The 57,421-nt window shown below is 63.5% G+C and carries 51 protein-coding genes and 2 pseudogenes (1 of these 53 cut by a window edge); 36 read left to right on the forward strand and 17 right to left on the reverse strand.

Translation table 11 applies throughout. From position 1 onward, the window contains the following. Positions 1–512 precede the first annotated feature (512 nt). Entirely contained in the window at positions 513–941 is a 429-nt protein-coding gene (locus BMI85_RS12935) for a VOC family protein (RefSeq protein WP_246832558.1), read from the forward strand. Between the two features lie 401 nt (positions 942–1,342). Here BMI85_RS12935 and BMI85_RS12940 read toward each other — a convergent pair whose 3' ends face one another. Both BMI85_RS12940 and BMI85_RS12945 read right to left on the reverse strand, forming a co-directional pair. Beyond that, a complete protein-coding gene (locus BMI85_RS12940) occupies positions 1,343–2,032 on the reverse strand; it encodes a GntR family transcriptional regulator (protein ID WP_078601593.1) in 690 nt (229 codons plus the stop codon). A gap of 22 nt (positions 2,033–2,054) precedes the next feature. Next, the gene (locus BMI85_RS12945) at positions 2,055–2,990 is read right to left on the reverse strand and encodes a hydroxymethylglutaryl-CoA lyase (RefSeq protein WP_078601594.1); all 936 of its coding nucleotides are present in this window, start codon (positions 2,988–2,990) and stop codon (positions 2,055–2,057) included. Between the two features lie 85 nt (positions 2,991–3,075). Here BMI85_RS12945 and BMI85_RS12950 point away from each other — a divergent pair, with 85 nt between their 5' ends. The 7 genes from BMI85_RS12950 to BMI85_RS12980 all read left to right on the forward strand — a co-directional run bounded on the left by BMI85_RS12950 (position 3,076) and on the right by BMI85_RS12980 (position 10,389). Then, on the forward strand, positions 3,076–4,293 hold the full coding sequence (locus tag BMI85_RS12950; RefSeq protein ID WP_210402355.1) for a CoA transferase: 1,218 nt from the start codon (positions 3,076–3,078) through the stop codon (positions 4,291–4,293). 108 nt (positions 4,294–4,401) lie between these two features. Next, a complete protein-coding gene (dctP, locus tag BMI85_RS12955) occupies positions 4,402–5,400 on the forward strand; it encodes a TRAP transporter substrate-binding protein DctP (RefSeq protein ID WP_078601596.1) in 999 nt (332 codons plus the stop codon). A gap of 162 nt (positions 5,401–5,562) precedes the next feature. Further along, entirely contained in the window at positions 5,563–6,021 is a 459-nt protein-coding gene (locus BMI85_RS12960; RefSeq protein WP_246832559.1) for a TRAP transporter small permease, read from the forward strand. Beyond that, positions 6,018–7,289 (forward strand): TRAP transporter large permease, encoded by a 1,272-nt coding sequence (locus BMI85_RS12965; protein ID WP_210402356.1) that lies wholly within the window; start codon positions 6,018–6,020, stop codon positions 7,287–7,289. Before BMI85_RS12960 ends, BMI85_RS12965 begins: the two co-directional genes overlap by 4 nt. A gap of 199 nt (positions 7,290–7,488) precedes the next feature. Further along, positions 7,489–8,784, forward strand: coding sequence for a TRAP transporter large permease subunit (locus tag BMI85_RS12970; RefSeq protein WP_078601597.1), 1,296 nt, complete (start codon positions 7,489–7,491; stop codon positions 8,782–8,784). A 41-nt stretch (positions 8,785–8,825) separates the two neighbouring features. After that, the gene (gene dctP / locus BMI85_RS12975) at positions 8,826–9,860 is read left to right on the forward strand and encodes a TRAP transporter substrate-binding protein DctP (RefSeq protein ID WP_078601598.1); all 1,035 of its coding nucleotides are present in this window, start codon (positions 8,826–8,828) and stop codon (positions 9,858–9,860) included. Positions 9,861–9,873: 13 nt separating this feature from the next. Continuing rightward, entirely contained in the window at positions 9,874–10,389 is a 516-nt protein-coding gene (locus tag BMI85_RS12980; RefSeq protein ID WP_210402357.1) for a TRAP transporter small permease, read from the forward strand. A 43-nt stretch (positions 10,390–10,432) separates the two neighbouring features. On the opposite strand, the pseudogene BMI85_RS12985 reads toward BMI85_RS12980, so the two are convergent. Further along, a pseudogene (locus BMI85_RS12985) lies at positions 10,433–10,612 on the reverse strand (IS256 family transposase); the annotation flags it as partial. Between the two features lie 59 nt (positions 10,613–10,671). Beyond that, positions 10,672–11,826 (reverse strand): AAA family ATPase, encoded by a 1,155-nt coding sequence (locus BMI85_RS12990; protein WP_078601599.1) that lies wholly within the window; start codon positions 11,824–11,826, stop codon positions 10,672–10,674. Positions 11,827–12,505: 679 nt separating this feature from the next. Between BMI85_RS12990 and BMI85_RS21680 the strand changes: the two are divergent. The 5 genes and pseudogenes from BMI85_RS21680 to BMI85_RS13015 form a co-directional block, all read left to right on the forward strand. Then, positions 12,506–12,763, forward strand: a pseudogene (locus BMI85_RS21680) (IS3 family transposase); the annotation flags it as partial. A 776-nt stretch (positions 12,764–13,539) separates the two neighbouring features. Further along, positions 13,540–14,295: a hypothetical protein gene (locus BMI85_RS13000; protein ID WP_078601601.1), complete on the forward strand. Its 756-nt coding sequence runs from the start codon at positions 13,540–13,542 to the stop codon at positions 14,293–14,295. Then, complete coding sequence (locus tag BMI85_RS13005; RefSeq protein WP_078601602.1) at positions 14,292–16,646, forward strand: DDE-type integrase/transposase/recombinase; 2,355 nt, start codon at positions 14,292–14,294, stop codon at positions 16,644–16,646. The genes BMI85_RS13000 and BMI85_RS13005 overlap by 4 nt, the downstream gene beginning before the upstream one ends. Then, complete coding sequence (locus BMI85_RS13010; RefSeq protein ID WP_078601603.1) at positions 16,634–17,590, forward strand: ATP-binding protein; 957 nt, start codon at positions 16,634–16,636, stop codon at positions 17,588–17,590. The genes BMI85_RS13005 and BMI85_RS13010 overlap by 13 nt, the downstream gene beginning before the upstream one ends. Positions 17,591–17,949: 359 nt before the next feature. Then, a complete protein-coding gene (locus BMI85_RS13015; RefSeq protein ID WP_083078996.1) occupies positions 17,950–18,423 on the forward strand; it encodes a glycine zipper 2TM domain-containing protein in 474 nt (157 codons plus the stop codon). Between the two features lie 48 nt (positions 18,424–18,471). Here the strand turns inward: BMI85_RS13015 and BMI85_RS13020 are convergent, their stop codons facing one another. The 5 genes from BMI85_RS13020 to BMI85_RS13040 form a co-directional block, all read right to left on the reverse strand. Continuing rightward, complete coding sequence (locus tag BMI85_RS13020; RefSeq protein ID WP_078601605.1) at positions 18,472–20,310, reverse strand: heavy metal translocating P-type ATPase; 1,839 nt, start codon at positions 20,308–20,310, stop codon at positions 18,472–18,474. A gap of 132 nt (positions 20,311–20,442) precedes the next feature. Continuing rightward, positions 20,443–21,738: an MFS transporter gene (locus BMI85_RS13025; RefSeq protein WP_210402358.1), complete on the reverse strand. Its 1,296-nt coding sequence runs from the start codon at positions 21,736–21,738 to the stop codon at positions 20,443–20,445. Positions 21,739–21,856: 118 nt separating this feature from the next. After that, on the reverse strand, positions 21,857–22,816 hold the full coding sequence (locus tag BMI85_RS13030; RefSeq protein ID WP_210402359.1) for a PAS domain S-box protein: 960 nt from the start codon (positions 22,814–22,816) through the stop codon (positions 21,857–21,859). 171 nt (positions 22,817–22,987) lie between these two features. Then, positions 22,988–23,887, reverse strand: coding sequence for an HAD-IIA family hydrolase (locus BMI85_RS13035; RefSeq protein WP_348638977.1), 900 nt, complete (start codon positions 23,885–23,887; stop codon positions 22,988–22,990). A 121-nt stretch (positions 23,888–24,008) separates the two neighbouring features. Then, a complete protein-coding gene (locus BMI85_RS13040; protein WP_246832560.1) occupies positions 24,009–24,791 on the reverse strand; it encodes a DeoR/GlpR family DNA-binding transcription regulator in 783 nt (260 codons plus the stop codon). A 181-nt stretch (positions 24,792–24,972) separates the two neighbouring features. Here BMI85_RS13040 and BMI85_RS13045 point away from each other — a divergent pair, with 181 nt between their 5' ends. Continuing rightward, on the forward strand, positions 24,973–26,610 hold the full coding sequence (locus BMI85_RS13045) for a Na/Pi cotransporter family protein (RefSeq protein ID WP_078601608.1): 1,638 nt from the start codon (positions 24,973–24,975) through the stop codon (positions 26,608–26,610). 27 nt (positions 26,611–26,637) lie between these two features. On the opposite strand, the gene BMI85_RS13050 is transcribed toward BMI85_RS13045, so the two are convergent. After that, complete coding sequence (locus BMI85_RS13050; protein ID WP_078601609.1) at positions 26,638–27,570, reverse strand: LysR family transcriptional regulator; 933 nt, start codon at positions 27,568–27,570, stop codon at positions 26,638–26,640. A 135-nt stretch (positions 27,571–27,705) separates the two neighbouring features. Between BMI85_RS13050 and chvE the strand changes: the two genes are divergently transcribed. The 14 genes from chvE to BMI85_RS13120 all read left to right on the forward strand — a co-directional run bounded on the left by chvE (position 27,706) and on the right by BMI85_RS13120 (position 44,026). Next, positions 27,706–28,761 (forward strand): multiple monosaccharide ABC transporter substrate-binding protein, encoded by a 1,056-nt coding sequence (gene chvE / locus BMI85_RS13055; protein ID WP_078601610.1) that lies wholly within the window; start codon positions 27,706–27,708, stop codon positions 28,759–28,761. 77 nt (positions 28,762–28,838) lie between these two features. Further along, positions 28,839–30,359, forward strand: a complete 1,521-nt coding sequence (gene mmsA / locus BMI85_RS13060; RefSeq protein WP_078520306.1) for a multiple monosaccharide ABC transporter ATP-binding protein — start codon at positions 28,839–28,841, stop codon at positions 30,357–30,359. A gap of 8 nt (positions 30,360–30,367) precedes the next feature. Further along, positions 30,368–31,570, forward strand: coding sequence for a multiple monosaccharide ABC transporter permease (gene mmsB / locus BMI85_RS13065; RefSeq protein WP_078520305.1), 1,203 nt, complete (start codon positions 30,368–30,370; stop codon positions 31,568–31,570). Between the two features lies 1 nt (position 31,571). Continuing rightward, positions 31,572–32,558: an AraD1 family protein gene (gene araD1 / locus BMI85_RS13070; RefSeq protein WP_078601611.1), complete on the forward strand. Its 987-nt coding sequence runs from the start codon at positions 31,572–31,574 to the stop codon at positions 32,556–32,558. 8 nt (positions 32,559–32,566) lie between these two features. Continuing rightward, positions 32,567–34,309, forward strand: coding sequence for an L-arabinonate dehydratase (araD, locus tag BMI85_RS13075; RefSeq protein WP_078601612.1), 1,743 nt, complete (start codon positions 32,567–32,569; stop codon positions 34,307–34,309). Beyond that, positions 34,309–35,220 (forward strand): Gfo/Idh/MocA family oxidoreductase, encoded by a 912-nt coding sequence (locus BMI85_RS13080; protein ID WP_078601613.1) that lies wholly within the window; start codon positions 34,309–34,311, stop codon positions 35,218–35,220. The genes araD and BMI85_RS13080 overlap by 1 nt, the downstream gene beginning before the upstream one ends. 10 nt (positions 35,221–35,230) lie before the next feature. After that, positions 35,231–36,748, forward strand: coding sequence for an aldehyde dehydrogenase (NADP(+)) (locus BMI85_RS13085; RefSeq protein WP_078601614.1), 1,518 nt, complete (start codon positions 35,231–35,233; stop codon positions 36,746–36,748). Positions 36,749–36,772: 24 nt separating this feature from the next. Beyond that, a complete protein-coding gene (locus tag BMI85_RS13090; RefSeq protein WP_143595080.1) occupies positions 36,773–37,621 on the forward strand; it encodes an SMP-30/gluconolactonase/LRE family protein in 849 nt (282 codons plus the stop codon). A gap of 432 nt (positions 37,622–38,053) precedes the next feature. Beyond that, positions 38,054–39,106: a phosphate ABC transporter substrate-binding protein PstS gene (gene pstS / locus BMI85_RS13095; RefSeq protein WP_078548091.1), complete on the forward strand. Its 1,053-nt coding sequence runs from the start codon at positions 38,054–38,056 to the stop codon at positions 39,104–39,106. Positions 39,107–39,184: 78 nt separating this feature from the next. After that, positions 39,185–40,153 (forward strand): phosphate ABC transporter permease subunit PstC, encoded by a 969-nt coding sequence (pstC, locus tag BMI85_RS13100; protein ID WP_078601616.1) that lies wholly within the window; start codon positions 39,185–39,187, stop codon positions 40,151–40,153. A gap of 3 nt (positions 40,154–40,156) precedes the next feature. Beyond that, positions 40,157–40,996, forward strand: a complete 840-nt coding sequence (gene pstA / locus BMI85_RS13105; protein ID WP_078601617.1) for a phosphate ABC transporter permease PstA — start codon at positions 40,157–40,159, stop codon at positions 40,994–40,996. A 29-nt stretch (positions 40,997–41,025) separates the two neighbouring features. Next, positions 41,026–41,805: a phosphate ABC transporter ATP-binding protein PstB gene (gene pstB, locus BMI85_RS13110; RefSeq protein ID WP_078549746.1), complete on the forward strand. Its 780-nt coding sequence runs from the start codon at positions 41,026–41,028 to the stop codon at positions 41,803–41,805. A 69-nt stretch (positions 41,806–41,874) separates the two neighbouring features. Then, entirely contained in the window at positions 41,875–42,972 is a 1,098-nt protein-coding gene (locus BMI85_RS13115) for a transglutaminase domain-containing protein (protein WP_078601618.1), read from the forward strand. Positions 42,973–43,051: 79 nt separating this feature from the next. After that, positions 43,052–44,026 carry a glyceraldehyde 3-phosphate dehydrogenase NAD-binding domain-containing protein gene (locus BMI85_RS13120; RefSeq protein ID WP_078601619.1) on the forward strand — a complete coding sequence of 325 codons (975 nt, stop codon included), beginning with the start codon at positions 43,052–43,054 and terminating at the stop codon, positions 44,024–44,026. A 57-nt stretch (positions 44,027–44,083) separates the two neighbouring features. Here the strand turns inward: BMI85_RS13120 and BMI85_RS13125 are convergent, their stop codons facing one another. Beyond that, entirely contained in the window at positions 44,084–44,803 is a 720-nt protein-coding gene (locus BMI85_RS13125; RefSeq protein WP_078541880.1) for a Bax inhibitor-1/YccA family protein, read from the reverse strand. A gap of 134 nt (positions 44,804–44,937) precedes the next feature. Further along, positions 44,938–45,168, reverse strand: a complete 231-nt coding sequence (locus BMI85_RS13130) for a DUF1127 domain-containing protein (protein ID WP_078541879.1) — start codon at positions 45,166–45,168, stop codon at positions 44,938–44,940. Between the two features lie 123 nt (positions 45,169–45,291). On the opposite strand from BMI85_RS13130, the gene BMI85_RS13135 reads away from it, so the two are divergent. Further along, positions 45,292–46,140, forward strand: a complete 849-nt coding sequence (locus BMI85_RS13135; RefSeq protein ID WP_078601620.1) for a LysR family transcriptional regulator — start codon at positions 45,292–45,294, stop codon at positions 46,138–46,140. Here the strand turns inward: BMI85_RS13135 and BMI85_RS13140 are convergent. Then, positions 46,131–47,099 (reverse strand): NADPH:quinone oxidoreductase family protein, encoded by a 969-nt coding sequence (locus BMI85_RS13140; protein ID WP_078601621.1) that lies wholly within the window; start codon positions 47,097–47,099, stop codon positions 46,131–46,133. The two genes, BMI85_RS13135 and BMI85_RS13140, sit on opposite strands and share 10 nt — an antisense overlap. A gap of 394 nt (positions 47,100–47,493) precedes the next feature. Between BMI85_RS13140 and BMI85_RS13145 the strand changes: the two genes are divergently transcribed. Further along, complete coding sequence (locus tag BMI85_RS13145) at positions 47,494–47,856, forward strand: helix-turn-helix transcriptional regulator (protein WP_078541876.1); 363 nt, start codon at positions 47,494–47,496, stop codon at positions 47,854–47,856. Between the two features lie 146 nt (positions 47,857–48,002). After that, positions 48,003–48,821, forward strand: a complete 819-nt coding sequence (locus BMI85_RS13150) for an inositol monophosphatase family protein (protein ID WP_078601622.1) — start codon at positions 48,003–48,005, stop codon at positions 48,819–48,821. 132 nt (positions 48,822–48,953) lie between these two features. Here BMI85_RS13150 and BMI85_RS13155 read toward each other — a convergent pair whose 3' ends face one another. Then, positions 48,954–49,937, reverse strand: a complete 984-nt coding sequence (locus BMI85_RS13155) for a Hint domain-containing protein (protein WP_078601623.1) — start codon at positions 49,935–49,937, stop codon at positions 48,954–48,956. 212 nt (positions 49,938–50,149) lie between these two features. On the opposite strand from BMI85_RS13155, the gene BMI85_RS13160 reads away from it, so the two are divergent. Together BMI85_RS13160 and BMI85_RS13165 are read left to right on the forward strand one after the other, a co-directional pair. Next, entirely contained in the window at positions 50,150–50,929 is a 780-nt protein-coding gene (locus BMI85_RS13160; protein ID WP_078601624.1) for an SDR family oxidoreductase, read from the forward strand. 95 nt (positions 50,930–51,024) lie between these two features. After that, on the forward strand, positions 51,025–52,125 hold the full coding sequence (locus BMI85_RS13165; RefSeq protein ID WP_078601625.1) for an ABC transporter ATP-binding protein: 1,101 nt from the start codon (positions 51,025–51,027) through the stop codon (positions 52,123–52,125). A gap of 4 nt (positions 52,126–52,129) precedes the next feature. On the opposite strand, the gene BMI85_RS13170 is transcribed toward BMI85_RS13165, so the two are convergent. The 3 genes from BMI85_RS13170 to ccmI are packed head-to-tail and all read right to left on the reverse strand — an operon-like array spanning position 52,130 to position 54,416. Then, positions 52,130–52,375: a DUF1289 domain-containing protein gene (locus tag BMI85_RS13170; RefSeq protein ID WP_078548071.1), complete on the reverse strand. Its 246-nt coding sequence runs from the start codon at positions 52,373–52,375 to the stop codon at positions 52,130–52,132. After that, positions 52,372–52,845, reverse strand: a complete 474-nt coding sequence (ruvX, locus tag BMI85_RS13175; protein WP_078601626.1) for a Holliday junction resolvase RuvX — start codon at positions 52,843–52,845, stop codon at positions 52,372–52,374. Before ruvX ends, BMI85_RS13170 begins: the two co-directional genes overlap by 4 nt. Next, positions 52,842–54,416, reverse strand: a complete 1,575-nt coding sequence (gene ccmI, locus BMI85_RS13180; protein ID WP_078541871.1) for a c-type cytochrome biogenesis protein CcmI — start codon at positions 54,414–54,416, stop codon at positions 52,842–52,844. Before ccmI ends, ruvX begins: the two co-directional genes overlap by 4 nt. 192 nt (positions 54,417–54,608) lie before the next feature. Here ccmI and BMI85_RS13185 point away from each other — a divergent pair, with 192 nt between their 5' ends. The 3 genes from BMI85_RS13185 to BMI85_RS13195 form a co-directional block, all read left to right on the forward strand. Further along, entirely contained in the window at positions 54,609–55,853 is a 1,245-nt protein-coding gene (locus BMI85_RS13185) for a sarcosine oxidase subunit beta family protein (protein WP_078520286.1), read from the forward strand. A gap of 70 nt (positions 55,854–55,923) precedes the next feature. Continuing rightward, positions 55,924–56,247: a sarcosine oxidase subunit delta gene (locus tag BMI85_RS13190; protein WP_078548063.1), complete on the forward strand. Its 324-nt coding sequence runs from the start codon at positions 55,924–55,926 to the stop codon at positions 56,245–56,247. After that, a protein-coding gene (locus BMI85_RS13195) for a sarcosine oxidase subunit alpha family protein (protein WP_078601627.1) crosses the window boundary here: on the forward strand, positions 56,244–57,421 show its beginning. It continues 1,777 nt past the right edge of the window; only the first 1,178 of its 2,955 coding nucleotides appear in the window; it begins with the start codon at positions 56,244–56,246; its stop codon lies off the right edge, out of view. Before BMI85_RS13190 ends, BMI85_RS13195 begins: the two co-directional genes overlap by 4 nt.

Consider the following 57,421-nt stretch of genomic DNA (forward strand, 5'->3'; position numbering starts at 1 on the left):
TCCTCATAGTAGCGCAGCGCCGAGGAGGCGATGCCGCTGCGGCGTGAAATCTGGTTGATGGTCAGCGTCGTTTCCATAGTCCGGTCGTTTTTCGCATTTCGGTATTGACCTCAAGTTAGCTTGAACTTTTAGAACGTCGCTCGTCCGGCAGTCAACGGAGAGAAACCATGCGACAGAGTCACGCTTATCCTTCGGCTCAAAAGTCGCAGGCTTTCCACATGCCGGGACAGGTAGGAAGCAGTCGAGACCGGCTGAACGTTGGGAGCGCATCATGACGCCAGAGGCGCACCCGCAAGCTTTGCAGCTGCGCGATGAACTTCATTGCTTGCTCCGCCGCCATAGAGCGACGTCTGTCGTTTGCGCGCTGTTGTGGGCGTTGCTGCGGTCACGGCAGAGATCCAAATCGATCGCTACGACTACCCTTTGCTCGTATATCCGGCGCGACGTTGGCCTACCACCCGCGCCGCCGGACACGAGGCGATATAACGAATTGCACTGACAGGAGATCAGAAATGCCCATGGAAATCGACAACGGGACTGCCCGCGCGAAAAAGCTGGCGGACATGATTGAGTGTCACGGCCTCATCCTTTTCACCGAACGCTACGAGGCCTGCGTAGAGTTTTATCAAACCAAGCTCGGCCTGCCGCTGTGGTATGAAAAGCCGGGGCTGACCTGCCTTCGCTTTGGCGGCGGATATCTGATGATCGAGACCGGCGGACGCGCCGAAGACACCCGGAAAGGCATTTCTCAGAACCCGGTTGCCTTGCGCTTCAACGTCGCAGACGTGAGGGCTGCGGCGCGCATGCTGGAGGCTCAGGGCGTGCCGGTCGAAGTCAAAATGCACGACTGGGGCACGACCGGCGCGTTCCTCGACCCCGACGGCAACGTGTGCAGCTTGAAGAACGCCGACGATCCCTTCTTTACCGACGAGCAAGGGTAATGATGTGCAGCCCGTCCAGGATTAAGTTGAGGCCGCCAAACGTCCTCTCTCGGACGCGCAGTGTATCTATGGAAGGTGAAGCAACTGCACAGGCGCGAAAATACGGCCACGTAGCTTCAGCAGCTCGACGTGCTTGACGGGCACAGCAGAGCTGGGTGGGCCATCTTCGGCCCAAAGCCGACCTTTGTGTCTGATACAGCGAAGGGCGGGTCACGGCTCCACTTCAGACGTCGGCGTGCCTGCCTCTTGCTCTTCGATCATTCCCGATAATCTGCGCCTCGGTGAAACGGCTCTTTCGCATGCGCCTGTTCCTTCAAGGTCGGGTAGACTCTACATCATGGTGAGAGATTTCGCAGGAGGCAGGTCAGGTCTTATATCGGCGCGCCGCTTTTCGCCGCGGTCTAAGCCTCCGGGGCGGATCCGGCGGCGAATCCTTTGCGCGCCGTCGTCGCGGCGGCGTGCAGGTGGGTCTGCATCGCGGTCTCTGCCCAATTCGGGTCGCCCGAGCAGATCGCGTCTGCAATTTCCTGATGATGCGCGGCGGAGCGTTGGATGGCCGCCTCGTCATAGCTGTGGAAGGTCCGCGCGACGAGGGCGAGGTTCACCACGAGCGACAGCATCGCCTCCAGCCGCGGCGAGCGCGAAGCTACGAGGATCAACTGGTGGAACTCGCGGTTCGCCTCGGTGATCTCGCGGAAATCGTCCTCGCTGCGTGGCGGCACGTGGTTTGCCATGCGCTTCGCCAGCCGTTGCAGCTCGGTGCATTGGGCCTCATCGGCGAAACCGGCGGCACGTTTCGCGGCGTAGGATTCCAGCAGCAGGCGGATCTGGAAAATCTGTTCGATCTCGTCGGGACCGAGGCCCACGACGCGCAGGCCGGGGCCTGCCTCTCGCGTCAGCAGCCCCTCGAGCAGCAGCCGCTTCACCGCCTCGCGGATCGGGGTGCGCGACATCTGCAGGCTCTGTGCGATCTCGGCTTCGGTCACACGCTCATTCTCGGCGTAATGGCCAGAGAAGATCCGTTTTCGAATGGCAAGATAGGCCTGCTCGGCGGCGCCGATCCGCGCGTCGCCCTCCTCCTTGTGTCCCATTTCGCCCCTCCCCTTCGCCTGATCAGGCCGTCTGAGGCTTGGGGAAGCCGCCCGCCTTCATGAGCATCCCCGGCACCTCGTGCCCCACCGCACTCTCGAGCGCCTTCGCGGTCTCGATCGCCTTGTCCAGATCGTATCCGGTTTTAATACCGGAGCGCTCGAACATGTAAACAAGATCCTCGCTCGGCACATTCCCGGTCGCGCGCGGGGCGAAGGGGCAGCCGCCGACACCGCCGAGCGCCGCATCGAAAGAGCGCACGCCCGCCTCGTAGCCAGCCCAGGCATTCGCGAGACCGGTGTTGCGGGTGTTGTGAAGGTGCAGGCGGATCGGCAGGTCGGGGTAGCGCTCGCGCACGGCTGCGACCCGTTCGGTGACGTCGCGCGGCGCGGCGACGCCGATCGTGTCGGCCAGCGTCAATTCGTCGGGCGGTGTCTCCATCACCTGATCGAGCACCCAGATCAGCCGCGAGACCGGAACCTCGCCCTCGAAGGGGCAACCGAAGCCCGCCGCGAAGGTCACGTTCGTCTTCTGCTTTCCCTTGGCGCCCGCAGCGATGTCGCGCCATTGCGCGATGCCGTCCTCGGTCGTCATGCCTTGGTTACGCTGGCTGAACGTGTCGCTGAGAACGATGGCGTAGTTGATCTCGTCCACCCCTGCCGCTTGCGCGCGCAAGAAGCCGCGATGGTTCAGCACCAGCCCGATATAGCGCATCCCCTCGCGCGGTAGCCTAGCGCAGATGTCTTCTGCATCGGCCATCTGCGGCACTTTCGTCGGATGGACGAAGCTGGTGATCTCCACCCGGCGCGCGCCTGCATCGATAATGCCCTGCAGAAGCTCCAGTTTTGTATCCATCGAGAGGATTTTCTTCTCATTTTGGATACCGTCCCTCAGGGAAACATCCACTATTTCAACGTTATTTCCCAATATTTCGCCCTCCCGAAGAAAAATTGTTGCCATGCAACTTCAATAATGTATGCATTATTTTTGAGGAGAGTCGAGTCCGCTCTGGTGGGCCGACGTGAGGAAGAGGATGAAATACCCTATGGCCACGAAGGCAGAAACCGCGCGCAGCGGGCCGCTTAATGATGTTCGCGTGCTCGAGATGGGACAATTGCTGGCAGGACCTTTCTGCGGGCAGTTGCTTGCCGATTTCGGCGCCGAGGTCATCAAATGCGAGCAACCCGGCTCCGGGGATCCGCTGCGGGTCTGGGGGCAGGAAAAGCCCTATGGGAAATCGCTCTGGTGGCCAGTCGTCGGGCGCAACAAGAAGTCGCTGACGCTCAACCTGCGCACAGAAGAGGGGCAGGAGATCGTGCGCGATCTGATCCGCTCGACCGACATCCTGATCGAGAATTTCCGCCCCGGCACGATGGAGCGCTGGAATCTCGGCTATGAGGATCTGAAGAAGATCAATCCGCGCCTCATCATGGTGCGCGTCACCGGCTTCGGCCAGAGCGGGCCTTATTCCAAGCGCGCAGGCTATGGCGCGATCGGCGAGGCGATGGGCGGTCTGCGCTACGTCGTGGGCGATCCCTCGACCCCGCCGAGCCGCATGGGCATCTCGATCGGCGACGAACTCGCGGCGGTTTATGCCTGCATGGGGGCGCTGATGGCGCTGCATGCGCGCGAACGCACCGGGCAGGGCCAGATCGTCGACAGCGCGATCTACGAAGCGGTGCTGGCGATGATGGAAAGCACGGTCAGCGAATACGACGTGGCGGGCTACGTGCGTCAGCGGACGGGCGCAACCTTGCCGAATGTCTCGCCTTCGAACGTCTTCGAGACCCGCGACGACAAACTACTGCTGATCGCCGCCAATCAGGACACGGTGTTCCGCAGGTTGGCGACTGCGATGGGACAGCCCGAACTCGCCGAGGACGAGCGCTATGCGACCCATTCGGCGCGCGGCAAGAACATGCGCGCGCTTGACGGCAAGATCAACGAATGGACCAAGACGATGGACCTCAAGCCGCTGGAGGAGCTTCTGCACGAGCATGGCGTGCCCTGCGGCCTGATCTACAGCGCGGCCGAAATGATCGACGACCCGCATTTCAAGGCGCGCGAGGCGATCGTGGAGCTGCCGCATCGCGATTTCGGCTCGATCAAGATGCAGAACGTCGCGCCACGCCTGTCCGACACGCCCGGCGAGATCCGCCATGTCGGCCCCGAACTGGGAGAGCACACAGAGGAAATTCTGGGACGTGAGCTTGGCATGACTTCCGACCGTATCGCGGAGCTGCGCGAGGCGGGGATTGTCTGAGCTTTTCGTTCGGCGCGTGGCGTGGAGGAGCGGCGCGCGTCGGGCATTGATGGCATTTCGCCAGACAAAAGGCCGGCTTGGAGGTCGGCACTCATTGGGAGGACTATCATGAAATCTTATGCAATTGCCGCGATGCTCGTGGGCAGCGCGCTGATCGGCACGACCGGTCAGGCGATGGCCGAAAAGACCCTGCGCGCGACCGTTCAGGTGTCGGTCGATCACCCGATCGGCGCGAACCTCGTGACCTTCAAGGACGAGGTCGAGAAGCTCTCGGGCGGCGATATCAAGGTCGAGATCTATGACAGCGCGCAGCTCTTCAAGGGCAGCGAAGTTCCGAAGGCCGTGGCGAGCGGCGCGATCGACATGGGCGTCGTGCTGGCGGACGAATATTCCGGCACCGTGCCGGCCGCGGGTCTTTTCAGCGAGCCCTTCCTGTTCCCGAGCTACGACGTGCTCGCGAAGGCCGCCGAACCCGACAGCCCCGTGCGCAAGACCTTCGACGACCTGATCGGCCAAACCGGGACGAAAGTTCTCTGGTGGCAGGATTACGGCCCCGTGCAAATCCTCTCGAAGGACCAGCCGATCCGCACCCCCGCGGACATGAAGGGCAAGCTGGTGCGCGCATTGGGTAAGCCCTCGGGCGACTTCATCGAGGCCGTCGGCGGCACCCCGGTCGTGATGGGCGGCTCCGAGCAGTTCATGGCCTATCAGCGCGGCACCGTCGATATCGGCATGAGCGGCACCACCGCCGTGAAATCGCGCAAGCTTTATGAGGTGATGAACAACGTTACGATGACGAACCATTCGCTGGCCGAGTTCATCGTGGTGATCAATCCCGACGTTTATGCCTCGCTGAGCGACGAGGAGAAGGGCTGGGTGGATCAGGCTGCGCATGAGGCGGAGATGCAGATGCGCGCCAACACCAAGCAGGAGAACGAGGACGCCGCGAAATGGCTGCAGGAAAGCGGCAACGCGACGGTCACCGAACTGACCGACGATGAGATGGAGCAGTGGCGCAAAGCCTCGGCCCCGGCGATCGACATCTACGTCAAAGATGCGGGCGATGTCGGCCAGAAGCTGGTCGACGAAGTTCGCGCGCTCTACTGATCGCGGCCCCGCGTCATGATGGATGAGCATATTGATCAGCGGCCGGGGTCCCCTTCGGGGGGCTCCGGTTCGCAGGGCGGTCCGCGCGCATTGCGGGCCGTCGACGCTGTTTCCTCCGTCGCGGCGTGGGGGGCTGATCTCGCTATTGTCGCGATCTGCTGCATGGTCAGCTACGAGGCGCTCGCGCGCTATATTCTGCACGCGCCGACGCGCTGGACGGCGGATGTCGCAACGACCCTGATGCTGTGGTTGACCTTCATTGCGATGGCACAAAGCCTGCGCCATCGGCGGATGATCCGGATCACCGCGCTGATCGCAAATCGTAGCCCCAATGTCGCGCGGCTGGTGGAGCTGTTCTCGCTGGTCGTGATCGGTGGCTTCTCGGTTCTCGCGGTCTGGCTCTGCTGGGGGGAGCTGATGGAAAGCGTCGAGATGGGGCGGCGCACGGCGAGCATGCTGCAAATGCCGCAATGGATCGTCGAGGCGCCCATCGTCGTCGGCTACACGCTGCTCGCACTGCAGGCTTTCGCCGATGCAGCCCGGCTATGGATGCGGCCGCCACCCGAGTTCAGCCATTCCGAAGATCCGGAATTTCACGAAGACGAAGGGCAGGGCGCATGATCCCGGTTTTGATTATCCTCGGGCTGATCGCCTTGCTGCTGACCGGCTTGCCCGTCGCTTTCGGTCTCGCGACTTTCGGCACGCTGCTGATCGTGCTCAAAGGCTTGCCGCTTGCGCTGATCCCCTCGAACCTCTTCGGCGGGGTCAATGACTTCGTTCTGCTCGCGGTGCCGCTGTTCCTGTTGATGTCCAACATCCTGCTGCGCGGCGGGGTCGGGCGCGATCTGTTCGTGGCGCTGCAAAGCTGGGTCGGGCATCTGCCGGGCGGCCTTGGCATCGCAGCACTTCTATCCTGCGGTGTCTTCGCGGCGATCTCGGGCAGTTCCGTCACCACCGCCGCGACCGTCGGCACCGTGGCGATCCCCGAGATGACGAAACGCGGCTACGGCAAATCCTTCACCCTCGGCCTTCTGGCCGCCGGAGGCACGCTGGGCATTCTGATCCCGCCCTCGATCCCGCTCATCGTCTATGGCGTGATCGCCGAGGAGAGCATCGGCAAACTGTTCCTCGCCGGGATCGGTCCGGGCCTCGCCCTGATCGTCGTCTTCGGTATCTACGCGGTGTTCGCCTCCACCATCGGCTCGCGCGCCAGCGCCACGCCGAAAGCCACCTGGCCCGAACGACTGCGGGCGAGCCGTCGCGCCATGCCGACCGCGATCCTCGCGGTGATCATGCTGGGCGGCATCTATTCCGGCGCCTTCACGCCCACCGAAGCCTCGGGCATCGGAGCCTCGGTCGCGCTGCTGATCACGGTGCTTCAGCGCTCGCTCAGCTGGAAGGGCTTCCTTGCGGCGGTCCGCGACTCCGTGATGACGACCTCGGTGATCTTCCTGATCGTCATCGGCGCGAAAATCTTCGGGCGCGCGATCACGCTCTACCAGATCCCTGCGCAGGTCGCGCATATGTTCGAGATCGCAGGCGACAACCGCTGGGTCTTCCTGCTGATCGTGTCGATCATCCTGCTCTTCGTGGGGTTGTTCCTCGAGAGCATGTCGATGCTGCTGATAATGGTGCCGGTATTCCTGCCGACCGTGATCGGGCTGGGCATCGATCCGATCTGGTTCGGCGTCTATTTCGTCCTGTTGATCGAGATCGCGCTGATCACACCGCCGGTCGGGCTCAATCTCTTCGTCATACAGGCGATCGCGAAGACCGGGATAGGCACTGTGATCAAAGGGGTGACGCCCTTCGTGCTGCTGATGCTGCTCATCGCGGTGACGATGTGCCTGCTGCCCGGCCTCGCGCTTTTCATACCGTTTAGCTTGTGACCGGATCGGGCGGCGCGACATATTGCGGGGCCGTGCCCGAAGCGCGGCCCGGACGCCCCGCCCGCGCGGGGCCACGCGCGTGGTGCGGGATTTGTCGGGGTCGGGGAGGGCCGTGACAGTCTCGCGAAGACAGATGGTCAGGGAGAGACCAGAGGGAGGAGAATATGCGTCTTGGATTTTCACGGTATAGGCCCACCGGATGATTGAACCTGTCATCGTGGTGATTGCTTTGATCGGCCTGATCGGGATCGGCGCGCCGATCTTTCTCGCGCTGGGCGCGAGCGGTCTGCTCGGGCTCTGGATGGCGCGCGGATCGCTTGCCTTTTTCTTCGCGCCGACGTCGTTCTTCGGCCAGCTCAACTCGTTCGAACTGATCGCGCTGCCGTTGTTCATCCTCATGGGCAACCTGCTGGGCGCCACGCCGGTGGGCAAGAACCTGTTCAAGGTGGCGGCGCTGTGGCTGCAATGGCTGCGAGGCGGGCTGGCGATCGCGACCGTGGGCGCCTCCGCGATCTTCGGTGCGGTGTCCGGGGTTTCCGTCGCGGGCGTCGCGGCAGTTGGCTCCATCGCGGTGCCGCAGATGCTGGAGCGTGGCTATTCGCGCGGGCTGGCAGCAGGCTCGGTCGCCTCGTCGGGTGCGCTTGCGATGCTGATCCCGCCGTCTGTGCCCTTCATCATCTACGGCGCGGTATCGGGCGTCTCGGTCGGCTCGCTCTTCATCGGGGGCATTCTGCCGGGGATCGCGCTGGCGGTGGCGCTGGCTCTCTACATCTACATCCGTGTGCGGCTGAAGCCGGAACAGGCGCCACGAGAGGAAGGCCCAGCCCCGTCGATGGGCGAGAAGTTTCGCTCGCTCGCCGGTATCTGGCACGCGCTGCTGCTCGTCGCGATCGTGCTCGGTTCGATCTATACCGGGATCGCCACGCCATCCGAGGCGGCTGCCTTCGGCGCGCTGGGGGCATTCGTGATCGCCGCTCTGGTGTTCCGCGCGCTGACATGGCGCAGCCTCGCACTGATCCTGGCCTCCTCGGTGAAGGTCTCCAGCACGATCCTTCTGATCATCGGCTGCGCGAAGATCTTCGGCGATTACCTCAACCTCGTGCGGGTGCCCGAGATCGTGGCGGAGAGCCTGACCTCGACCAACCTGCCGAACTGGGGGATCCTCGTGATCCTGATGCTGGCGCTGATCCTGCTGGGGATGCTGGTCGACGCCGTATCGCTGATCGTCGTGACCACGCCGATCCTGCTGCCGCTGATCCAGACCTTGGGCTACGACCCGCTCTGGTTCGGCATCATTCTGGTGATGAATCTCGAGATCGCGGTGGTCACGCCGCCAGTGGGGCTGAACCTCTACGCGCTGCGCGGGGTGTGCCCGATGCTCAGCGTCGAAGAAATCGTCCGCTCCATCGTGCCCTTCGTCGCGGTGCAATTCGTGATGCTGATGATCTTCGTGCTGTTCCCCGGGATCAGCCTCTGGCTTCCGGGTCTGCTGTGACCGGACCGTTTTCTGCAAGTTCAAAGGGAGGAGAACTTAAAATGACGCAGACAAGACGCAATTTCCTGACAACCGGGGCCGCACTCATGGGAGGGAGCGCGGTTCTGGGAATGGCCGGCAGTCCGGCCTTCGCGAACACCACGCTGACCGGTGTGAGCTACCTGCCGCCGAGCTACAAGGCGCTGTCCTACGGGTCGGCGGGCTTCGTCGAACGGCTCAATCAAAGCGATGCGGTGACGGTCGACTACTACGACAGCGCGAAGCTGCTGAAGGCCGACGAACAATTGCCCGCGCTGCGCGCAGGCACGATCGACTTCATGTTCCACACCACGAGCTACATCACGCGCTCGGTGCCGATCCTTGGCGTGACCGGTCTGCCCGGCGTCGTCGAAGAGCTCTACGAGAACCCCGACCGCCTGAAGAAAGGGAGCCCGCTGTTCGACCTCATCAACGAGCAACTGGCGAAGGAAGACCTCTACATGGTCTCGATGATGGGCAACATCCTGCAGCCGGAATACATCTGGTCGAGCGCGGATGCCCCGGTCCGTTCGATCGCCGACGTGAAGGGCAAGAAGGTCCGTGTCGTCAGCTTCGAAGGCACCAAGGTCATCGAGAATTTCGGCGGCGCGGCGGTGCGTCTTCCGTCGTCGGAGCTCTATCTCGGGTTGCAGCGCGGCACGGTGGATGCGGCGGTTGCCAATATCTCGACGATCATCGGGCGCTCGCTGCAAGAGCAACTGCACCATGTCTATAAGCTGCCGGTCACCGGTTTCGGGATCGGTCTGTTCGTCACTCCGAAGCGTTGGGAGGCGATGGACGCCGACACCAAGGCTGCGTTCGAGACCGCTGCCGACTGGTTCGACGCCGAGGGCGCGAAATACTCCAATGACGTCATTTACAAGGACGAATATTGGCCCATGGTGGAGGAGGCCGGGATCGAGGTGATCGAGCCTTCGGAGGAAGATCTGCAAGCGTTGACCAAGTCGGCTGAAGAAGTCCGCGCGGCCTGGATCGACGAAGTCGGCAAGGACCTCGGCGAGCGCGCCATCGCGCTTGCGACCGGTCAGGCGAGCTAAAAGGGAGGGCGCCGTGAGGACGATTTTCAACCGTATCGTGCGGGGCACGCGGTTCCTTGGTCAGCTGGTGCTGGTCTTCATGGTTCTGACGATCTGTTACGATGCGATGATGCGATACATCTTCGCGGCGCCGACCTCCTGGTCGCTCGAGATCAACACGTTCCTGATCGTCTATGTCGCCGTCATGGTGGCGGCTGACGTGCAGCGAACGGACAGCCATATCCGGATCACCTTCTTCGTCGAGAACGCGCGGCCCCTCGTCAAACGGGGCACGCAGGCGATCATCGCGCTGGCGGGGATGGCGTTTGCGGGGATCATGACGTGGCGTGGCTTCCTGATGGCCTATCAGGCGTGGGACTACGGCGAGCGGGTATCGTCGAGCTTCGGCACGCCGATGGTGATCCCCTACGCGTTGCTGCCGCTCGGCTTCGGCACGCTCACGCTGCAATTCCTGTTCGACTTCCTCGACGCCACGACCTGGCCGGATCGCGGCGGGGACAAGAAGCATCAGGAGCTTCAGGAAGTCTGAGCCGCATCAGCAGCGTGCTCCGAGAATGTGCAGGTGCGTCCGATCAGGCGACGAGGTCAAGCGCGATCGGCGCGATCGGTTGAGGGATCATTTTCCAGCCATCCACCTTTCGCACTTGGATCTGGCTCGATGCCATCGACGCCCACGGGAGCATCGGCACGGCTCCGGCGAAGGAGAGCACGGTCTGGCTCTTGATGCGGCGGCGGAATTCCTCGTTCAGCCGCAAAGCCGGCATTGGGATCGAGCGCAGCGAACGGCCGCTCCCCGCCCCATTCGGTCATTTCACTGCAGCGGTGGACGGTTCTCGCGGGCAACGAGACCGTCGATCAACTTGATTGCCGCACGCAGGTCCCATCCTCGCTGAGCACCTGCAAGCATGTCTGCCAGCGCTTCGGCCGTATCTGCTGGTAGTCCGCGCGCAGCCCCTTCCCGTCGCGCGAAATATGCGAGATGCGCGCCCGAGAGCTGCGGGATGCATATTACACGACACCGGCTCAGGAGCGGCGCGGGCACAGTGCGGCGATTGTTCGAAGTCAGAACCCAAGTGATCCAGCGCATGTCAAAACGCACCCGGAAATAGGGGCAGCTCCAGGTTCGGGCGCTGAGGGGCTCAAGCAGCGGCAATAGCGCATTGCTCAGCGCAAAGCTCAAGCCCTTATCCGACCGGACATCGCCCGTCTTATCCACCTCGTCGATAACGATAAGCGGATTTCCCACCCTCTCGCGGAGGATGAGTTCTAGTGGTCGACCTGGGTTTGCCGTCGACCAACCTCTTTGACTACCAGCTACGGAAAACCCTGCGGGCTCACTCGCTGCATCGATCAATTCTGATGGCGTGCCGACAAGCGTTGCCAGCCGTCGCGCCCAGTGGCTCTTGCCGATCCCAGGGGGGCCGTCGAGCAGGATGGGTGGCAAGCTCAAGGCCGGCTTACCTTCACGGACACTTTCACGCATGGCGTTCCAGGCGATTTCAGTCGCCCGGGACATCCAAGGCATCTCCTCGTGCAAGCGAGCCGCAATTTCGTCCGCGTGATGTTCGTTTCGGAGCTGCGTGAGCGTGACCCCATCTTGAAGGGATGAGAGCCGTTTTCGGTCTTCATGTCCAAGATGGCTCAGGCCAGACGCCAGTTCACGCAACTGCACCAATCGGAGGGCGCGACGGACAATTTTTGCCTGATCCATACGGTTCGGGCCGGTCTGATCCATGATATCGCGCCATTCCGCGTCCCGCTCTAGCGTTGAGAACCAAGTCTCATCGATTCCAAGCGCCCGTCGCCGAAGCTGGGCGTGCGTCTTTGAAAGGCGGGCTTCGATGTCTTGTGCGGACTGTTTTGGAAAAAACTTCACGTCCGCGATCTGCACGGTTGATGTTCGCAACCTATGAGCACTTAATCCGTCGTCTGGCCGTCCCGTATGGGCTCCGCTGAAATACTTCATCTGATGTTCCTCGCGTCTCGAATTTGGAATGCGCGGGCGGCACGAGGCTTCGGCGCCAAAAGACACCAGCCGGTCTTTTGGGATAGCGACTGCAACGCTGCGATTCTTATCTTGGCCGCTCTTCTGGGCTCAGCGAGGGGGTGAGTCAACACGCTGTTCTTGCAGCATTTTTTCGCATGCAATGAGGCTTGCGCACAGTTTTGATCGGACATTCTGTGTGGGCTGGAGAGGAGGGATGGCGGCGCGATATTGGTGAATACTCGACCTGTGGCTCATTAAGATGGGGAACCGGCCAGCGGCAGGAACGTCACTCGCTTTCGTTCAAGTTTGTTTTTCGCATGAGCGAGTTCGTCTTACGTGCGCCTCAATCAGCGCAGTTGGCTTATGTCACTTGGCGCGCGACCCCGAAGGTGCCGACCTCCTCGGAAAATTGCCGCGCGACATCGAAACGGCTTTGTCGCGGGAGTGCATTCGGCCAGCGAGCGTTCCGCTCGCAAAGGCGCAAAATGATCTTTTGTGGACGCCGACGAAGCCGTCATTTGAAGCTGGTCTCGCGGAAACTGTCGGACGTCGACTTCGAGTGTGCATTGGTGGAGCACGGAACGACTATTGTCCGTCGAAGGCTTCGATATCTATTTTCGCACCGATGCAGCCGGGCGTGAACGCTTCGCGAAAGTCCTCTCGTCGGCGCTCCTGCGTTGACCATGTGCGCTGCACGTTCGCGATCTCTGAGCGCCGGGCATGGCGTGTCTCAGGCCAGCGTCATTCTAAGCAGAGGAAGCTGTCCAAAGGCCGTGCCGATGAGGAGTGGTCAATCGCGGACATGACCGATTTGGCACGTCAGTTTGGTCGCTACGGCTATCGTCGGATCGAGGCTTTGCTGAGGGATGTGAGCTGGAGGGCGAACGACAGGTGCGTCAAACGCCGATGGCCGCGATAGGGGCTGTTCGACGCTGAATTTTGTGATCTGGCACGGACAGCACATGCACTGATTTTCGCATGCTCGACAAGCAGGCATTTGGCGAAACAGCCCGCTTTCTTTGCTGAAAGCGGCCTGATTAACAGGTTCGGGCGCTCGAGTTGCTCGTCGTGGTTTCGTTTTTCGCATATAAATCAGATGTTTGCTGCCCCTCGCTCAACAAAAAGCGCCTTGCGCTCCCGAGTCGCTTATGCGAGGTGATTCGGGTTGGCTACATCTGTCAAGCGAGGGCGACGGCGCGTGCGATATCTCGATTCAACCTATGACGAACACCATGAATACGTGAAGTATTCGCTTAAAGTGCGCGGCGTCCTGCTGTCAGATATTGCCAAAGAACTCGGTGTCTCGCGCGCCTTGGTGTCAGGCGCGCTGCTTGGCAGATACAGAAGCCGCAAAGTCGAAAGCGCTGTAGCGGCGCATCTTGATACAACCCCCGAGAACCTCTGGCCTGACAGAGATCATACAGACGAAAGGAACAAGACGTCCCGAAAATGATGCAGTGAAGCAAACCAACATCGGGAGATGAAAGCGGGAGTGGGGAGTAGTAGCCCCCACACCCCCGCGGGTATCCAGTCTGCGCGACGGACAACTCCTTCTCCCCCGAAGCAATCCAAAAGTCAACGTAGGTCCTTGTGGTCTGCGCCGTCTTTCTGCGTGGCAAGCATTGAGACGGCGGGGTCTGGGCCGGGAACGCCCATGTCGCACTCATGTTAAGCGGCGGGGAAGGAAAGAATATGCACGAACAAGTTATCCCCCACGATGAATGGAATACCTCGCCGCCTAAACTGCCACGGGCGAGCAAAATTGAATTGCCTCCAATCCATGGTGTGTTGCCTTTTGATGGGGTGCGCAGTCCGTCTTCGCGCAGTGCCGCGTCTCAGAAAGTGTTTCTGACTTATCGAACCGAAGCGGACAACTGGACCCCGCGGATCGGCATCTGTGAAAGTGCGGCCGAGGCGGCTGTCGCCATCGAGTTGCTTTTCTCCCCAAATATCTTCGACCTGAAATTTCAGCCGGCACAGGTCAGCTACTTCGACGAAGAAGACGGCAAACATCACAAGCATACGCACGATCTACTCGTGGAATTTCGCACGGGTGAACGGCGCCTTATCTTCGTGCGCAACGCGGCCAGCCTTAAAAAGCCTCGGACGACGCGCCAGATCCAGCTAATTGCGCAGGCGTCTCGAAAGAAACGATTGGCGCATGACATGGTGGTTGCGAATGCTACTGACTACACGCGCCAGCGACGCGACAACTTGTTTCGTATGTTTCTTTTCGCTTCGGCCCCGGACCCCGAGGCAGACGAGATTGTTCTCGCTGTCGCCAGCCGACTGAAGACCCTATGGCATATGCAAGACATCTTCCCGCATGTCGGCATCGACCAGAGCCGTGCCTTCGCCGCTTGCTATCGGCTGGTTGCTCGAAAACAACTTTGGGCAAATCTAGATCATGTTCTCTGGGAGCGGTCGCGGATCGAGGTGGCGTCGTGACTTTGGTGCCACGTTATGAACTGCCGATCGGGGCCGAGGTGACACTCTTCCAGCGGAAGCTTGTGGTCTTGGAGCAAGGCGATAGCGGCTATGGGTTTTCGGATCCTGAAACCGGATCGACTTACTCGATTCCTTTTCAAAAGTTTGTCGACTACCTCAAGCTACCTGGGACGCGATTCCATGGCGGGAATACCCCTGGCGCGAATTTAGTGAGTGAACGGCTTGGCGGTTATGAAACGTCAAAAGCGCTCTCCAAGGAGCAGCAAGAAATTGCGAAATTCAACACTTCGATTTGCAAAGCGATCGAGCTGCTGATTGCGGCGCGCCGAGAAGAACACGGAAATCCAAAATTAAAAATAACCGCCCGGTTTCTGGATCAGGCGCCAAACCGAAAGTTCCTTCGTGAGGTTGTCACCGCGCTTTTTGGTCAAACGGTATATCTGAAGCTCGAACACGGCGGCCGGAGTGCGAGATGGATTCTGTATAAGGGTCGAACTCTCCTCAAATATTATCGAGTCTACGAAGCGCTCCCGTCGGATGTGAGCCCTCTCGATGCACTCGTCACATTAGATCATTTGAAAGGAAATCGGACGCCGAGGCTCTGCTATGAACTTGAGCGATTGATGTTCAGCGCTTGGAATGAGTTCGGCTTAGATAAGAAATCCTATTCCATTGCGAATGTGAGGCAGCATCTTGAGGGGTTAGTCGGAGACGCGAATACGGAGCGGATGCGCAACCGAATGCCCGCGCTGATAATGCCGTCAAATTCGAGTCTCAAGGCATTTCGTGATCGGCTGATTTCGCCGACAGAGCTTGCGGTGGCAGTCAAGGGAGAGCGCGAAGCGCGCAATCTTAGGGGGCGTGGAAGCACCGATATTCGCGCGTTGTTAGTTGGCGAATATGTTGAAATGGACGAGTGCAAGGCTTCCCTCGTGATTTCAGCCCAATTGAAAGGCATCTGGCAGCGACTAAAAAATGAACAGAAAGAAGCGCTCAAAAAAATCGATGAGGAGATACGCACGAGACTGACGATCCTCGTGATGATCGATGTGGCATCTCGCATGCCCTTGGCATGGGTAATCAGCGATCAGCCGAAGGCGGAGGCGACACTCGAACTCCTACGCATGGCAACTCGCGACAAGTTCCGTGAAAAGCGGAAATATGGCTGCTCCGGCGAGCCAGCACGGGCGACAGGTCTTGCGCATGTAAAAAATGACAACGGGCCTGGTCTTCGTAACAGTCAGACCATTTCTGCGCTAATGGGCTGCGCATCCATGAATACCATCGCACGCGCATACGCATCCACCGATAAACCTTATGTCGAGAGGATGTTTGGGACGTTGGAGTGGATCCTACTGAAGTTGATCACGGGATACACCGGCCGGAAGCCGGGCGATCTTCCGGGTTACGACGCAAAGGCAAACGGCGTGCTGAATGTCGAAGAACTTTACACAATCCTGACGCGCTTCTTTATCGACGAATACCCTTCGCTTCCGCACTTCGGTGTTGGAATGGGGGGGCGGCGGCCCGCAGATGTATATCGGACAATCAATGATCTGCGTGGGCATGTGCGACCGATGGATCCGAATTCGCGGCGGATCCACCTCGGATGGGAAGAAAACGTCACCCCGACGGACGAGGGCGTGCGGGTATTTGGCGGTATTTTCTTCAATTCAGACGAGTTTCAGAAGCAACGAGATGACATCAGGATCGCCGGAAAGGTCAAGGTGTTCGTCGATCCTGATGACATGAATTTCGCGACGGTTGTTCTGCCCAAATCGAAAGAAATCTTGGAGGTGGAGCTGCAGATCACCGCCTTTGCCGACATGACGCTGCCGGAGATCCTGGATTTGATGGCGCTTTGGAGAAAGGAAGATCCTGTTGCCAGACAGATCCACGAGGACCGCCTAGCCGAGACCCGCCGCCAAAGGCGCGACCTGCTGGCCAAGATCAGTGCCGAACGGAAGATTCTACGGAGTTACAGCACTATTGATGAGTGTCGGAAGATGGCGCGCGCGGTTTTCGCCGGCGCGAGGGTCGCGCCCGTGAAGCAGCTTTCGAACACGGTCGAACCCGGGCGTCTCGCAGAACTCGATCATTGCGAGCGGATCGTTCTCGCCGATGACGGGGGCTTGCTCGATGCCGAACCGATTGCGCGGCAAGAGGGCACTAGACGCGAGGAATTGGTCGCCAACTCAAATTCGGACGGCGAAACGCCAGAGTTTTCGCCGCGGAAATCAAAGAAAAAAGAACCAAGGGGAGCCAAAGCCTCCGGTGCGGCCTCGGAGAAAGGCCCCGGCGTTCTCGGACGCCCTGAGAAAGTGAAAGGGCTTAAAAAATGTCTTTTGTAGATATGGAGGCGGTTGCCGCGATCGCGCCGCTGAAGGAAGCCAGTTACCCATTTGCGCGCGCTGAACAACTGCATGAAGCATTGCGCTGGTGCATCACTGATTACTACGCAAAGGCCTCCTTGGGAAAGGAGTTCGAAGCGCGCGGTTTGATGGTTACAGGCCAATCGAGGCTAGGCAAAACTCATGAAGTTAAAAAGCTGCTGACCTCTTTTCATGCAGAAAACATCATGATGCCAAGCGGACAGCCAGCGCGGGTTATCACGATCCTGCTTTCCCGTAGGATGACTTGGAAAGATCTGGGGCTCGCGGTTCTGGAGGCTCTGGACTACCCGCTAAATGGCCGGCGTAGCCAAAACTACATTTGGGCGAGAGTGATCGATGAGGCAAAGAGGCTCGGCGTGATCGGCATCTATTTCGATGAGTGCCAGCACGTCTTCAGCAAGGACAACCATAAAACGAACCGCAACTTTCTCGACAGCTTCAAGACCCTGATGAAAGACGCGCGATGGCCGGTAATGCTCATTCTGTCAGGCGTGCCTGAGCTCGCGGGCTATGTGCGCTCTGAAGAACAGCTCGCAAGATTGCTTCGGCCCGTCGAGTTCGAAGAGATCCGGCTGCCCCGTGACCTGCAGGAACTGAACAACCTCGCCTACAGTTTCGCCGACGAGGTCAAGCTCTGCTTTGATGAACTGTCGACCGAGGGCTTCTTGAAGAGGTTGAGCTTTGCATGCGCAAACCGCTGGGGGCTGGTCATCGAACTAATTATTGAGGCGTTTGCGCTGTGCAAGTGTGCTGGTGAAACGAACTGCACGATCGATCATTTCTCTCAATCGTTTTCGCGGATGTATGGACTGCCGGCGGGGTTTTCGCCGTTCGAGATCGAAGATTATGAAGCTGCTTTTGATCCGATCGTCCTGCTTGACCATTTGAAAAAAGACGACTGAAAACTCCCGAACTGTTCGAGCTGCAAGAGGTCCGCGTTCCGCGGGCCTTTTCCTTTGCCAAGTTGCTGGTCGAAAATCGCACGCTTATGCCGTCAGAGTGCATGCTTATGCCCACGCATTCAACGTGATGAATGGTAACCTATTGTTTGCAATGGATGAATCTTTCGATTCGGAGTTGAGTTATTGCTGATGAGTGCAAGCTAATGCTCCATTGGCACTCGCTTCTTGCGACGCGGCCTCCGCCTGCGACTTATTCAACCTCATTGTCCGAAAACAAGGAAACGCGCTCTGAATCGCGGCAAGCTTCTTTTACGCCCGGATGTCAAAGACATGCGGCGGAGCTACCATGGAGGTTCAAAATGCGTATTTTTCTTCTTGTTCTGCCTGCGGCGCTGAGCGTTGCCGCCTGCAACCCGACGCCGGGTCCCTATGCAAACGGCCCCTATACCGGTCCCGGCCCCGGCCCGCGCACCACCTACAGCTATGACAGCATCGAATATGGTCGCATCGTTTCGGTGCAGCCGGTCACGATGCGCCGCACCAGCGACGGCGACCAGATCGTCGGCGCGGTCACGGGCGGCCTCGTCGGCGCGGTGATCGGGCACCAGTTCGGCTCCGGAACCGGCAAGGACGTGATGACCGGCGCGGGCGCGATCGCGGGCACAATTATCGGCAGCAACGTCGCCAGCCAGGGCGGCACCTACACGTCCTATGCGTGGACCGTGCGGCTCGACAATGGTGGCTCGATTACGGTCATCCAGATGTCGAACCAGTTCCGCGTCGGTGACAGGGTGAGCGTCGTGCGCAGCGGCAATCAGGTCTATCTGCGATAGGACTGGTGAGCACAGGTTCGGGTGAGGGCGCGAAGTCGTTTTGCGCCCTCACTTGGGTCTGATCCGAAGGGCGCGCAAGGCGTTCAGGATCACGGCGACGTCGATCGCCTCCTGCAAAATGGCGCCCTCCACCGGCGTGAGGTAGCCATAGGCGGCCGCGATCATGCCCAGCACGGAGAGGCCGATCCCGGCGGCGACGCTCTCGAAGGCGATCCGCCGTGAGGATGCGGCGATTTCGATGCCTGCGCGCAACTGATCGATCCGGTCGACGAGAAGCACCACATCGGCCGCTTCGGCCGAGGCGGCGGCCCCGCGCGCGCCCATGGCGACGCCGACATCTGCGGCGGCGAGCGCGGGCGCGTCGTTCACGCCGTCGCCCACCATCATGACCGGCCCGTGCTTGCGCTCGGACAGCACGAGGAGGACCTTTTGGTCCGGTGTGAGCCCTGCGCGCAGCCCGTCGAGGCCGAGCCCCTCGGTCACGCGTTCGGCCACATCCGTCCGGTCGCCGGTGGCGAGCAGAATCCGTTCGATCCCCTCGTGACGCAGCCCGTCGAGCATGGCGCCCGCATCGTCGCGCAGCGGATCGGCCATCACCAGATGCCCGGCCATGCGCCCGTCCACGGCGACGGCGACGAGGACCGCCCCGGCAGCCATCGTCGGGTGGTCCCCCGGTTTGCGCCCGACACGTGCCGCCACGAAATCGTCGCCGCCGACGATGACCTTGCGCCCCTCGACATGGCCCACGACACCTTCGCCCGCGATTTCCGCCACATCCGACGGGACGGGCAGGGTGAAGCCGCGTTCTTTCGCGGCGGTGACGATCGCCTGTGCCACCGGATGTTTCGAGGCCTGATCGAGGGCTGCGGCGAGGCGCAGGATCTCGTCCTCCTCCATCCCGTCGTGACTGTCGATCGACACGATCTGCGGGCGGCCTTCGGTCAGCGTGCCGGTCTTGTCGAGGACCAGCGTGCCGATGCGCGCCATCGTCTCGAGCGGTCCCGCCCCCTTGATCAGCACGCCGTAATGCGCCGCGCGCGAGAGCCCCGCGACCAGAGCGACCGGCACGGCGAGGATCAGCGGGCAGGGCGTGGCGACCACGAGAACCGCAACGGCCCGGATCGGGTCTCCGGTGAACCACCAGGCCGCGAAGGCGATGACGAGGGTGACCACCAGAAAGCCCAGAGACCAGCGATCCGCGAGGCGGGACATCGGCGCCTTGGAGGCCTGGGCTTCCTCGACCAGCCGGACGATCCCGGCATAGGTGCTGTCCTTCGCAGGCCGCACCGCCAACAGGTCGAACGCCTCGCCAGCATTGGTCGAGCCGCTCATGACGTCGGCCCCATGCGCCAGACGCACCGGCAGAGACTCCCCGGTCAGTGCCGATGTGTCCAGAAAGGCCGTCTCGGAGGCCAATGTCCCGTCCACCGGCACCACGTCGCCCTGATGGATCAGCAGCCGATCCCCGGGGGCGATCTCGTCGAGGGGGATATCCTCCAGCCCGCCATCGCGATGCCGCGTCGCGGTCCGCGGGACACGCGAGAGCAGGTCGTGCATCTCACGCCGGGCGCGGCCCTCGGCGAAACTCTCAAGAAAGGTGCCGCCGGAATACATCACCGCGACGACCGCCGCGGCGAGCGTCTCGTCGAAGACAAGCGCGGCGGTCATCGAGAGTGCCGCTACGATATCCAGACCGACTTCGCCGCGCCGGAGGCTGCGGGAGATCTCAAAGACCAGCGCGGCGAGGGTGGGCACGACGCCGATGATCCAGCTGGCTTTCGCCAAGGCGTCCGCGCCAGCCGCCCAGAAGGCGAGGCCCACCACCAGCGCCGCTACGGCGAGCGCGAGGAGGGCGAGCTTCAGACGGTCGGTTCCGCGCTGTTCCATCCGGTCTGTGGTCCTTCTGCACGTCTCACTGTCGGTGGCGCGTCAAATCTCCAAAGCGTGCGCGCCGTCACCGTGATAGCGCATCCCGGTGATCGGTCCAGCCTCCAATTCGGTTTCGCGGGAGTGCTTCGGTCAGCGCAAGGGCGCGCGACTGCGATCGGGAGTGAAGACGAGCGCGATCACAGCGATCAAACCCGCCACGAGCATGTAGAGCGCGGGGGCGGTGACCATGCCGGTCGCGGCGATGAGGCTCGTGGCGATCATCGGCGTGAGGCCTCCGAAAATGCCGAGGCCGATATTGAAGGCCACGGAATAGCCCGAGAGCCGGTCGCGCTCGGGGAACATTTCCGCGAACAGGGCCGGGCCCGAGCCCAGCGGCACGGCCAACAGTAGGAAGGTCACCGCATGTGCGACGACCACGGGGAGCAATGCGCCGCCCGACACAAGCATCCACTCGTGCAGCGGCCACGCGACCAGTGCCAGCAGCCCGATCGCCAGGGCGATCCAGACCCGACGCGGCACCCACCGGTCGCCCACAATCGCCGCCAGCGGCATCGCGGGGATCACGAGCACCGTCATCGCGGTGTTGATCAGCAGCGCCGTGTCCCGCGCCATCAAGCCCTGACCCGACAGCCATTCCGGAAGATAGACGAAGGCGATGTAGTAGCAGGTGCCGTAACTGGCCGCGAAGGCTACCGCCAGAAGCGTCTCTCTGCGGTTCGTCGTGAAGGCTTCGAGCAGGGGCGATGTGTCGTCGCGCCCCTCCTGGTGCTGCTGGAAATGCTCTGATGTGTGCAGGTTGCGGCGGATCAGGATCGCCACCGTGCCAAGGAGCGCGCCGCCGAGGAAGGGCAGGCGCCACGCCCAATCCGCAAGCGTCTGCGCATCGAAGAGGTTCGTCACGAGCGCTGCTGCCCCGACCCCCAGAAGCGAGCCCGACATGGAGCCGATATTGGCCCAGCTCCCCGTCAGGCCGCGTTTCTTCAGGGGCGCGGTTTCGACGAGATAGGTCGCCGAGGACGAGAACTCCCCGCCGACCGACAGGCCCTGCAAGAGGCGCACCAGAACCAGCAGCGCCGGCGCCAGAACGCCGACCTGCGCATAGGTCGGCAATATGCCCAGAAACAGCGTCGGCATCGCCATCATCACGACCGATATCTGCATCGTGCGCGCGCGCCCGTAGCGGTCGCCGAACCACCCGAACACAGCCGCGCCAAGCGGGCGCATCAGGAAACCGGCCGCGAAGATCCCGTAAGTCGCGATCAGGCCTGCGGTCGGGTCGTTGGACGGAAAGAAGACCGGGGCGATGACGCCTGCAAGATAGCCGTAGAGCGCGAAGTCATACCATTCGACCACGTTGCCGATGAAACCGGCCATAATCCGATGCCGAAGCTCTGCCGGTTTGGGGGTGGTTTCGTCCGGTGTCATCGCCGAGCCTCGCAATTTTCCTGCTGCCTCGGGGGTATAAGTAGCCGTTCCTTCGGCCCGGACGCAAATCTTGGACCAACAGCCTCGGACCGCAGGTGCAGCTCCGCGCCCGGCGGTCTCACGACATCTGCGCTACCATGGTCAGATCGAGATCCAACGCCGCGACCAATCCTTCTGGCGTGAATTCGCGCGAGAAGCTGCCGCCAAGCGAGGTGGATACGGTAAGCCGGCAAAGCGACGTGCCGAACCCTTTGTTTTCGTCCTTGCCGGATCCCGCTTCAGTGATGCCGGGCTCTTTCCATGCAAGCCTGAAGCGCCCGTCCTCGATCTCCGCGCTAATCTCGACGCCGTGGCCGCTCTGCGACAGGCCCCCATATTTCACCGAATTCGTCGCAAGCTCGAAGAGAACAAGGGTCAGCGGCGTGATTGCGGCAGGGCGCACCTGAATATCCGGAAGCGAGGTCTGAACGCTCGCCCCTTCGCTGAACGGTTTCAGGATCGTGCTGACGAGATAGGACAGCGGCATGCCATCGGGTTGTTCACCCGAGGGGTCGTTCACGGTCATCGAATTGAGCGACGCGATCGCGTGAAGGCGGCTGCGCATCTCGTTACTGAGTTGCTCTGCGCTGTCCGCCTGTCGCGCGGCAACGGCAATCAGCGACGCGGCCACCGCGAAGGCGTTGCCGACCCGGTGGCGCATCTCGGACAGGAGCAGTCTCTGCTGCTCTGCCAGTTGGTGCTGCAAGGTGATGTCGCGCGCGATCTTCGACGCGCCGACCACGTGGCCATCGGCATCGCGCACGGGCGAGACGGTCAGAGACACCGGAACGGGGCTGCCGTCCTTGCGCTGGCGGATCGTTTCGTAATTGGCGATCCGCTCTCCGCGCCGCAGACGGGCGATGAAGTCGACCTCCTCATCCATCCGGTCGTCGGGAAAGATGATCGTGATCGGCTGACCGACGGCTTCTTTGGCAGTGTAGCCGAACAGGTTTTCCGCGCCGCGATTCCAGCTCAGGATGATGCTGTTGAGGTCCTTGGTGACAATCGCATCTTCCGAGCCTTCCACGATCGCAGCCAAGTGCTGTTGGATGCTTTCTGGTGAGTCCATGACAGGTCTGGCCTCCGTGCTCCTCGGGGGACACACATACTAAAAGGTGCATATCAAGTATAGCCCATCGCGGTCGGGGCGGGAGCGCGCGCGATGGCTTTGAAAAATCACATCATTTCGCCGGGGTGAGCGGCGGCGCGCTCACGGCCGTTCCAGAACGAAATCCGGAACGATGCCGCAGGAGGAGATGGCCGCCTGCGCGTCCTCGCCGCCGAAGAAACCGTATCCCGCGATCAGGGCAGAGCGGATTCCGGTCGCCTGTGCGCCGAGAATGTCGGTGTGCAGGCTGTCGCCCACCATCAGCACGCGCGCGGGATCGACCGGACCGAGACGCGCGAAGGCGATGTCGTAGATATTGGTGAAAGGCTTGCCGTAGAACTCCGGCGCCACACCCGTCGCATCGGCGAGCCTATGCGCGAAGTGACCCGGCTCCTGCGAGAAACCGACCTCACGGGGGGCGACGATATCGGGATTGCCGACCCAGACCGGGCGCGGGTTGTCGCGGATGGACGCTTCGAGCAGGTCTTGCCGCTCTTCGGTCCAGTCCGCCGCGCCGATCAGCAGGAAGCCTTCGGCTGCGTCATAGGCGGCGCGATCCTCGGCGAGCCATGTGACGTCGAACTGATCCAGCTCGTCATCGCCCGTCGTTTGGCTCGCCATCAGGCCCCAGGCCCGGGCAGGCGCTTCGCGCAGGGCTGCAACGAGAGCGGTGCGACTGGTGACGACATCCTCGGGCGCGAAGTCATAGCCGAGCCGTGCGTATTTCCGCATCAGGCTGTCATGCGGGACGCCCGCCGCGTTCGACACGACCATCACCCGCTTGCCCTGCGCTTGCAGCGCCGCGACGCGCTCGGGCGTGCCTTCGATCGCGGTCTCGCCGATATTGAGCACGCCGAACGCATCGAGCAGGAACACGTCGAACAGATCGGCAAGCTCCGAGAGATCGCGGGCCATCTGGCTTGTCGTGCCCGCGCCGGGGGAGGGAAGTCGATGGCGCGCGCGCTCATAAGCTACGAGCGCTTCCTGCGCTGTCATTGTCATCAGAGGTTCGTCCTTCGCGCCTGTGCCGATCGGGGCTCACTTATCACCACAGCGACAGCGATCACCAGCACGTTCAGGTCTGCGGCTGGCCCGGCATCCCAGGAAACTCTTGTGGATGACCTCACTTCGCGAGCAGAACCTCCACGTCGTTCTGACGCAGCGCCTCTTTCAGATCGGCGGGCGGGGCGCGGTCCGCTACCACCAAGGCGAGCGCGTCGAGCGTGGCGGCGCGGGTGAAGCCGTGAATGCCGAATTTCGACCCGAGGATCAGCAGCATCCCGGCCTGCGCCTGCGCGAGCATCACGCGTTTGATCGCGGCGAAGCCCGGAATGGTCTCGGACACGCCCTCGATCGAGAGCGCCGTGGCCCCGATCACTGCCCGGTCGACGTGATGGCGCGACAGGAATTCGAGCGTCTCTTCGCCCACGACCGCCGATTCCGTCGGCAGGTAATTCCCCGGAGCAAGGATTACCTCCGCCCCCTCGCTTCCGCCCAGAAGCATGGCGATGGGCAGCGAATTGGTGATGACGCGGCAGGGCGTGCCCGCCATAGCGAGAAACCGGGCCATCTGCTGCGTGGTCGAGCCGGAGTCGATCATCAGCGTCTCGCCGGGGGCTACCTGCGCGGCGGCCATGCGCCCGATCCGCTCGCGCTCCTGAAACTGGTCGCGTTCGCGCTCGTCCAGCGTCGGATAGTGACCCGGATGGGGGCGCGAGGCCCCGCCATGCGCGCGGTCGATCAGCCCCTTCTCTTCGAGCGCATCGAAGTCGCGCCGGATCGTCTCTGTCGAGACGCCGAACTGCGCCGCGAGTTGCGAGATGCGCAGGTGGGGGCGCAGCTTCAACTCGAACAGAATCTGCTCGCGCCGGTCGCGTTTGCGCAGTCGCTGTCCCTCTTGTTTCACGCTCGCATCCATCGCTTTTCCCGAAGGTGAGAAAACTCACCGAACTTTAAAATTGATGTGGTCTATGCCGCATAAATTCAAGAAAAATGTTGCGAACCCCACATTTTGATGCAGTTTAACGGGGTAGAACCGCGTGGCCTTGGAGGACTTCCGAAGCCAATCGCGGGATTTGGGAGAGCTTATGATCTATTTCCTGATCAATCTCGCGGGCGCGGTGGCGCTGCTGCTTTGGGCGGTTCGTTTGATCCGCACCGGGGTCGAGCGCGCTTTCATGGCCTCGCTGCGCCAGTTCCTGCGCCGCACGGCGGGCACGCGGATCAGCGCGATGACCGCGGGGACGGGGGCGGCGATGCTGCTGCAAAGCTCGACCGCCGTCGCGATCCTGACCGCCGGTTTCGCCGCGAGCGGAACATTGGCCGCCGTGTCGGGCGTGGCGCTGGTGCTGGGCGCCGATCTGGGCTCGTCGATCGTGGCGCAGATCCTGCTCTCGCCGATCCATGTTCTGGTGCCCGCGCTTCTCGTGATCGGGGTGACGCTGTTTCTCAAATCAAAAGCCCGGCGACCGCGCCAAGCGGGGCGTATCTTCGTGGGTCTGGCGCTGGTGCTGCTCTCGCTCGGTCTGATCGGCGAGGCGACGGCGCCCCTGCGCGACAGCGAACTCGTCGATGCGGTGCTGACCCGGCTGGGTAGCGATCTCGTCTCGGCCTTCGTCCTCGGGGCCCTGCTGACATGGGCGATGCATTCCTCGATCGCGGCGGTCTTGATGTTCGTGACCTTCGCGGGGCAGGGCCTTTTGCCGGGGACGGGCGCTGCGGCGATGGTGCTGGGCGCGAACCTCGGCGGGGCGATCATCCCGGTGATGCTGACGCTGTCCGCCGATCCGATACCGCGCCGCATCATGGTCTCGAATTTCGTCCTGCGCGGGGGCGGGGCCGCGCTGGTGCTGATCGGTCTGATGGCTTTCCCGCATGCGCTCGACTTTCTGGGCGCGACGACGGCGCGGCAGGTCATCAACCTGCATCTGGTCTTCAACCTCGGCGTCGCGATCCTGTCGCTGCCGCTGATCCCTGGGGTGTTGCGCCTTGCCGAGGCGGTCGTAGTCGAGCGCAAGGATCTGTCGCCCACGCGGATCACCGCACTCGACGAAAAGGGGCTGGGGGACGCGGGTCATGCCCTTGGCAATGCCGCGCGCGAGTTGCTGCGCATGGGCGAGCAGGTCTTGGAGATGCTGCAGCCTGCGCTCGGGCTTTTCGTCCGCTGGGATCCGGAGGTCGCCGCCCGTATCAAGCGCAACGAGAGCGAAGTCGACCGCATGCATTACGAGATCAAGCTTTATGTCGCGCGGCTGAATGAGACGCGGCTGAGCACCGAGCAATCGCGTCGCGCGATGGAGATCGCGATGGTGGCGAACCATCTTGAGGATGCGGGCGATCAGATTTCGACCAACCTCGTCGATCTCGCCCAGCGCATCCACGAACGCGGCCTGACATTCTCGGATGAGGGGCTGCGGGAGCTGACCGATTTCCATGACCGCGTCACCTCGAACACGCGTCTGGCCTTGAACGTCCTGATGTCGGGGGAGATCGACGATGCGCGCCAGTTGGTCGAAGAGAAAGACCGGACTCGCGCCGCTGAGGCCGATTTGCAGGCGGCCCACCTTGCCCGGCTGCGCGCGAATAACAGCGCCTCTATCGAGACCACGAATATCCATCAGGAAACCGTGCGCGCGCTGAAGCAGATCAATACGGACGTGACCTATGTCGCCTATCCGATCCTCGAACAGGCAGGCGATCTGCGCGCGACGCGCCTGACCGGGTGAGCCGCTCGGACTCGTGCCTTCCTTGACTCAGTTTCCTTGCGCGGAAAGTCGCAACAGCTCCTCGCGAAGTCTGAGCGCGAGCGGAGACAGGGGCCGTCGGCGCAGGCCCAGCAGGTAATAGGACGACACCCGAAATTCCTGCTGGATGCGCAAAACCGCGAAGCCCGCGTTGACGGGCTCGCGGATAAGAAGCTGCGCGACCTCTTCCGAAACGGCGGCCACGGCGTCGCTTTGCGCGAGATAGGCGATGGTGAACAGCAGTGACGGGCTGTTCACGCAGTCGCGCGGCTCGGACAGGCCCAGCGCGGCGAAGGCCTCGAAGGTCGCCTCGCGGATCGGCGCGCCACGCTGCTGCAGGATCCATTCGTAATCCCCCAGTTCGGTCATCGTGACGAAGGGCGAGCGGGCCAGCGGGTGATTGGCGCGCACGAGAAAGACGATTTTCTCGTCGCGCATCGGGGTGATGTCGAACAGCTCGCTGTCGAACTCGGGTAGAACCCGGGCGAGGATGAAATCCATCTCTCCCGCCGCGAGATATCCCAACAGATCGCGTGACGGCAGAACCTCCACGGAGATATCGCTCTCGGGCGAGGCGCGTTTGACGGCGCGGATCGCGGGCACGAGATAGCCCACCGCAGGGCCGGTCACCGCGCCGATCCGCACGCGCCCAGCATGGCCGCTGCGCAGCGCCTCGATGTCGGAGCCCATGCTTTCGAGCTCGCGCAGAACGGCCCGGGCGCGGCGCAACACGGCCAACCCGATCTCTGTCGGCTCCATGCCCTTGGGCTGCCGGGTAAACAGCGGCGCATCGACCCGACGCTCCACCTCGGCCAGCATTCGAGACGCGGCCGGCTGCGTCATGGCGCAGCTTTCGGCGGCAAGCTGGAGTTGCCCGGACTCGGCGACCGCTCGGATCAGGCGCAGCTGCGCAGGTTTCAGCATCAGGTGAGAAAGGGGCATATCACTTTCGGTATGCAGATTGCGTTGAATGTAATTTTATCATCATGCTCTCACATTGCTAGTGTTTCTCCCACGCCCGGTATCGGGCTGCGCGAGGAGGACAGACGGGTCGCGCACCGTCATAGGGAGGACACCATGAAAATCAAAACCGCCGCCGCAGTGCTGGCGATCGGCACCGCTATGCTCGGTTCCGGAGCTTGGGCCGAAACCGTTGGCATCTCGATGCCGACCAAATCGTCGGCTCGCTGGATTTCTGACGGCAACTCGATGGTCGAACAGTTCCAGGCCGCAGGCTACGACACTGACCTGCAATATGCGGAAGACGATATTCCGAACCAGCTCGCTCAGGTCGAGAACATGATCACCAAGGGCGTGGACGTTCTGGTGATCGCGGCGATCGACGGCACGACGCTGTCGAACGCTCTGGCCAACGCGAAGGCCGCCGGTATCAAGGTGATCGCCTATGACCGCCTGATCCGAGACACCCCGGATGTCGATTATTACGCGACCTTCGACAACTTCAAGGTCGGCGTGGAGCAGGCCAATTCGCTGGTGCAGGGGCTCAAGGAGCGTTTCCCCGACACCAAGCCGTGGAATGTCGAGCTGTTCGGCGGCTCGCCGGACGATAACAACGCCTATTTCTTCTATAACGGCGCGATGTCGGTGCTGCAGCCGCTCATCGACTCGGGCGATGTCGTGATCCCGTCCGGGCAGATGGGCATGGACACGGTCGGCACGCTGCGCTGGGACGGTGCGGTCGCACAGTCGCGCATGGATAACCTTCTGTCGGCCAATTACACCGACAAGCAGGTGCAGGGCGTGCTCTCACCCTATGACGGGCTGTCCATCGGTATCCTGTCCTCGCTCAAGGGCGTGGGCTACGGCTCGGGCGACATGAAGATGCCGATCGTCACCGGTCAGGATGCGGAAGTGCCTTCGGTGAAATCGATCCTCGCGGGCGAGCAATATTCGACCATCTTCAAGGACACCCGCGAACTGGCGAAAGTCACCGTGGGCATGGTCAACGCGATGCTCAAGGGCGGCGAGCCCGAGATCAACGATACCGAGACCTATGACAACGGCGTCAAGGTGATCCCGTCCTACCTGCTCCAGCCGGTGCCGGTGGACAAATCGAACTGGGAAAAGGTTCTGATCGGCTCCGGTTACTACACCAAGGATCAGATCGAGTAAGCCGGGCCTCCCCGACTTGCCACGCTGGCCGCCCTTCGGGGCGGCCAATCCCCCCGATTTGACGCCGGAGAGGTCGGATGACCACCCTTCTTGAAATGCGCAACATCACCAAGACCTTTCCTGGTGTGAAAGCGCTCGACGACGTCTCGATCGCGGTCCGTGACGGTGAAATCCACGCGATCTGCGGCGAGAACGGCGCGGGAAAATCGACCCTGATGAAAGTGCTCTCAGGCGTTTATCCCGCAGGCAGCTATGAGGGCGAGATCGTCTATGACGGCGCCGCTGCCGAATTCCGCGACATCCGCGACAGCGAAGATCGCGGCATCATCATCATCCATCAGGAACTGGCGCTCGTGCCGCTTCTGTCGATCGCCGAGAACATCTACCTCGGCAATGAGCGCGCCCAGAGCGGCGTGATCAACTGGCAGGAAACCTTCCAGCAGACCGAGGGCCTGCTGAAGAAGGTCGGGCTGCGCGAGGCGCCCGGCACGCTGGTCGACAGCCTCGGCGTGGGCAAGCAGCAACTTGTCGAGATCGCGAAGGCGCTGTCGAAGAACGTGCGCCTCTTGATCCTCGACGAGCCGACTGCGGCGCTGTCGGAATCCGACAGTCAGGCGCTGCTGGATCTGCTGCTGGAGCTGAAGGCGCAGGGCGTCACCTCGATCATCATCAGCCACAAGCTGAACGAGGTGAAGCGCGTGGCCGACAGCGTCACCGTGATCCGCGACGGCGCCACGATCTCTACCATCGACGCGCGCGGCGGTGACCTCACCGAAGACCGCATCGTGCGCGACATGGTGGGGCGCGACATGGCGCATCGCTTCCCCGACCGGACCCGTCGCGCGGGCGAGGTGCTGTTCGAGCTGAAGAACTGGAACGTGCGCCACCCCGAACATCGCGACCGCCAGATGATCCGCGACCTGTCGATGCATGTCCGCGCCGGCGAGGTGGTCGGCATCGCGGGGCTGATGGGTTCGGGCCGTACCGAGCTTGCCATGAGCGTCTTCGGGCGCAGCTACGGGCGCGACATCTCGGGCGAGGTGCTGATCCACGGCAAGCCCGCCGATGTCTCGACCGTCGACCGCGCGATCGCAGCAGGGCTCGCCTATGTCACCGAGGACCGCAAAAGCCTCGGGCTGATCCTCGAAGAGACCATCCAGCGCAACACCAGCCTCGCCAATCTCGGCGCGGTGGCGAAGAACGGCGTGGTCGAGGATTTCCGCGAGACCGAGGTGGCCGAGAAATACCGCCGCGACCTCAATATCCGCACGCCGTCGGTGTTCCAGAAGGTGATGAACCTCTCGGGGGGTAACCAGCAGAAGGTCGTGCTCGCGAAATGGCTCTTTACCGAGCCGGAGGTGCTGATCCTCGACGAGCCGACGCGCGGCATCGATGTCGGCGCGAAATATGAAATCTACGGGATCATCAATGAACTGAGCGCGGCCGGGAAGGCCGTCATCATGATCTCTTCGGAGATGCCGGAACTTCTGGGCATGTCCGACCGGATCTACGTGATGAACGAGGGCAGCTTCGTGGGCGAGTTGAACGCCGACGAGGCGAGCCAGGAGCGCATCATGTCCTTGATCGTTAGGGAATAGGGAAAGTCATGGACCAGATCGAACAAGCGAATTCCGAGCCCTCGGGAGGCCTTGGGATCGGCGCCTATATCGCGCGCCACATCCGCGAATACGGACTGCTGTTTGCGTTGATCGCGATCATGCTGTTCTTCCAGATCGTGACGGGCGGAACGCTGCTCAAACCGGTCAACATCACCAACCTGTTCCTGCAGAACAGCTACATCATCATCATGGCGCTGGGCATGTTGCTGGTGATCGTGGGGGGCAATATCGACCTCTCGGTCGGCTCGGTCATGGGCTTCATCGGGGCGTTCGCCGCGGTGTTGATCGTGTCGATGGACCTGCCGGTCGCGGTGGCGATCCCGGCTTGCCTCGTGATGGGCATGGCGATCGGCGCGGTGCAGGGCTATTTCGTGGCCTACTGGAAAATCCCGTCCTTCATCGTGACGCTGGCGGGGATGCTGGTGTTCCGCGGGCTGTCGCTCTGGCTGCTCGAAGGCCAATCCATCGGCCCCTTCCCGAAATCGTTCCAGGCGCTCTCGACCGGGTTCATTGCCGATCCGTTCGGCGTGGGACGTCCGAACATGCTGGCGCTGGCGGTCGGTGTCGCGGCTGTGGTGCTCTTGGTGTGGCTGGGCCTGCGGGCTAGGTCGCGCGATGCGCGCTACGGGATCGAGGGCGAACCCCTTGGCCTCTTCGTGCTGCGCAATGCGATCGTCGCCGTGGCGCTTCTCTTCGTGACGTGGAAGCTCGCATGGTTCCGTGGCCTGCCGAACGTGCTGCTTTCGATGGTGATCCTGACGATCATCTATGTCTTCGTGACCGAACGCACCACGCTGGGTCGCCGGGTCTATGCGGTGGGCGGTAACTCCAAGGCGGCCAAGCTGTCGGGCATCCGCACCGAGCGGCTGACCTTCCTCACCTTCGTGAACATGGGTCTTCTGGCCGCGCTCGCCGGTCTCGTCTTCGCCGCACGTCTGAATACCGCGACCCCGAAAGCTGGCTTCGCGGTCGAGCTCGACGTTATTGCGGCGGTCTTCATCGGGGGCGCTTCGATGTCGGGCGGTTCCGGCAAGATCATCGGCGCGGTCGTCGGCGCCTTCATCATGGGCGTGATGAACAACGGGATGTCGATCCTCGGGATTGGCATCGATTACCAACAGGTCATCAAGGGGCTCGTGCTGCTCGCCGCCGTCTTCTTCGATGTCTACAACAAGAACAAGGAAGCCTGAGATGTTGCTCTCGCAATTGACCCTTGCCGACGGATCGCGCGCCGTGGCCGTGCGCGACAACGGCCCCGCGCATCTGGTTCCGGGTGTCACCTCGACCCGCGATCTGGCGCTGGCCGCCATCGCCGCGGGGCACGATCTGGCGACCGAGATCGCCGCGCGCGGGCAGGGGGACGAGGTGGACCTGGAGGCCGCCTATGCCGAGGGGCGGATGCTGGTGCCGCTCGATCACCCCGATGCCGCGCATCTGCATCTGACGGGGACGGGACTGACCCATCTGGGCTCTGCCTCCACACGCGATGCGATGCACACCAAGGTCACCGAGGAGATGACCGACAGCATGAAGATGTTCCGCATGGGGCTGGAGGGCGGCAAGCCCGCCGCTGGCTCCGTGGGTGTGCAGCCCGAGTGGTTCTACAAGGGTAACGGTCTGGCGGCGGTCGCCCCGGGCGCTGCGCTGACCTCGCCGAGCTTCGCGCTCGACGGTGGCGAGGAACCGGAGGTCGCGGGGCTTTACGTGATCGCGCCCGACGGTCAGCCAGTCCGTGTGGGCTTCGCGCTTGGTAACGAGTTCTCCGACCACGTGACCGAGCGCGGGAACTATCTGTGGCTCGCCCATTCCAAGCTGCGTCCGGCGAGCTTCGGCCCCGAGATGCTGGTGGGCGATCTGCCGGATAGCGTCGAGGGCACCAGCCGCATCCTGCGCGATGGCAAGACGGTCTGGGAGAAACCTTTCCTGTCGGGCGAGGCGAACATGTCCCACTCCATCGCCAATCTGGAACATCACCACTTCAAATACGCGCCCTTCCGCGATCCAGGCGATGTGCATGTGCATTTCTTCGGGACCGCCACGCTCAGCTTCGCCGACGGGATCAGCGCCGAACCGGGCGATGTCTTCGAGATCGAATGCCCCGCGTTCGGTCTGCCGCTGCGCAATCCGCTCGCCCGCAATTCCGACACGTCGGCCCCCGTGGCCGTCGCCAGCCTCTGAGGTCCGATATGGCTTTCACACCCGCCCCTTGGCCCCGCAAACTGCGTTCGCAGGAATGGTATGGCGGCAATACGCGCGACACGATCTATCACCGCGGCTGGATGAAGAACCAAGGCTATCCGCATGACCTGTTCGACGGACGCCCGATCATCGGTATCCTCAACACATGGTCGGATCTGACGCCCTGCAACGGCCACCTGCGCGAGTTGGCCGAGAAGGTGAAGGCGGGCATCTGGGAGGCCGGCGGCTTCCCCGTCGAAGTGCCGGTCTTCTCGGCCTCGGAGAACACGTTCCGCCCGACCGCGATGATGTTTCGCAACCTTGCAGCCCTCGCGATCGAAGAGACGATCCGCGGCCAGCCGATGGACGGGGCGGTGCTTCTGGTGGGCTGCGACAAGACCACGCCGTCGCTGATGATGGCAGCGGCGAGCTGCGATATTCCGTCCATCGTCGTGACCGGCGGGCCGATGCTGAACGGCTATTTCCGGGGCGAGCGCGTGGGCTCGGGCACGCATCTGTGGAAATTCTCCGAAGCCGTGAAGGCGGGCGAGATGACGCAGGAGGAATTCCTCGAAGCCGAAGCCTCGATGTCGCGCTCCTCGGGCACCTGCAACACGATGGGCACGGCGTCGACGATGGCGAGCATGGCCGAGGCGCTCGGCATGGCGCTCTCGGGCAATGCCGCGATCCCGGCGGTGGACAGCCGCCGCCGCGTGATGGCGCAGCTTTCGGGCCGCCGCATCGTGCAGATGGTGAAGGACGATCTGAAACCCTCCGACATCATGACCAAGCAGGCTTTCGAGAACGCGATCCGCACCAATGGCGCGATCGGCGGCTCGACCAACGCGGTGGTGCATCTTCTGGCGCTGGCGGGCCGCGTCGGCGTGGATGTCACGCTCGATGACTGGGACCGCTGCGGGCGCGACGTGAAGACCATCGTCAACCTGATGCCGTCGGGGAAATACCTGATGGAAGAGTTCTTCTACGCGGGTGGTCTGCCGGTCGTGCTGAAACGTCTGGGCGAGGCGGGGCAGCTCCACAAGGACGTGCTGACCGTCTCGGGCGGGGCGCTCTGGGATGAGGTCAAGGACGTCGTGAACTGGAACGAGGATGTGATTCTGCCCGCCGACAAACCGCTGACCGATCAGGGCGGCATCGCGGTGGTGCGCGGCAATCTCGCGCCTAAAGGGGCGGTGCTCAAACCCTCCGCGGCGAGCCCGCATCTGCTGACCCACCGTGGGCGCGCGGTCGTCTTCGAGGACATCGACGACTACAAGGCGAAGATCAACGACGACGCGCTCGATATCGACGAGACCTGCGTGATGGTGCTGAAGAATTGCGGCCCCAAGGGCTATCCCGGCATGTCCGAGGTGGGCAACATGGGCCTGCCGCCGAAAGTGCTGAAGAAGGGGATCACCGATATGGTCCGCATATCGGATGCGCGGATGTCGGGGACAGCTTACGGAACGGTCGTGTTGCACACCTCGCCCGAAGCCGCGGCCGGAGGGCCGCTGGCGGTCGTGCAGAACGGCGACATGATCGCGCTCGACGTGCCGAACCGGAGCCTGACGCTCGAAATCTCGGACGCGGAGCTGGCCGAGCGCCTTGCGAAGTGGCAGCCGAGCCATGAGCGGCCGGAAGGTGGCTATGCGTGGCTGCATCAGGCGCATGTGATGGGCGCGGATACCGGGGCCGATCTCGATTTCCTCGTCGGCTGCCGGGGCAACCCGGTCGGAAAGGACAGTCACTGATGAAACTCGCGCTCGTCGGCATCGGCAAGATCGCTCTGGATCAGCACGTGCCCGCAATCGCTGCCAGCCCCGATTGGGAACTGGCCGCGACGGTCTCGCGGCATGGCACGGTCGAGGGGGTGCCCGCCTATACGCAGATGGAGGAGATGCTCTCCGCCCATCCCGAGATCGAGGTGGTGAGCCTGTGTCTGCCGCCCGTGCCGCGCTTTCTGGCTGCGCGCGCAGCGCTGGAGGCCGGACGACACGTGATGCTCGAAAAGCCGCCCGGGGCGACCTTGGCCGAGGTGCACGCGCTCGAAGCGATGGCTTCTGCGCGGGGCCTCACGCTGTTCGCGACATGGCATTCGCGCATGGCCCATGCGGTCGCGGCGGCAAAGGCGTGGCTTGCGGATCGCAAGGTGCAGTCTGGCCGGATCAAATGGCGCGAGGATGTGCGCAAATGGCACCCCGGACAGGACTGGGTGTTCGAGCCGGGCGGCATGGGCGTTTTCGATCCGGGCATCAACGCGCTCTCGATCCTGACGGAAATCCTGCCCGCGCCGGTTCACCTGACCTCGGCGGAGCTGGAATTTCCCGCCAATCGACAGGCCCCCATCGCCGCGCGGCTGAATTTCACCGGCGAAATTTCCGCCGATTTCGACTGGCGGCAAGAAGGGCCGCAGACTTGGGATATCGAGCTGGAAACCGATGCCGGGCCGATGGCGTTGCGCCTTGGTGGCAACGTCCTTGAGATCGGCGGCGCGAAAGCCGAGGGTGCCGAGAGCATCATGGAAGAATACCCCGCACTCTATGCCCGCATGGCAGAGCTGGTGCGGCAAGGCGCATCCGATGTGGATCTCGCGCCGATGGTGCATGTGGCCGACGCATTCCTGCTGGGCCGCCGCACCGCTGTTGAAGACTTCGAATTCTGAAGGATACCAAATGACCTATACCCCGCATGGCAAGCATCTGATCGCAGGCGATTGGGTAAAGACCGAGACGCGTTTCACGTCTGACCCGGCGCATGGGCCCTCGCACGAGTTCTGCATGGGTACCGTCGAGATGGTGAATGCCGCCTGCGAGGCGGCCGAGGAGGCGTTCTGGGACTATGGCTATTCGAGCCGCGAAACCCGCGCGAAGTTCCTCGAGACGATTGCCGACGAGATCGAGGCACGCGGCGAGGCGATCACCGAGATCGGCACGCAGGAAAGCGGTCTCCCCGAAGCGCGCCTGAATGGCGAGCGCGGCCGCACCACCGGTCAGCTGCGGATGTTTGCAGAGCATATCCGCAAGGGCGACTACCTCGACCGGCGCCACGACAAGGCGCTGCCCGATCGCCAGCCGCTGCCGCGTCCGGATCTGCGGATGATCCAGCGTCCCATCGGCCCGGTCGCGGTGTTCGGCGCGTCGAATTTCCCGCTCGCGTTTTCGACGGCGGGCGGCGACACGGCCTCGGCGCTGGCGGCGGGTTGCCCGGTCGTGGTGAAGGGGCATCCGGCTCATCCCGGCACCGGCGAGATCGTGGCCGAAGCGATCAAGGCCGCCGTCGAGAAATGCGGAATGTCCAAGGGGGTGTTCAGCCTCGTCCAAGGCGGCTCGCATGATGTGGGGCAGGGGCTGGTGCAGCACCCGCTGATCAAGGCGGTGGGCTTCACCGGCAGCTTGGGTGGCGGCAAGGCGCTTTACGACCTTTGCGCGCAACGCCCCGAGCCGATCCCCTTCTTCGGCGAACTGGGCTCGGTCAACCCGATGTTCCTGCTGCCGGAAGCGATCGCGGCGCGCGGTGAGGATCTGGGTGTGGGCTGGGCGGCCTCGCTGATGATGGGCGCGGGGCAGTTCTGCACCAACCCCGGTATTGTCGTGGTCAAAGAAGGCACCGAGGGCGAGACGTTCGTGAACGCGGCCCTCGCAGCGTTGGAGGCGGGCGGATCGCAGGTCATGCTGACCGACGGTATCGCCGAAGCCTATACCAAGGGTGCCGCGCGGTTCGAGGAGGCCGGAGGCGTTCAGCAATTGCTGACGCAGGTTTGCGACCGGCGCGAGGCGAAACCCTACCTGTTCCGCGTCTCCGCCGCCGATTGGCTGGAGAACGAGGTTCTCTCCGAGGAAGTCTTCGGCCCGCTCGGGCTGATCGTGACGGTCAAGGATGACGACGAGATGATGAAGGTCGCGCGCAGCTTCTCGGGGCAGTTGACCGCGACGCTGCATATGGATGACGGCGATGCGGCGCTGGCCGGACGGCTGCTGCCGGTGCTGGAGCGCAAGGCGGGCCGGGTGCTCGCGAATGGGTTCCCGACGGGCGTGGAGGTCTGCGACGCGATGGTCCATGGCGGGCCGTATCCGGCGTCCACGAATTTCGGCGCGACCAGCGTCGGCACGCTCGCGATCCGGCGCTTCCTGCGGCCCGTTTGTTTCCAGAACATGCCCGAGAACCTCTTGCCCGAAGACCTGCAGGGGTGAGAGGCTTCCGCAAATTGCGGGAGGATTCATATGAGCGTGTTTGACGACAGGGTTTGCGAGTTGGGCGAAGGGCCGTTCTGGCATCCCGAGCGCAGCCAGTTCTTCTGGTTCGATATCCTGAACCGCAAGCTGCTGACGCGCGATGCCAATGGCCCGCTCGAATGGCAGTTCGAGGGCATGGCCTCGGCGGCAGGCTGGGTGGATCGCGAGCGGATGATCCTCGCGACCGAGACCGGCCTGTCGCTGTTCCATATCGGCGAGGGCACTCTGGAGCCGCTCGTCGAAGTGGAGGCCGACGATCCCGGCACCCGCTCGAATGACGGGCGGGCGGATCGGCAGGGTGGCTTCTGGTTTGGCACGATGGGCAAAGAGGCCGAGCGCGGGCGCGGCACGATCTATCGCTATTACCGGGGCAAGCTGCGCCGTCTCGTCTCGGGGATTTCGATCCCCAACGCGATTTGCTTCACGCTCGATGGTCGCACGGCCTATTTCGCGGATACGCCCAGCCGGAAGGTCTGGTGTCAGTCGCTTGATGCGGATGGCTGGCCCGAGGGCGAACGTCGGCTGTTTCTCGATCTGTCATCCGAGGGCCTCTATCCCGATGGGGCGGTGGTGGATGCCGAGGGTGGCCTCTGGTGCGCGCTTTGGAGTTCGGGACGGGTGGCGCGCTTCGATGCGGAAGGCCGCATGACCCATCATCTCGATCTGCCGGGGAAGAACAGCACCTGTCCGGCCTTCGGGGGCGCGGATATGCGCGACGTGCTGGTCACGAGCGCGCTGGAGGGCATGACCGACCCCGATGCGGATCAGGGGCTGTCCTATCTGCTGCGCGCGCCGGTCGTCGGTGTGCCCGAGCCGCGCGTGATCTTGTAACTTTTGTCGCGAGTCAGCTCGTGCGGCGTTCGCTCGCCGCACGCCGACTCTGAGTCGCGAGGGCAGGGTAATCCGGCCTTCGCGACCGCTTCGTGACACCGAAACCGTCACAAAAATCGCCTGCGGACTGTCATTTTCTCGGCGAAATTTACGTAAGGGTCGGCTGAAAACGCCCTTGCCTCGCGGCGTCGCGATTTTGGCGTGATGGCCAGACGCGTGTGAAAGCGTCTTGTTCCCTGCCATTTCAGGGGCTTTCGCACAGCGGGGATCGTGATCCCGAAGCCCCTAAAACCGCCAGATTATCACGCCCTGTCACGCAATCGCGACTGTTACATAGCTGTCAAAAAGCCCCGTCATGAGTGCACCCAGCGGACGGGACGAGTTTCGTTACCGCGTTCATAGCTTCCGAATTCTGACAGCGAGGACTGTTCAATGTTCATCACCCGCCTCACCCTCACCGCCGCGATTGCCGGTGCGACGCTGGCTTCGGCCGCCGCGGTGCAGGCCGCCGACATCTCCGGCGCCGGCGCGACCTTCCCCTATCCGATCTACTCGGCCTGGGCGAAAACCTACAAAGAGAAGACGGGCACGGGCCTCAACTATCAGGCCATCGGCTCGGGCGGCGGCATCAAGCAAATCGAATCCCGCACCGTGACCTTCGGCGCCTCGGACAAACCGCTGGGCGGCGACGAGCTGGAGAAGAACACGCTGGTTCAGTTCCCGACCGTCATGGGCGGCATCGTCCCGGTCGTGAATGTCGAAGGCATCAAGCCGGGCGAGCTGGTTCTCGACGGCGAGACGCTGGCGAAAATCTACGAAGGCAAGATCACCAAGTGGAACGATCCGGCCATCGCCAAGCTCAACGAAGGCGTGAAGCTCCCCGACGCGGCGATCGCCGTTGTTCACCGTTCGGACGGTTCGGGCACCACCTTCAACTACACCTATTACCTCGCCTCCGTCGATGAGACCTGGAAGAACGACATCGGCGTCTCGACCGCTGTCGAATGGCCGGTGGGTCTTGGCGCCAAGGGCAACCAGGGCGTGGCTGCGAACGTCGATCAGACGAAGAACTCGATCGGCTATGTCGAATATGCCTACGCGCTGCAGAACAACATGACCTACACGGACATGATCAACAAAGCAGGCAAGAAAGTCGCGCCGAAGGCCGAAGCCTTCGCCGCTGCCGCCGCCAATGCCGACTGGTCGAGCCAGCCGGGCTTCGGCGTCATCCTCGCCAACCAGCCGGGCGACAAGACTTGGCCGATGACCGCGGCGACCTTCATCCTGATGCACAAGGACGCCAAGGACGGTGCAGCTTCGACCGAAGCGCTGAAGTTCTTCGACTGGGCCTATGCGAACGGTGGCGATGCTGCCGCCAAGCTGGACTACATCCCGATGCCCGAAAACGTCGTGGCTCAGATCAAGAAAGAATGGGGCCAGATCAAAGGCGAGGACGGCAACGCTGTCTGGTCGATGAACCACTGATCCTTCCTGCCATAAACACCTTCGGGGGAGGGCTGCATCTGCGGCCCTCCCTTTCTGCGATTTTGAGTGGAGTGCGCGATGACGGCGACAAGCGATTACGACAGCGGCGTGAAGAGCACGCGCCCGGTGGCCCAGTCCGACCGGATATTCGGCTCTTTGACGCTGGCCGCTGCGGTGGTGGTGCTGATGGTTCTTCTGGGCGTGTTCGCCTCGCTCGTCATGGGGGCGTGGCCGGCGTTTAAGGAATACGGGCTGCCGTTCCTGTGGACCGCGAAATGGAACCCGGTGACCGACAAGTTCGGCGCGCTGGCGCCGCTTTACGGCACGGTCGTCACCTCGATCATCGCGATGGTCATCGCGGTGCCGGTGGGGCTTGGCATTGCGATCTTCCTGACCGAGACCTGCCCGCGCGTGCTGCGCCGACCCTTGGGGATCGCGATCGAGCTGCTCGCGGGCATCCCCTCGATCATCTACGGCATCTGGGGGCTCTTCGTCTTCGCGCCCTTCATGCAGAGCTATATCCAGCCCTTCCTGATCGACACGCTGGGCCATGTCCCGGTGATCGGCACGCTCTTCGCGGGCCCGCCCTACGGGATCGGGATGCTGACTGCGGGGCTGATCCTCGCGATGATGATCCTGCCCTTCATCGCGTCGCTCGCGCGCGATATCTTCCAGACGGTGCCGCCGATGCTGCGTGAAAGCGCATACGGCATGGGCATGACCCGCTGGGAGGTGAACCGCCATATCGTGATCCCGCATGTGCGCACCGCGCTGGTGGGCGGCATCATGCTGTCGCTTGGCCGCGCGCTGGGCGAGACGATGGCCGTGACCTTCGTGATCGGCAACGCGCATCGCATCTCGGGCTCGATCCTCGCGCCGGGCACCACGATCTCGGCCGCCATCGCCAACGAATTCACCGAGGCCACGACGCCGATCTACACCTCGTCGCTGATCGCGCTGGGCCTCGTTCTGTTCATCCTTACCTTCATCGTGCTTGCCGCGGCCCAGTGGATGCTCAAGCGCATGAAGCAAAAGTCGGGAGCGTAAGACATGGCTTCGATGACCCGCAGAAAAACCATCAACGCGGTGATGATGACGCTGTCCACGGGGGCGGCGGCGCTCGGCCTCTTCGTGCTGGCCGTGATCCTGCTCTACCTGCTCTACAAGGGGGCGAGCGCGCTGAACCTTTCCGTCTTCACGCAAGACACGCCCTCGCCGATGGAGCCCGGGGGCTTGCGCAATGCGATCCTCGGCTCGGTCATCATGTCGGCGATCGCGGTGGCGATCGGGACGCCGATCGGCATCCTCGCCGGGACCTACATGGCGGAATACGGGCGCTATGCGAAGCTGTCCAAGGTGATCCGCTTCGTGAACGACATCCTGCTGTCGGCACCCTCGATCATCGTGGGCCTCTTCGTCTATCAGGTGCTCGTCGTCAGCCTCGGGCATTTCTCGGCGCTCGCGGGCTCGGTCGCGCTGGCGATCCTCGTGATCCCGATCGTCGTGCGCACCACCGAGGACATGCTGCGCCTCGTGCCCGACCAGCTGCGCGAGGCGGGGCTTGCGATGGGTTGGCCGCGCTGGATCGTGATCCGCACGGTCGCCTACAAGGCGGCAATGGCGGGGATCGTGACCGGCGTGCTGCTGGCCATCGCCCGGATTTCGGGCGAGACCGCGCCGCTTCTCTTCACGGCGCTCAGTAACAACTTCTTCAGCCTCGATCTGACGCAGCCGATGGCCTCGCTGCCGATCACCATCTTCCAATTCGCGCTCTCGCCCTACGATAACTGGCAAGCCCTTGCCTGGGCAGGCGCACTTCTCATCACCGTCGCGGTGCTGGCGCTGTCGATTGTCGCCCGCCTCGTCACCTCCAAGAAGGAGAAACACTGATGGATACCCTCACTCGCGAACGCTCTCCGATGACCTTCGACGGGGTGGATCCCGCGCCGAAATCGCGCATCTCGATCAAGAACCTCGATTTCTTCTACGGTGATTTCAAAGCCCTGAAATCGATCAATCTCGACCTGCCCGAGAACCGTGTGACGGCTTTCATCGGTCCGTCGGGCTGTGGCAAGTCCACGCTCTTGCGCGTGCTCAATCGGATGTATGACCTCTATCCGAAGCAGACCGCGACGGGGGAGGTGCTGCTCGATGGCGAGAATGTCCTCGGCAAGAAGGTCGATCTGAACCGGCTGCGCGCGAAAGTGGGCATGGTGTTCCAGAAACCCACGCCCTTCCCGATGACGATCCACGAGAATATCGCTTTCGGCCTGCGCCTCGCGAATTACGCGAAATCCGAGATCGACGACCGGGTGCAGGCGGCGCTGAAAGGCGCGGCGCTCTGGGACGAGGTGAAGGACAAGCTGCAAAGCTCGGGCCAGTCTCTCTCGGGCGGTCAGCAGCAGCGCCTGTGCGTGGCGCGCACCATCGCGGTGGAGCCGGAGGTGATCCTGCTCGACGAGCCGGCTTCCGCGCTCGATCCGATCTCGACCGGCAAGCTGGAAGAGACGATCCACCAGCTCAAGGAGCAGTTCACCATCGCCATCGTGACCCACAACATGCAGCAGGCGAGCCGCGTCTCCGACCGCACCGCCTTCATGTATCTGGGCGAGCTGATCGAAGAGGGCGAGACCGCGCAAATCTTCACCCGCCCGCGGGTCGAGCGCACCTCGGATTACATCACCGGGCGGTTCGGCTGACCGAACTGCTGCCTTGTTCTTGCAGGGACGTGGGCGTAGAACGCGGCCAGTATTCAGCGGAGTGGTGACATGGCTTTGAACAGACGGCGTCTTCTGCAACTCGGTGCGGCTTCGATGGCGCTGGCGGCCAGCGCGCGCGGTGCGATGGCCGCGTTCGACCCCAAGCCCACGGGCTGGCGCAGCTTCGAGCTGGTCACCAAGGTCAGCCTGCCCGGCGGTGGCGAGACGGCGCAGCTTTGGGTGCCGGTACCTTCCGTGCATGGCGAGGGCTGGATGAAGCCCGGCGCGGTGAACTGGGAAAGCGATGCGGACGAGGTTCAGATCGTGAACGCGCCCGACACCGGCACGCCGATGGTGCATGCGGTCTGGGGTGCCTCCGACGGCCCGCGCAAGCTGACCCTGACGACGCAGGCGCAGACGCAGGATTTCGTGGTCGATCTGAGCAAACCGGGCGACGTGGAGCCGCTCGACGAGGTCGAGCGTGCGCGCTTCACCGCCGCGACCAAGCTGCTGCCGACCGACGGGATCGTGAAGCAGACCGCCGACTCGATCACCCGCGGGAAGACTGGCGATCTGGAGAAAGCCCGCGCGATCTACGAATGGATCGTCGAGAACACCGTGCGCAATCCGAAGACGCCGGGCTGCGGGTTGGGCGATATCTCTTTCATGCTGACCTCGGGCGACCTGTCGGGCAAATGCGCCGATCTCAACGCGCTCTTCGTCGGGCTGTCGCGTGCTGCCGGTCTGCCCGCACGTGATGTCTATGGCATCCGCGTCGCGCGCTCGCGCTTCGGCTACAAGAGCCTCGGTCTGAAATCCGACGATGCCACCGGCGCGCAACATTGCCGCTCGGAAGTCTGGCTGAGCGGCTTCGGCTGGGTGCCTGCGGACGCCGCCGATGTGCGTAAGGTGATGCTGCAGGAAGGCGAGGGCCATCTGGGCCTCAAAGACCCGAAGGTGGTCGACGTGCGCGCGAAGCTGTTCGGCGCATGGGAAGGCAACTGGGTTGGCTATAACTACGCGCATGACGTGGACCTGCCAGGTTCGGACGGGCCGGAACTGCCCTACCTGATGTATCCGCAGGCCGAGATCGACGGCAAACGCCGCGATTATCTAGACGCCAAGGACTTCACCTATCAGATCACCGCGCACGAACTGTCGGCCTGAAGTCTCTCGTATCGGTGACAATCGCGCACTTTCCCTTGGCGCCCTGCGGCGCTAAGGGCGTTTGCAGGAGGTGCGCCAGATGCGTGTTTTCATAAACGGGTTCGGACGGATCGGTCGCTCGGTGCTGCGCGCCTGGGCGGAGGTGCCTGCGCGCTGGCCGGGGCTCGAGATCGTGGGCGTCAACGATATCGAAGCGCCCGAGATGCTCGCTTACCTCTTCGAATATGACAGCGTCTTCGGCCCGTGGCGCGGGAGTGTCGGGCTGGAACAGGGGGCGCTGGTGATCAACGGCACCCGAATCGCGCTGCACCGCGCGGATGATATCTCCACGCTCGATCTGTCGGATGTCGATCTGGTGATGGAATGCACCGGCCGCGCCGACAGCCCCCAGATCGCGGGGCAGGGGATCGCAGGCGGCGCAGCTCGCGTGCTGATCTCGGGGCCTGCGAAAGCGGCCGAGATCACTGTGGTTCTGGGCGCGAACGACGCGGCGCTGAACGGGCAGAAGATCGTCTCCAACGCAAGCTGCACCACCAATGCGCTGGCGCCGCTTGCGCGGCTGATCGATGCGGAATTCGGGATCGTCACCGGCTCGATGACGACGGTGCATTGCTATACCGGCTCGCAGCCCACGGTCGACAAGCCGCGCGGCCCGATGGAGCGCTCGCGCGCGGCGGCGCTGTCGATGGTGCCGACGACGACCTCCGCGGGCAAGTTGATGGAAGAGGTGCTCCCCGATCTCGCCGGTCGCCTGATTGCGCAGGCGGTGCGGGTGCCCACGGCCTCTGTCTCAGCGGTCGATCTGGCGGTGACGGTGAAAAAAACTGCCACGGTCGAGCAGGTCAACGCGGTGCTGCAAGGCGCGGGTGGCGTGATCGGCACGACCGGGAAACCGCTCGTCTCCACCGATCTGCGCGCGCGCCCCGAGAGCATCGTCATGGCGCTGCCCGAGACGCGGGCGACCCAGCATGGGCTGATCCGGGTCTTCGGCTGGTATGACAACGAGTGGGGCTTCTCCAACCGCATGCTCGATATGGCGCTGCGGATGGGCTGACATGAAAAAGCCCCGCCGGTTGGGCGGGGCTTCGTGTCGTGTTCGCTTGGGCGCGGATCAGTTCCGGTTGCCCATGAATTGCAGCAGGAACATGAACAGGTTCAGGAAGTCCAGGTAGAGCTGCAGCGCGCCGATGATGGCGGCTTTGCCCATGAACTCCGAGTCGCTGGCCGCGAGCTGCAGGTAGGTGTTCTTGATGTTCTGCGTGTCGTAGGCCGTGAGGCCCGCGAAGATCAGAACGCCGATCACCGAGATCGCGAAGGCCATCGCCGAGGAGGCGAGGAAGATGTTCACGATCGAGGCGACGATCAGGCCGATCAGACCCATCATCAGGAACGAGCCCATCGCGCTCAGGTTACGCTTCGTGGTGTAGCCGTAAAGCGAAAGGCCCGCGAAGGAGATCGCCGTCACGAGGAAGGTCTGCGCGATCGAGATGCCGGTATAGGCGGCGAAGATGAAGCTGATCGACAGCCCCATCAGCGCGGCATAGACGAAGAACACGATCTGCGCCGTGCTGGTCGACATCTTGTTGATCATCGCACCGAAGGCGAAGACGATCGCCAGCGGCGCCAGCATCACAACCCATTTGAGGCCCGAGCCGAAGATCGCGGCAACGAGCGCCGGGTTCGTACCCACACCAAACGCCACGGCCCCGGTCACCAGCATCGCCAGCGACATAAGCCCGTAGACCTTGTTCATATGTGCGCGAAGACCCTCGTCAATCGCAGCCTGACGCGTGCCCGCCTGGGGGGTCCGCATCGTTTCGAAATCAGCCATCAGCACCTCCAACTATATCTCCCGGTCGTCCCTCGGACCGGTTTCGGTACCGATATTGGCAGAGCAGCCCCGAAATTCAAGATTTGGGGCTGCCTGAAAATGCGCCCTTTCACACTGTTTTCACGTCTTTTGTCTCAGCGGCCCGCGCGCCAGTGATCGGGGGCGTCCCAAATCCGGCGCCGTGCCTCGAATGCGGCCTCGGTCTCGCTCAGCCCGAGGTCGTCGAGAAGCCTTGAATCAAGGCGCTCGAGCGCCCGGCGCGACCGGTGATAGGCGGCCATGCGAGCGAGGGTCGCAAAGAGGCCCTGCCGTGCGGGACGGGCAGGGGCGCAGCAGGCGGCGTTGCGCCGGGTCAGGAAGGTCATCGTCTCATCCTCCGTGGCAGATCGTTCCTGCCGAGAAGGATGGCGCAAGTTTATTGATGATGAAAACGAATGATTGTGCTATTGAGCATCACGAAACGTGATGGATAGGCAGGCTGGGCGGACATGGCGCAAAACCTCGATATCGCAGCGCTGCGGGCGCTTCTTACGGTTGCCGAGACCGGGTCGGTGACGCAGGCGGCGCGACTTCTGAACCTGACGCAATCGGCGGTCTCGATGCAGATCCGTCGCTTGGAGGAGGCGCTCGACAAGGGGCTCTTCGACCGGGCGAACCGCAAGATGGCGCTGACCCGTGCGGGGCGCTCGCTTCTGGACCACGCCCGCCGGATCTGTGCCGAGAACGATGCGGCGCTGGCGCGGCTGCGCGCGACAGATGCCGAGGTGACCGTGCGGTTCGGTCTGCCCTATGATCTGGTCAGCCCGCAAATGCCGGGCCTGCTGCGCGCGATGGCCGAGCAATGGCCGATGGTGCGCCTGCAGCTTGTCTCGCGCCGCTCGTCGGTGCTGCGCCGGATGTTCGATGCGGGGGAGCTCGATATTATCCTGACCACCGAAGACAAGCCCGGACACGAGGCCGAGGTGCTGGCTTCCGATGATCTGGTCTGGATCGGTGCGCAGCTCGGGCGAGCCTTTTGCGAACGTCCGCTGATGCTGTCGATCGAGGAAAGCTGCGCCTTCTATGACGCGGCACTGGAGGCGCTTGAAACGGTCGGGATCGAGGCGAAATCCGCTTTCGAGGGACAATCGGACGAAATGGCAAGCGCAACGGTGGCGGCCGATATGGGCGTCGCGGTGCGTCTGTCACGATATATCCCGCTGGGCTGTGTGGCCCTGGGGCCCGAGAGCGGCCTGCCGGCGATCGGCCGTTCGCGCATCTGTTTCTACGACACGGGCCGATTGACCGGCGACCCGGTCGACGCGTTTCGCGCCATGCTCCGCGAGGCCTATGCCTGAGCGCCGATCTCGATGACCAGCTTGCCGGTGGAGCGGCGCGCGCGCAGATCTTCCAGGGCGTCGGGGATCTGCTCCATCGGATAGGTCGCGCCGATATGCGGGTTGAGGCCGCCCTGCGCGAACCAGTCGAAGAGCCGCGCCATCGAGCCGGTCAGCACCTGCGGGTCGAGCTTGAGATAGCCGCCCCAGTAGAGCCCGTGGATCGCGATATTCTTCACCAGCGCGTGGTTCAACGGCAGTTTCGGCTGGCTGCCGCTGGCGAACCCGATCACGAGATAGCGCCCGCCGGGCTTCAGCGCGCGGAAAGCCGCTTCGCCCGCCGGGCCGCCGATCGCGTCATAGACGACATCGCAGCCGCCAAGCGCCTTGATGGCCCCCTTGAGGTCGTCACTCTCACTGTCGAGCGTCTCATCGGCTCCGGCGTCCCGCGCGATTTGCTGCTTCGCCTCGCCGCGCGCGCAGGCGATCACCCGGGCGCCCATCTTCTTGCCGATCTCGACTGCGGTAAGGCCGACCCCGCCAGCCGCGCCCAGCACGACCAGCGTCTCGCCCTCGGCGAGCGCTGCGCGCGTCTCCAGCGCCACATGGCTGGTGCCGTAGGCGATCTGGAAGGCCGCAGCCTGCGCGTAGCTCATCGCGTCCGGCATTGGGGTGCAGCGGCTTTCCGGGAAATTGCCCGCCTCCGCCAGCCCGCCTTGGCCCGCAAAGACCGCAACGCGCGTGCCTGGAGCGAGGGTGCAGCCTTCGCCCGCCGCGATGACCTCTCCCGCGAGCTCCATCCCGAGCGTGAAGGGCGGGGTGGGGGTGTCTTGGTATTTCCCCTCGATCATCAGCAGGTCGGCGAAGTTCAGGCCGCAGGCCCGGATGGCCACCTGAACCTCGCCGGGCCCCGGCGCGGGCAAGGGGGTTTCGGTCAGTTCGGGGCGTTGCCCGGGGGCGGTCTGAACATAGGCGCGCATCGAATGCTCCGGCAGGTTGTGTCTTGAGGCGGGTCGGCCAAGCGGGTGGACCCTTCGTTGCCCGTGATAAACCGCGCGAGAGATCAGGACCAGCCCGCGCTTTTGGTGCCGGAAGCGACCCCGCGGCAGGTCCGATCCGCGGGTTGACGCGCGAATCAATCCCTCGTGAAAGACCGGTTAGCGCCACCATCTTCCCCTACGGCACCTGAGTCGTTGATTTGCAAATCGCAAAACACGCGGAAGGCGAATAGCGGGCGACCTATCCTTTAGGTTAGGTGTGCTGCGGAAAGCCGCAAATTCCCTGTCTTTTTAGACAGGTTTGCGATTTTACCCGCGCAGGCCACACTCAGCGCACGGTAGTTTGCGGGTGAAATTGGCTTAAAGGGGAAAGAGTATGAAGCATCCGGTTGATGTCCACGTGGGCAAGCGGATCCGGCACCGGCGCTGGATGATTGGGATGACCCAACAACAGCTTGCGGACAAAGTTGGGATCAAATTCCAGCAGATTCAGAAATACGAAACCGGGATGAACCGCGTCTCGGCGTCGCGTCTCTGGGATATCGCGGATGCGCTCGAGGTTCCGATCTCGTTCTTCTTCGAGGGCCTCGCGGAAGACAGCGGGATGCAACCGGAAGTGGCGGGGGATATTCTGTCCGACAAGGAGGCGCTCGCGCTCGTGCGTTCCTATTACGCGATCCCGGAGGCGCAGCGCCGCCGGCTGTTCGAACTGGCCAAGGTGCTGTCCGACGCGGCCTGAGCGCCACGCAAACGAGTTTAGGCGCAACTGGCGACCGAATGTGGGGCGGTCGGCAGCTTGACCCGGAGAAGGGGGGCGGTTACCGCTCCCCTTATCTCATTTCTGGGGGGCGGTTGCGGTGACGGCACGGCCCGGGGAGGACACCGATGCTTGATCTCGACACCGATACCCGTGCGGCGCTCGCCGCGCTGGCCAATGACCTTGCCGATTGCGCCCGTCGCGAGACCCTGGCGCAGTTCCGGCCCGTGGGCGGGATCGGCGCGGATAACAAGCTCGAAGGTGGTTTCGATCCGGTGACCGAGGCCGACCGCTCTGCAGAGGCCGCGATGCGCGCCTTGATCGCGGAGCGTCGCCCGCAAGACGGAATTTATGGCGAAGAGCACGGCGTGACCCGCGGCGAGAGCGGCCTGACCTGGGTGCTCGACCCGATCGACGGCACGCGCGGCTACCTGTCGGGCACGCCGACCTGGGGCGTGTTGATCGCCCTTTGTGCCGAGGAAGCGGATGGTCCCGGCGCGCCGATGATGGGCGTGATCGACCAGCCCTATATCGGAGAGCGTTTCACCGGCGGCTTCGGCCGCGCGACGCTGGAGGGGCCGCATGGCGGGCGCGATCTCGGCGTGCGCTCTGGGCGCGGGCTCGACAGCGCGACGCTTTTCACCACATTCCCCGAAGTCGGCACGCCCGACGAAGGCGCGGCCTTCGCCCGGCTGTCGCAGCAGGTGCGGCTGACGCGCTACGGGATGGATTGCTATGCCTATGCGCTGCTCGCCGCCGGTCAGATCGATCTGGTGGTCGAGGCCGGGCTGCAGCCCTACGACGTCGCGGCCCCGATCGCGGTGATCGAGGCGGCGGGTGGCCTTGTCACCAACTGGCAGGGCGGTCCGGCCCATCGCGGTGGACAGGTGCTTGCTGCCGCGTCGTCCGAGATCCACGCCGCCGCGCTCGACGTGCTGAACGGCTAACGTCTTCCTCTTGGCAAAAATATCCCGGGGGGTGAGGCGGGTTTAGCAGCCTTCCAGTGGAAGGACGCCCCGCCGAACGCCCGAAGCGCGAGCGGAGGGCAGAGAAGAGCGGGGGCAGCGCCCCCTCCACCCTCAGTCCTTGCGCTTGCGGAACAGCTTCTCGCGCCCGATCCGGTCCAGCAGTTCGCGTGTGGCTTCCGTTCCGAAATGCTGGCGATGGGCGAGGTCGGACAGGCGGTTTGAAATCTCGCGGCCGAGTTCTTCGGGAAGCAGCGAGAGCGTCGCTTCCGAGACCATCAGGCTCTCGACCGGGATGCCCTCGGCATAGATGATTTCGTGCCGGTCGAAGACCAGCGCGTAGTAATCGACGAACCCGCCCTCGCGCTGCCAGACATTCTCGCCATCGACGAGATGCTTTGCCTGCACGAGGATTTCCGACGTGTCGCCCAGCTTGTGCACGCCGCGGCGATAGAGGAACACGCGGTGATGGGGCGAGATCACCAGATCGCCCTCATTGCCCAGCACGCCCGCCGAAATCACGACCGGCGCGAAGGACCCCAGCGCGCGCATCGTCGCCTTCGCCACCAGCTTCACCGGTTGCGGGCCATTGTCGCGGGTCAGCACGCGCGCGCCCGGAGTGAGTTGCTCGATCGGCATCTGCGCGCCACCTGCCAGCGTGATCATCGTCCCGGTGGTGAAGGCCACACAGACGAGGTCCGACAGCAGCGCCTCGCCGGGATCTTCGCTGGCTTCCAGCAGCGTGTAATCGAAACGCGCCGCCATCGGTGAAAGCGGCAGCGCATAAAGCGCGTCCGTCGCGTCGTGGCGGATCATCAGGATATCGACCGTGTCGCCCTCGGGGGTGATCAGCAGGTGCCGGGCGATCAGCGCGAGCGCATCGCCCGGCGCGCCGATCTCGGAGCCCTGCGCCACGGTCGGCGCGGCGCCTTGCTGGGCCAGCACGAGGCGACGCGGTTTGGCGGCCCGATGAAGCTGATAGATGTCGCCGGGTTCGCAGTCTTCGGCGGGACCGAGCGCGTCGCCATGATTGGCGCCGGAAGTGACCCAGATATCCTCGGCTTCGAAGACGTGAACGATCTGGCTCGGGTTGGACACGCGCTCTCCCTCGCCCTGCCGGGCCGTCTGAAACTGATGGATCGCATCGGCTTACCGCGGGCCGCTCCCGATGGTCAAGCGGCGACAGCGCGCTTGTCCTCCCCGGCGCGCAAGCTACTGTCCGAGGCGAAGCTGGCAGGGCGGCGCGCGGCGTTTCGCGCGCGGGGCCCCGCCGGAGCACGCCGGAGAATGACAGCAAAGGAGAGGGCGCGATGGATCTTGGGATCAAGGGCCGCAAGGCGATCGTATGTGCGGGGTCGAAAGGGCTTGGACGGGGCTGCGCGATGGCGCTGGCGCAGGCGGGCGTCGAGATTGTGCTGAACGCGCGCGGCGCCGATGCGCTGGCCGCGACCGCGAACGAGATCATGGCTGCGACCGGGGTGACCGTGACGCCTGTGGCCGCCGACATCACCACGCCCGAGGGGCGCGCGGCGGTGCTGAGCGAAGCGGGCGAGGTCGATATTCTGGTGACGAATGCGGGCGGCCCGCCTCCGGGCAACTGGCGCGATTGGTCGCGTGACGATTTCATCGCGGCGCTCGACGCGAACATGCTCGCCCCGATCGCGATGATGCAGGCGGTTCTGCCTGCCATGATCGAGCAGCGCTGGGGCCGGGTGGTCAACATCACCTCGCAATCCGTCCGCGCGCCGATCGCGCAGCTCGGCCTGTCGAACTCCGCGCGCTCTGGCCTGACGGGCTTCGTTGCGGGCACCTCGCGGCAGGTCGCCGAATTTGGCGTGAACATCAACAACCTGCTGCCGGGCCTGCACGCGACCGACCGTGCGGTGTCGCTCGATACGGCGGCGGCGAAGACGAAGGGCATCTCGGTCGAGGAGGCGAAAGCGCAGCGCGAAGCGACGATCCCGGTGCGCCGCTACGGCACGCCCGAGGAGTTCGGCGCGACCTGCGCCTTCATGTGTTCGGCTCATGCGGGGTTCATGGTCGGGCAGAACGTGATGCTCGATGGCGGGCTGAACAACATCTCGATCTAAGCCGGTCTGCCGGACCTGCCGGGCTTGCTTGGGGGGCGGGGGGCTGTTATCTCCCGCCCTGCATTGCCTGACACTTTCGGTCGAGATTTCGCTGCATGAGCGCACAATTACCCCCACCGCGCCTCGAAGTTCGCGCGCTTGGCCGCGTGTTCGACGGGCGGGCCGTCGTCGATGACGTGTCCTTCGCGATCCCCGCGGGGCAGGTGACCTGTCTGCTGGGGCCTTCGGGCTGCGGCAAGTCGACGACGCTGCGGCTGATCGCGGGCGTCGACATGCAGGATACGGGCGAGATCTACGTCGATGGCAAGCTGATCTGCGACACGGTGTTCCGCATCCCGCCCGAGCAACGCGCGATCGGGCTGATGTTTCAGGACTTCGCGCTGTTTCCGCATCTGACGGTGGCCGAGAATATCGCCTTCGGCCTCAAGGGCGATGCGGCAGCGAAGCGCGCCCGCGTGACGGAATTGCTCGAGAAGGTGCGGCTCACGCGGCATCGCGACAGCTATCCCCACGGGCTTTCGGGCGGCGAGCAGCAACGCGTGGCACTGGCGCGCGCGCTTGCGCCACGGCCGCGTATCCTCTTGATGGACGAGCCTTTCTCGGGACTGGACGAGCGCCTGCGCGACGATATCCGCGACGAGACGCTGGCGCTTCTGAAAGAGGAAAACACGGCCGTTCTTCTGGTCACGCATGAGCCGCATGAGGCGATGCGGATGGCCGATGAGATCCTGCTGATGCGCGGCGGGAAAATCGTGCAGCGCGGTGCGCCCTACAACCTTTACAACGCGCCGGTGGATCGGGCGGCGGCGGCGTTCTTCTCGGATGTGAACGTGCTCAAGGGGCAGGTGAAGGACGCGCTGACCGTGACGCCCTTCGGCGACTTCCTGACGCCGGGCCATGCGGACGGGACCGAGATCGACATCGTGATCCGCCCGCAGCATCTGAAGATCGATTTCGACCGGGCAGGGCGTGGCCCGGCTCCGACGCCGCAGGACGGCACGCCCGCGCGTGGCGTCGTCGAACGCGCGCGCTTCCTGGGCCGCGAAAGCCTTGTCGAGTTTCGGATGGATTTCGACGGCACGATCCTGCGCGCCAGCGTCCCCAACGTCTTCCTGCCGAAGCCCGGCACGCCGATGTGGTTGATGATCCGCCGCGATCGCTGCTTCGTCTTCCCGGCGAAAGAGGCTGGCGTTTAAGCGCTCAGCGGTCTTGCCGCCCCGCGCGTCCGCCCCGGCGTTTGCGCAGTTGCGGCGCGCGCTCGGGCAGTTCCGCCATCACTTCGCGGCGCGCCTCGGGCGTCATCCGCGACCATGCGCCGATTTCTTCCATCGTGCGGTAACAACCGATGCAGATCCGCGCCTCGGGGTGGATCTGGCAGAGCTTGACGCAGGGGCTCTCGATCTCGGCGCGTTTCCAGATGTCGTCGGTGTTTTGCGGATCGTTCATGCCGCCCCCAGATAGCGCAGCCGATCCAGCGCGCCTTGCAGGATGAAGCTCGCCGCGACGTGGTCGATCGCCTCGGCGCGTTTGGCGCGCGACATGTCGGCCTCCAGCATCGCGCGTTCGGCGGCGACCGTGCTCAGCCGCTCGTCCCAGTAGCTGATCGGCAGATCGGTGAGGCGGCTGAGGTTGCGGGCGAAGGCGCGGGTCGATTGGCAACGCGCGCCCTCGGTCCCGTCCATGTTCTTCGGCAGGCCGAGGATCAGGCCCTTCAACTCGCGCTCCGCCACGATCTTCAGAAGCGCCTCGGCATCGACGCCGAATTTCTTGCGTTTGATCGTCGAGAGCGGCGTCGCGACCGAGCGCAGCCCGTCGGACACCGCGATGCCGATGGTCTTGGTGCCCAGATCGAGCCCCGCGACCCCGCCCATGCGGGGGATCGCTTCGGCGAACTCTTCGATCGTCTCGCAGATCATTCCGCCACACCTGCCGATTTCGCGGCTGCCTCGACCTGAGCCAGCGCGTCCGGGTTGTCCGCCAGCGCCTTCTGCGCCTCGCCCCAGGCTTCCTTGGCGCGTGCGTTCTCGCCCAGAGTCGCGAGCGACGAGATCACGCGGGCCCATTCCTGCGGCGTGCCGCCGTCGGTGGTCAGCCGGTCAAAGAGACCGTCGACCATGCCCTGGATCATTTGCTGGCGCTCCTCGGGCGTCATGGACTGCGCGTCCTTCATCTGCTGGGCGCTCGGGCCGGGGAGGGCCGGTGCCGCTTGCGGTGCGCTTTGCCCCGCCGAAGCGCCGCCCATATCCTTGAGCGCCTGACCGGCGGGCGCCTGATGGGCCGCGTCGATCTTCGCCATGTCTTCCGGGCGCGAACCGAATTTGCCCTTCGCTTCGCCATAGATCGCATCGGCACGGTCGACCTCGCCGATCATGCGCAGCGACGAAATCAGACGTGCCCAATCATCCGCGCTGCCGCCTTCTTGCGCGAGCCGGTCGTTCAGCCGTTCTACCATCGAGCGGATCATGTCCTGACGGGCCTCGGGCGACATATCCGCTGCCGCCGCGACGTCTGCCTGCGACGGGCCGGGGGCGCCGCGCGGTCTGGGCGGGGTGTAGTCCTTCTCGCCCGCGAGCCATGCCAGGTCGTTAATGTTCTGCCGCATCATCGGCACCCAGGGGTCGCTATTCTCCGAGTTGCGCAACGCGCTGTCCCAGAAGCGGAACGCGCGGTCGGCACGCCCGTTCTGCAGCATCATCAGGCCGACATAATAGAGCGACAGCCCGTTCTTCGGATCCATCGTCAGTGCGGTCGCGAAGACTTTCTCCGCCTCGGGGGTGATCATTCCGCCTGCCGCGACGGCCATCATGTCGCCCAGCTCGGCGTAATCCTGCGCCGTCGCAGAATCGCCTTTTGTCGCGACGAGACGCTGCTGCGCCTTCCATGCGGCATCGAAGTTGCCCAGAGTCGCCTCGTTGCGTGCCAGCAGTTCGAGACCTTTCGGATCGTTGGGCTTTTTCGCCACGGCTTCGCGCAGCTTCTTCATCAGTGCGAGGAATTGTGGGTCCGGGTTGGATTGGGGGGCGGTCGCGCGGGCTTTTGCCATTTTCTCGGCTTCGGCCTGCGAGGGGCGGCTGTCATAAAGCTTGTCGGCATCCGCAAGACGCACGCCGATGGGCTGGTCCTCGTACCCGTCCTGCCCCACGTAATCGTAAAGCGCGAATGCCCCGCCGAAAATCACGACGACGCCGAGCACGACTGCGATGGTCGCCCCTTTCGGCGCGCGGCCCAGATCGGAGCCTGCCTGTGCCTTGCGGTCGGCCTCGAGCATCCGGCGCGAAATTTCCAGCTTCGCGCGGTCGGCTTCCTCGCGCGAGGTGACGCCGCGTTCGACGTCGCGCTCCAGATCGCGCAGCTGGTCGCGATAGACCTGCACGTCATACGAGGCCGCAGGGGCCATCTCGTCCTCGCCGCGCCCGCGCAGCAGCGCAAGGGCGAACAAAAGCGCGATGACCGCAACGAGCGCGGCGGCGATAATCCAGAACAGCATGGCGTCTCCTCATCCTTCGTTCCCCATTTAGGCGAGATGACGCCGCGCCGAAAGGGTCTAGCGCGTGAATGGAACTCGATGTCGCAGGCCCATGTCGCTTTTTTCCCTGCGATGCCGCAACAGGGGGGCTTTCGTCCGCCGCCCCGGTCCATCACAAAGGCGAAAGAGTCGAGACTGCTCGGAGGCGCGCTCATGAAACGCTATTCGATGTTTGCCGTTGCACGTGAGGCGATGCGCTTCCATCGCGGCTGGGAACGAGCATGGCGCTCCCCCGAGCCGAAGAAACGCTACAAGGTCATCGTCGTTGGGGCGGGCGGGCATGGCCTGGCCACCGCCTATTACCTCGGCAAGGTGCATGGCATCACCGATGTCGCGGTGATCGAGAAAGGCTGGCTGGGCGGCGGCAATACGGGCCGCAACACCACGATCATCCGCTCGAACTATCTGCAGGATCCCTCGGCCGCGATCTACGAGAAAGCCCGCGCGCTTTACGAGGATCTGAGCCAGGATCTGAACTACAACGTGATGTTCTCGCCGCGGGGCCTGCTGATGCTAGGCCAGACCGAGCACGAGGTACGCGGCTACAAGCGCACGGTGCACGCCAACCGTCTGCAGGGCATCGACACCGAATGGATCGGGCCGCAGCAGGTCAAGGATCTCGTGCCGATCATCAATATCGACGGGCCGCGCTACCCGGTGCTGGGCGCGCTGCTGCAAAAGCGCGGCGGCACGGCACGGCACGACGCGGTGGCTTGGGGCTATGCGCGGGCCTGTTCCGATATGGGCATGGATATCATCCAGAAATGCGAAGTGACCGGCGTGCGCACCGAGGGCGGCAAGGTGCAGGGCATCTCGACCAGCAAGGGCGAGATCGACTGCGAACAGCTCGCCATCGTCGTCGCGGGGCACTCCTCGGTCATGGCCGAGATGGCGGGCTTCCGTCTGCCGATCGAGAGCGTGGCGCTGCAGGCTTGGGTCTCCGAGCCGATCAAACCCTGCATGGACGTCGTCGTGATGGCCAACACCGTGCACGGCTACATGTCGCAATCCGACAAGGGCGAGATGGTGATCGGCGGCGGCACGGACGGGTTCAACAACTACACCCAACGCGGCTCGTGGCACCATGTCGAGGAGACCACCCGCGCGCTGGTCGAGACCTTCCCGATCATCTCGCGCCTCAAGATGCTGCGCCAATGGGGCGGCATCGTGGACATGACCGGTGACCGCTCGCCCATCCTGTCGAAAACACCCGTGGAGGGCATCTTCGTCAATTGCGGCTGGGGCACCGGCGGGTTCAAGGCGATCCCGGGCTCGGGCTATGGCATGGCCGAGTTGATTGCGCGCGGCCACTCGCCGCTGACCGACCAATTCGGGCTCGACCGTTTCAAGGAAGGCCGCTTCATCGACGAAAGCGTCGCCGCAGGGGTGGCGCACTGATGAAGACGACCTCCCTTTCGACCTGCTTCAAATCCCTCCCGGCGCTCTCCAACTGCGAGGTGCATCCCAAATGCTGACCCTCACCTGTCCCTGCTGCGGCGTCATCGCCGAGGAAACCGAATTCGCCCCGGGCGGCGAGGCGCATCTCAAGCGCTTCGGGCCGGGCTCGTCGGATGACGAGTTCGAGGGCTACCTGTTCGCCCGCAAGAACCCGAAAGGCGTCCATTTCGAGCGCTGGCGGCACGCCTATGGCTGCGGCAAGTGGTTCCTGGCTGCACGCGACACCAACACGCTCGAGGTGTTTGCGACCTACAAGGCGCAGACCACCGAGCCCCCCGCCGATGTGATCGCGAAGATCAAAGCGAAACGCCCCGACTGGGAGGGCTATAAATGAGCACGCGTCTTTCCAAGGGTGGTCGTCTGATCGACCGCGCGAAACCGCTCGCCTTCACCTTCAACGGCAAGCCGATGCGCGGCTTTGCGGGCGATACGCTGGCCTCGGCTCTGCTGGGCGGCGGTCAGGTCATGGTGGGCCGGTCGTTCAAATATCACCGCCCGCGCGGCATCGTGGCGTCTGGCGCGGAAGAGCCGAACGCGCTCGTCGGTCTGGGCCGTAACGCGCGGTTCGAACCCGATCAGCGCACCACCACGACCGAGCTGTTCGAAGGCGCCGAGACCACCAGCCAGAACCACTGGCCGTCGCTCGACTTCGATATCGGCGAGATCAACAACACCTTCTACAAATTCCTGCCCGCAGGTTTCTACTACAAGACCTTCATGGCGCCGCGGGCTGCGTGGAAGCACCTCTTCGAGCCCATCATCCGCAAATCGGCGGGCTTGGGCGGCGTGCCGAAAGAGGCCGACCCGGATCGCTACGAACAGGTCTATGCCCATTGCGATGTGCTCGTCGTGGGTGGCGGTGTGGCGGGTCTTGCCGCGGCGCTCAAGGAAGGTCGCGCGGGCAAGCGCGTCTGGCTGATCGAGCAGACCCCGAACTGGGGCGGGCGCACCCCGGTCGATGGCGGTCAGATCGACGGTCACGACGCGCAGACCTGGATCGACAGCGCGCTGGTCGAACTGTCCTCGATGGAGAACGTCACGATGCGCACCCGCCTTATGGCGGCGGGTCTGCACGATCATGGCTATGTCATCGGCTACGAGAACCTCGCCGACACCACCCCCGGCGATGGCCGTCCGCGCCACCGTCTCTGGCGCATCCGTGCAGGCCACACGATCACCGCGACGGGCGCGATCGAGCGTCCGCTGGCCTTCGCGGGCAATGACGTGCCTGGCGTGATGCTGGCCTCGGCGGTGCGCGATTACATCGTGAACTGGGCGGTTTCGCCCGGTGATCGCACGGTGCTCGTGACCAACAATGACGACGCCTACCGCACGGCGCTCGCGATCCTCGATGCAGGTCTGACGGTCTCGGCCGTGGTCGATGCGCGCGAGGAAACCCATGGGGCACTGCCCGAAGCCGTGAAGGCGCGCGGCGTGCGTGTCCTCGAAGGGCGCGGCATCGCGAAAGTGCTGGGCCGCAAGGGCGTCTCCGGCGTCGAGATCTGCGC

Source organism: Thioclava sp. DLFJ4-1, from assembly GCF_002020145.1.
GTDB classification, from domain to species: Bacteria; Pseudomonadota; Alphaproteobacteria; order Rhodobacterales; family Rhodobacteraceae; genus Thioclava; species Thioclava sediminum.

Bases quoted from the DNA above. Each gene is read 5' to 3' on its own strand.
- BMI85_RS13140 (WP_078601621.1), bottom strand. From the start codon at position 47,099: ATGCGCGCCTATGTTCAGACCGCCCCCGGGCAACGCCCCGAACTGACC.
- BMI85_RS13045 (WP_078601608.1), top strand. From the start codon at position 24,973: ATGATCTATTTCCTGATCAATCTCGCGGGCGCGGTGGCGCTGCTGCTT.
- ccmI (WP_078541871.1), bottom strand. From the start codon at position 54,416: ATGCTGTTCTGGATTATCGCCGCCGCGCTCGTTGCGGTCATCGCGCTT.
- ruvX (WP_078601626.1), bottom strand. From the start codon at position 52,845: ATGATCTGCGAGACGATCGAAGAGTTCGCCGAAGCGATCCCCCGCATG.
- dctP (WP_078601598.1), top strand. From the start codon at position 8,826: ATGACGCAGACAAGACGCAATTTCCTGACAACCGGGGCCGCACTCATG.
- BMI85_RS13085 (WP_078601614.1), top strand. From the start codon at position 35,231: ATGACCTATACCCCGCATGGCAAGCATCTGATCGCAGGCGATTGGGTA.
- BMI85_RS13000 (WP_078601601.1), top strand. From the start codon at position 13,540: ATGCACGAACAAGTTATCCCCCACGATGAATGGAATACCTCGCCGCCT.
- mmsA (WP_078520306.1), top strand. From the start codon at position 28,839: ATGACCACCCTTCTTGAAATGCGCAACATCACCAAGACCTTTCCTGGT.
- BMI85_RS13035 (WP_348638977.1), bottom strand. From the start codon at position 23,887: ATGACAATGACAGCGCAGGAAGCGCTCGTAGCTTATGAGCGCGCGCGC.
- BMI85_RS12940 (WP_078601593.1), bottom strand. From the start codon at position 2,032: ATGGGACACAAGGAGGAGGGCGACGCGCGGATCGGCGCCGCCGAGCAG.
- dctP (WP_078601596.1), top strand. From the start codon at position 4,402: ATGAAATCTTATGCAATTGCCGCGATGCTCGTGGGCAGCGCGCTGATC.
- BMI85_RS12945 (WP_078601594.1), bottom strand. From the start codon at position 2,990: ATGGCAACAATTTTTCTTCGGGAGGGCGAAATATTGGGAAATAACGTT.
- BMI85_RS13150 (WP_078601622.1), top strand. From the start codon at position 48,003: ATGCTTGATCTCGACACCGATACCCGTGCGGCGCTCGCCGCGCTGGCC.
- BMI85_RS13025 (WP_210402358.1), bottom strand. From the start codon at position 21,738: ATGACACCGGACGAAACCACCCCCAAACCGGCAGAGCTTCGGCATCGG.
- BMI85_RS13125 (WP_078541880.1), bottom strand. From the start codon at position 44,803: ATGGCTGATTTCGAAACGATGCGGACCCCCCAGGCGGGCACGCGTCAG.
- BMI85_RS13165 (WP_078601625.1), top strand. From the start codon at position 51,025: ATGAGCGCACAATTACCCCCACCGCGCCTCGAAGTTCGCGCGCTTGGC.
- BMI85_RS13115 (WP_078601618.1), top strand. From the start codon at position 41,875: ATGGCTTTGAACAGACGGCGTCTTCTGCAACTCGGTGCGGCTTCGATG.
- BMI85_RS12970 (WP_078601597.1), top strand. From the start codon at position 7,489: ATGATTGAACCTGTCATCGTGGTGATTGCTTTGATCGGCCTGATCGGG.
- BMI85_RS12965 (WP_210402356.1), top strand. From the start codon at position 6,018: ATGATCCCGGTTTTGATTATCCTCGGGCTGATCGCCTTGCTGCTGACC.
- pstS (WP_078548091.1), top strand. From the start codon at position 38,054: ATGTTCATCACCCGCCTCACCCTCACCGCCGCGATTGCCGGTGCGACG.
- araD (WP_078601612.1), top strand. From the start codon at position 32,567: ATGGCTTTCACACCCGCCCCTTGGCCCCGCAAACTGCGTTCGCAGGAA.
- BMI85_RS13020 (WP_078601605.1), bottom strand. From the start codon at position 20,310: ATGGAACAGCGCGGAACCGACCGTCTGAAGCTCGCCCTCCTCGCGCTC.
- BMI85_RS13050 (WP_078601609.1), bottom strand. From the start codon at position 27,570: ATGCCCCTTTCTCACCTGATGCTGAAACCTGCGCAGCTGCGCCTGATC.
- BMI85_RS13130 (WP_078541879.1), bottom strand. From the start codon at position 45,168: ATGACCTTCCTGACCCGGCGCAACGCCGCCTGCTGCGCCCCTGCCCGT.
- BMI85_RS12935 (WP_246832558.1), top strand. From the start codon at position 513: ATGCCCATGGAAATCGACAACGGGACTGCCCGCGCGAAAAAGCTGGCG.
- pstC (WP_078601616.1), top strand. From the start codon at position 39,185: ATGACGGCGACAAGCGATTACGACAGCGGCGTGAAGAGCACGCGCCCG.
- chvE (WP_078601610.1), top strand. From the start codon at position 27,706: ATGAAAATCAAAACCGCCGCCGCAGTGCTGGCGATCGGCACCGCTATG.
- BMI85_RS13185 (WP_078520286.1), top strand. From the start codon at position 54,609: ATGAAACGCTATTCGATGTTTGCCGTTGCACGTGAGGCGATGCGCTTC.
- pstA (WP_078601617.1), top strand. From the start codon at position 40,157: ATGGCTTCGATGACCCGCAGAAAAACCATCAACGCGGTGATGATGACG.
- mmsB (WP_078520305.1), top strand. From the start codon at position 30,368: ATGGACCAGATCGAACAAGCGAATTCCGAGCCCTCGGGAGGCCTTGGG.
- BMI85_RS13145 (WP_078541876.1), top strand. From the start codon at position 47,494: ATGAAGCATCCGGTTGATGTCCACGTGGGCAAGCGGATCCGGCACCGG.
- BMI85_RS13080 (WP_078601613.1), top strand. From the start codon at position 34,309: ATGAAACTCGCGCTCGTCGGCATCGGCAAGATCGCTCTGGATCAGCAC.
- BMI85_RS13160 (WP_078601624.1), top strand. From the start codon at position 50,150: ATGGATCTTGGGATCAAGGGCCGCAAGGCGATCGTATGTGCGGGGTCG.
- BMI85_RS13010 (WP_078601603.1), top strand. From the start codon at position 16,634: ATGTCTTTTGTAGATATGGAGGCGGTTGCCGCGATCGCGCCGCTGAAG.
- BMI85_RS13135 (WP_078601620.1), top strand. From the start codon at position 45,292: ATGGCGCAAAACCTCGATATCGCAGCGCTGCGGGCGCTTCTTACGGTT.
- BMI85_RS12950 (WP_210402355.1), top strand. From the start codon at position 3,076: ATGGCCACGAAGGCAGAAACCGCGCGCAGCGGGCCGCTTAATGATGTT.
- BMI85_RS13190 (WP_078548063.1), top strand. From the start codon at position 55,924: ATGCTGACCCTCACCTGTCCCTGCTGCGGCGTCATCGCCGAGGAAACC.
- araD1 (WP_078601611.1), top strand. From the start codon at position 31,572: ATGTTGCTCTCGCAATTGACCCTTGCCGACGGATCGCGCGCCGTGGCC.
- BMI85_RS12990 (WP_078601599.1), bottom strand. From the start codon at position 11,826: ATGAAGTATTTCAGCGGAGCCCATACGGGACGGCCAGACGACGGATTA.
- BMI85_RS13120 (WP_078601619.1), top strand. From the start codon at position 43,052: ATGCGTGTTTTCATAAACGGGTTCGGACGGATCGGTCGCTCGGTGCTG.
- pstB (WP_078549746.1), top strand. From the start codon at position 41,026: ATGACCTTCGACGGGGTGGATCCCGCGCCGAAATCGCGCATCTCGATC.
- BMI85_RS13015 (WP_083078996.1), top strand. From the start codon at position 17,950: ATGCGTATTTTTCTTCTTGTTCTGCCTGCGGCGCTGAGCGTTGCCGCC.
- BMI85_RS12960 (WP_246832559.1), top strand. From the start codon at position 5,563: ATGGTCAGCTACGAGGCGCTCGCGCGCTATATTCTGCACGCGCCGACG.
- BMI85_RS13170 (WP_078548071.1), bottom strand. From the start codon at position 52,375: ATGAACGATCCGCAAAACACCGACGACATCTGGAAACGCGCCGAGATC.